This window comes from Micromonospora sp. CNZ322, from assembly GCF_007827755.1.
Window position 1 is genome coordinate 1 of sequence record NZ_VITD01000026.1, and the last position, 57,671, is coordinate 57,671.

Genomic DNA, 57,671 nt, shown 5'->3' on the forward strand with positions numbered 1-57,671 from the left:
CGACGCGTTACGACAAGACCGCGACCTCGTTCCAGGCCACAGTCACTATCGCTGCGCTACTCCAATGGTTGTGAACCTTTGAAGACACGGCCTAGGGCCTGTTCTAGCGCCCGGGGTACGAGGACAGCGGCGGCAGCGCGACTCATAAGGTGAGCGGATGTCGGTCAAGCAGGTACAAGTGACATTCGACTGCGCCGAGCCTGTGCGCGTCGGTCGTTTCTGGTGTGAGGTGCTGGGGTACGTCCCGCCGCCACCCCCGGAAGGGCTCGCCACCTGGGACGATGCCAATTTCGAGCAGGGTTCGTGGTTCGCGTGCAGCGACCCGTCGGGGGTGGGTCCGCGGCTGTACTTCCAGCGGGTGCCCGAGGGCAAGGTCGTCAAGAACCGGGTGCACCTCGACGTGCGGGTCGTGACCGGGCTCGTGGGCGAAGAGCGACTGGCCGCCCTTGAGGCCGAATGCGCGCGGCTGATCCCGCTCGGCGCGGTACGCGGGCAGTTGTTGCTCGCCGACGGCGAGAACGAGTCGTGCCTCAACATGCAGGACGTCGAGGGCAACGAGTTCTGTCTCGACTAGTGCCGCCTGCCGCGCATCTCCTGAGCGCGGCCGAACCTGACGGGGGCCAGGCGAGTTCGCCTGGCCCCCGACGTGTGGGCTTGCTCAGCCCAGGTACTTCTCCCACGGACCGGTGATGGCCAGGGTGAGGCCCGGGTCCTGCATGTTGACGAAGAGCACCTTGCCGTCGGCGCTGAAGGTCGGCCCGCAGAACTCCGAGTCGTTGAGCTGGTTGCGGGCGATCGCGTAGGTGGGTCCGCCCGGGATCGTGCTGAGCACGTGCGAGGCGCCCGAGCCGTCCTCGGCGAGCACGAGGCTTCCCCACGGGGTGACTGTCACGTTGTCCGGGCCGTCGAAGGTGAGGTCGGTGTACTTGACCGGCGAACCCTCCTCGGAGGCGGTCTGGTGCGGGAAGTACGTCACCAGCTGGATGGTCTGGTTCCTGTAGTTGTAGAACCAGACCATTCCGTCGTGCGGCGCCGCGTCCGCCGGCAGGTCACCCTCGTCCCAGGCGTACGAGTTGACCACGTACACGCCCTCGTCGGTGGCCCACACGCCCTCGAACTTGCGTCCGCGGGTGACCTGGCCGTCGGCGAACTGCTCGCGTACCGACTTGGTGCGCGCGTCGCGGTCCGGCACCTCGATCCAGCGGACCGGGAAGGGGCGACCCAGCTGGGCGGAGGTCAGGTAGGCGACGTCCGGCAGCACCGAACCGTCATCCATGATGATCTGCATCGCGGCGAGGACGCCGGCGTTCGGTGCGAGGCGGGTGAGCACGCCGGGGCCCAGCTTGACGCCGTGTGGCGCCGTCCAGCGGTAGAAGAGGCCGTTGGGCTCGTCGGCGTCCTCCGAGAGGTAGATCCGGGTGCGGTCCTTGTCGACGGCCAGGGCCTCGTGGGAGTAGCGGCCCAGGCACTTGATCGGCTTCGGGTCGGCGCTGCCGTCGGCCCACACCTCGAAGACGTAGCCGTGGTCCTTCTGGTAGACGCCGGACCGGTTGCCCTCTTCCCACGTGTCGCCGGCCCGGTCCTCGGTCTCCTCGCAGGTGAGCCAGGTGCCCCAGGGGGTCGGTCCGCCGGCGCAGTTGGAGATGGTGCCGGAGAGCGCCACGAACTCACCCAGGTTGCGGCCCGAGAGGTCGGTCTTGATCACGGTGCAACCGCCGGCGTCGACGGCGCCCGCGTCGTAGACCGTTCCCTTGACGTGCGGCACGCCGAACTCGGCGCCCGGGTCGATCTCGTGGTTCTGGATCAGGGTGTACCGGCCGTGGCCGGCGTCGTAGACGGCCATGCCGTCGTGGTCCGACGGGGTGGTGCCCTGGCCGCGGTCGAGCCGGGTGACGCCGGTCCGGGTGATCACGGTGTAGCTGAAGCCCTTGGGCAGGGCCAGGATTCCCTTGGGGTCGTCCACGAGCGGCGGGAAGGGCACGTTACCGGGCTTCACCGGCGGGTGCGGCCGGGCCGGGCTGGCCTGGGCCAGGGACGGCAGGCCGCCCGCGACGGCAAGACCGACGCCGGCGGCGGCGCCACTGGCGAGGAAGGTACGACGAGAGGAAGGCACGTGGATCAACTCCTGGTCAAGACGTAGTGCGACGACTGGCAGCCAACTCCTTCGGGCGGACAGCGACACGTCACCCGTGGGAGCGGGCGGTGACATCGGAGTGAAGAGTCAGGGTCGCGCACGCGTCGCCGAGCCGGTCGGCTTGACCTTGACGCTGCGTCAACCCTCCATGCTGCCGCCATGAGCAATTCGCACCCAACAGCTCAGGCCGAGCAACCCGCGATCCACGTGCACGGCCTGGAGAAGTCGTTCAAGCAGCTGAAGGTGCTGCGCGGCGTCGACATCGACGTCGCGCGGGGCAGCATCTTCGCCCTGCTCGGCTCCAACGGTGCCGGCAAGACCACACTGGTGAGGATCCTGGCCACGCTCCTCAGGGCCGACGGCGGGACGGCCCGGGTCGCCGGCTTCGACGTGGCGACCCAGGCCGTCGACGTACGGCAGTCGATCAGTCTCACCGGGCAGTTCGCGGCGGTCGACGAGATCCTCACCGGGCGGGAGAATCTGGTCCTGGTCGCCCGGCTGCGGCACCTCAAGGAGCCTGGTGCGATCGCGGACGACCTGCTGAGGCGCTTCTCCCTGACCGAGGCGGGCGCTCGGAGGGTGCGGACGTACTCCGGCGGCATGCGTCGCCGTCTCGACATCGCGATGAGCCTGATCGGGGACCCGCCGGTCATCTTCCTCGACGAGCCGACGACCGGGCTGGACCCGGAGGCGCGCATCGAGGTGTGGCAGGCGATCAAGGAACTCGCCCGTGGCGGCACGACGGTGCTGCTCACCACCCAGTACCTCGACGAGGCCGAACAACTCGCCGATCGGATCGCGATCCTCCATGAGGGACGGATCATCGTGAACGGCACCCTCGACGAGCTCAAGCAGCTCCTGCCACCCGCCGAGATCGAGTACGTCGAGAAGCAGCCCACCCTCGAGGACGTCTTCCTCACCCTCGTTGGCGCCAAGACGGAGAAGGAACAGCGATGAACAGGCACTTCCTCGGCGACACGGCGGTCCTGCTGGGGCGCTCGCTGCGCCACATCGCCCGCAGCCCGGACACCATCATCACGACAGCGGTCATGCCGATCGCCTTCATGCTGCTGTTCGTCTACGTCTTCGGCGGCGCGATCGAGACCGGCACCGACTCGTACGTGAACTATCTGCTCCCCGGCATCCTGCTCATCACGATCGCCTCGGGCATCTCGTACACCGCCTTCCGGCTCTTCCTGGACATGCAGGGCGGCATCTTCGAACGGTTCCAGTCCATGCCCATCGCACGATCCTCGGTGCTCTGGGCGCACGTGCTGACCTCGCTGGTCGCCAACCTGGTCTCGCTGGTCGTCGTCGTCCTCGTCGCACTGCTCATGGGCTTCCGCACCGGCACGAGCGTGCTGGGGTGGCTCGCCGTCGCCGGCATCCTGGTGCTGTTCACCCTGGCGCTGACCTGGATCGCCATCATCCCCGGCCTCACTGCAAAGTCCGTGGACGGCGCGAGCGCCTTCTCGTACCCCCTGGTCTTCCTGCCGTTCGTCAGCTCGGCCTTCGTGCCCACCGCGTCGATGCCCGGCCCGGTGCGCGCCTTCGCCGAACACCAGCCGGTGACCGCCATCGTCAACGCGATCCGAGACCTCTTCGCGCAGGAGCCGGTCGGATCGGGCATCTGGACCGCCCTCGCCTGGTGCGTCGGCATCCTCGTGGTGGCCTACCTGTTCGCCACACTTACCTACCGCCGCAAGATCTCCTGACCCGATGTCGGCCAGGGCTGGGCAGGGTAGGGGCAGGATCAGGGCATGCTGACGATCAGCCAACTCGCGGCGTACGCCGGCGTCACCGTGCGGGCGGTGCGGCACTACCACCAGATCGGCCTGCTGCCGGAGCCCGAGCGGGACGCCTCGGGCTACCGGCGGTACAGCGCGGGGGCGGTGGTGTCCCTCATCAGGATCCGGATTCTTGCCAACGCCGGCGTGCCGCTCTCCCAGATCGGTCAGATGCTGGAGGCCGACGCGTCGACCTTCGCGGTCGCGGTCGAGGAGATCGACAGGCAACTGGGCGACGAGATCGTACGACTGGAGGCCAGCCGGAAGCAGATCGCGCAACTCGCCGCCGGGGATCGTCTGGCGCTCGCACCAGAGGTGACCACCTACCTCGACCGGCTTCGGGACATTGGCGTCTCCGAGCGGGTGGTGGCGGGTGAGCGGGACAGTTGGATCCTGATGTCGGCTCGCTGGCCCGATCGCGTCCGCGAATGGATGCCCGGCAAGATCGCGCAGCTCGACGACCCGCAGCTCATTCGGCTCTACCGGATCCTGTCGGAGATCTTCGAGAGCGACACCGGCGACGACGCGCGTCTGGTGGAGGCCGCCGACATTCTGGCCAGCCTCGCCGAGCAGGCATACCACTCTGGCGAGATCGACCTCGGTGAGGTGGCGCAGGACGATCTACCGTTCGACCTGCTGGACGCGCTGGCCGTCGAGGCGGACCCGCGGGTGCAGCGACTGCTGGATCTGATGCGCGAGCGCGGCTGGGATGGTCTGGCGCGGCTGGAGCGGCTGGCTGAGCCGTCCACCTGATCGGACGTCAACTCTGTTGGTAGTTCACCGCGGCGAACCCGCACGGCTGGTGCACGTGCAGGTAGTAGGCGCCCTCGCCGAACTCGTCCAGGTCCGCGCCCCCGAGCAGACCCACGTAGTCCATCGGCTCCCCGCACCCGGGGCAGTCGGCGTGCTCGGCGTCCTGGATCCAGTCCGGTCGGCCGCCCAGGGTGGAGCCGCCCTGGTTCCAGGCGCTGGCCTGGTACGGGCTCGCCAGCGCAGGCCCCGCAACCGGGAGTTGGGTGGGCGGGTCTTCCGGTCCCCCACCGTCGCCCAGGTAGCTCGGCCGGGTGTTGTCGGCCCACCAGGTGGTGGCGCCGTCCGGCGTGACCCGGCTGTACAACGTCGTGTAGCAGGCGCAGAAGTTGCAGGTCTTGACGACCAGGCGGCCGGACCAGCCGGTGTGGGCCAGCGCGGCGCCGATGGCGGGCTCGGTGGTGTCGAGGTCGGCGGCGATCCAGAGCGGGGACGCGCACCAGGGGCAGGCGGTGCGGTCCGCGGGCGCTGGCGCGTCCCGCATAACCCACCGGTATGCGACGTCAGCGCACAGGTCCCGTCGGTTGCCGTCCGGGCCGATCGTCCAACCGCCCTCGGCCGCGTAGCTCGGCACCCTCACATGCAGGTCGTCCGCGCCGGCTGGTGGGCGCGTCGACCAGCGACGCAGGGCAGCCTCGGCAAGCGGGTGAGCGCTGTGGGCCAGGATGAGGAGTAGATGGTTGAGTCGGTCCGGCGTCCGCCCGCCGTCGACCTGCTCGATGACCCGGCCGACCACGTCGGTGCCCGCCGCCCGGTACAACGTCGCCGGCCACAGCAGGTCGAGGTCGAGCAGAGCCCCGTGGTACGCCGACAGCCTCTCTGGATCGGCAGCGGCGATCTCGCTCAACTCCTCGATCGCGTCGTCGTCCTCGTCTGCCGCTCTCCTGATCAATTCCTCGATCACGAGCGGATGCTAGCTCCCCCCTCCGACGCTCAGCGTCCCGCTGCCGGGGCCGGCTGAGGTCGACGATCAGTGGACGTGTCGGGTGTGTCGCGCCACCAGCGACGGGACGCCAGCGCCGCCAGCCCGGCGCCTGCGGCGTTGAGCAGGACGTCGTCCACGGACGACACCCGGTCCAGCCGCAGGACGTACTGCGCGGTCTCGACCAGGACCGAGCAGCCAGCCGCGAGCGCCAGGATCCGAGGCACCGATGCCAGCGCCGGGAACCGCAGCGGGGCGAAGAACCCCAGGGCCGCGAAGACGAGCAGGTTGCCGACGACTTGGAACGTCGCCGTCACCGGACCCCCGTCGGAGAAGATCGTGAGCAGGTCGCGCAGCGGCACCAGTGTCACCCGGCCGGAAACGGTGCCGGCCTGCTCACCCGGCAACATGATCATCCAGACCCAGGGGACCGTGCCGTAGACGATGCCGACGTCGGCCAGCGACGTCCGCCAGGCCGACGTGGCGCCGGTGGCACGTCGGCGGCGCGCCAGGGCCCACACCGCAAGGGCGGCCAACGGCAGGACGATCGCCGTGATGAGGACGACGCCGTTGAACGTGCCGAGCCAGCCGTGCCAACCCTTTACCATGCGACCCCCGCTTTCCGCCCAGCTCCGAAACCTACCCGGCCCGGGCGGCGGGCGATCGCCCGTTCGTGGCACCGCACCCACACGCTCGCCGAGCGGCCACCGGAGCCTGCGCTCGGGGCGATCGTGCTGATTGCCGTCCCGTTCATCGGTGCTGGTGGCTGGGTCGGTGACCGTCGGTCATCTTGACCAGGACGGATGCGGTTTTGAGCGGTACCGGCGGGCGCTGGTGCGCCCGACCCGGACCGGGCACCTGCCTCACGGGTTCTGATTTGCCCCTGGCGAGGGGTAGGGGTAACTCCCAATCCGACTGGGAGGTAGCAGGATCGAGCAAGATCCAGAAACCGTGGAAGCTCATTTCCATGACCACGCAGAAGATCTCCCGGTTCCATCGGGCCGCCCTGGCCCTCGTCCTTCCCGTCGCCGTGATAGCGGCAGCCGCCGGGTGTGATGACTCGGCGACGCCGAAGGCCGCGCCCGCGGCCAGTTCGGTAGCCGCGGTTCCCTCGACCTCGACAAGCGCGGCCGGCCCGGCAAGTGCGGCCCCCGCAGCGGGCTTGCATATGATCGCCAACAACGGGCATCAGCTTGCCTTCCACGTCACGCCCGGAAGTTCTCCCACCATCGTGCTGGACGCCGGCGGTGGCGAGGACTCCTCGTACTGGGATGCCCTGGTGCCGCAGCTGTCGCAGGCCACCGGATCGCAGATCATCACCTACGACCGGGCCGGTCTGGGCGCCAGCGAGGAGGTGAAGGGCCCATGGGACCCCAAGGCCGCCGCCTCCGACCTGCAGGCCGGTCTGCGTGAACTCGGCGTCACCCAGAACGTGGTCCTCGCGGGCCACTCGCAGGCAGGAGAGGTGGCCCACTACTTCGTCCTCGCGAACCCCGGCGTTGTCTCCGGGGCGGTGCTCATCGATGCCAACGTGCCGCGATTCTTCACCGACACCCAGACCCAACGCCTCGTCGCGCTAACCACGCCACAGATCGAAGAGCTCAAGAAGGCGCCGTCGACGAAGGCGAACCGCCAGCTCATCGCCACGGCCGACAACTTCGGTCCCACGCACCAGGCGTACCACAAGGTCTCCTGGCCCGACGGCGTTCCCGTCATCTATATCGTGTCGGACAAGACACCCTTCGATGGATCTCCTCAGGACGCTCAGGCCTGGCGCGACGCGGCAGCAGCATTCACCAAGGCGGGGCCCGACCGCACACTCGTCATCGCCGAGGGAAGCTCGCACGACGTTCCCCAGGACAAGCCCGCCCTGGTGCTCACGGAAATCGAACAGATGACCGCCACCGTCAAGTAAAGGCCGACCGGCGAGCCTGGTTGACCGGTGCTGCCCCGGCGTTCTCGGTCAACCAGTCTGCGTAGACGACCTCACCGGTCGAGATTCGGGGAGCGGGCCGGGAGTGCTTGCGCGATGGGTAGCGTGTGTGCGGGTGTCGATCGATCGAGCCGTCGATCGGCGATGCGAGCCTCCGTGGACCACGGACGGACACCATGGTCGGTGGATCCCACGCGACGTGGGGGACACCCATCGTGGGGAAGTGCGGATCGCCGGCCAACATGAGTCACCAGCCCGATGGTTCGGCACGATGCGCAATGATGGAGTGAGATGACCGATGACAGCGGAACCGCCCTGTCCGGCGGCTCCTCGCCCTCGCGGGAGGGCTCCGGGGCGGGTCGCGTCGCTCGCAGCGGTCCGATTCCGCGCTCCGCGCTGGCCCAGCGGATGAGCCTGCTGGGCTGGTCGCTGGTGCTGCTGTCGGGCGCGGTCCTAGGTGCCGTGCTGGCCACACTCTGGATCACCTCGATATCGGTCGCCGCGCTTGGCGCCGGAATCCCGCTGACCCTGCTCGCGACCGTACTGGTGCGCTGGTTTGCCGACCTGCATCGCCAGTGGGCCGCCGACCGGCTCGGTGAACCCGTGCCCGCCCGGCCCTATCAGCCGACGCCGGACGCCGGGTGGCCGGTGCGGCTCTGGACGATCCTGCGCGACCCGGCGACGTGGCGGGACTGGATCTGGTTGGTGGTCAACTCGATCACCATTTGGTTGAGTTGCGGACTGTCGCTGCTGTTCTTCGTCTTCGGAGTCGTCTACCTGGCCTATCCGCTCATCTATCAGCTGACGCCTTCTCAGGTATTCCGCACTCCGATGGGGGAGGGCTTCCGGCTGCACAGCGTCGCGCAGTCGTTCGGGCTGGTACCGCTCGGTCTGGTTATCCTTCTGCTCTGGTACGTCACTGCGGTGCGCCTCGCGAACCTCAACGCTCGGGTGATCCGCGCTCTGCTCGGCCCCACCGAACAGGCGCGCCTGCGGGCCCGCGTCCAACAGTTGGCGACCTCGCGAGCTGAGACCGTCGACACCCAGGCCGGTGAACTGCGCCGAATCGAACGCGACCTGCACGACGGCGCGCAGGCCCGGCTGGTGTCGCTGGGTATGAGCCTGGGCTTGGCCGAACAGTTACTGCCCAACGATCCGCAGGCCGCCCAGCAGTTGCTGGCCGAGGCCCGCGAGTCGACCTCCAGCGCCCTCACCGAGCTGCGCGACCTGGTACGAGGCATCCATCCGCCGGTACTGGCCGACCGTGGCCTGGACGGCGCACTCAAGGCCTTGGCCCTGCTCAATCCGATTCCGACCACTGTGGTGACCCGCCTACCCGGACGGCTGCCGGCCCCGATCGAGTCCGCGGCCTACTTCGCCGTCGCCGAGGCCTTGTCGAACGCCATCAAGCACGCCCAGGCCCAGCAGATCCGGATCACCGTCGAGTTCGCACCCCACCGGGGCGGCGCTGCCGGGGAACTGACGATGCTGGTGTCCGACGACGGCCGTGGCGGTGCTTCGATCGATTCCGGCACGGGCCTGCGTGGCATCGTCCGTCGCCTGGCGGCCTTCGACGGCACGCTGACCGTTGACAGCCCGCCGGGCGGACCTACCGAGGTGAGGATGTCGCTGCCGTGCGTATCGTGATAGCGGAGGACCTCGCCCTGCTCCGCGAGGGCCTGATCAGGATCCTGCGGGCCAATTCATTCGAGGTCGTGGAAGCCGTTGACAACGGCCCCGCGCTGATCCGGTCGCTGACGACGCACCGCCCCGACGTGGCCATCGTCGACGTGCGGTTGCCGCCGACCTTCACCGACGAGGGGCTGCGTTCCGCGATCGAGGCCCGCCGTCAGATTCCAGGGCTGCCCATCATGGTGCTGTCGCAGTATGTCGAGCAGATCTACGCCAGGGAGCTGATGTCGGATCGCGCGGGCGCGGTGGGCTACCTGTTGAAGGACCGGGTTACGGACGTCGACCAATTCGTCGCCAGTGTCCGGCAGGTCGCTACCGGCAGCACCGTTATGGACCCCGACGTGGTGAGTGCGCTACTCACCCACCGCTCCACCGACCCTAAGCTCCTGGAGCTGAGCCCACGCGAGCATGAGGTCCTCACCCTGATGGCCGAGGGCCGCTCGAACGCCGCGATCGCCGCCCGGATGTTCGTCACCGAGAAAACCGTGAGCAAACACAGCAACAACATCTTCACCAAGCTCGGTCTCATGCCCTCCGAGGACGATAACCGCCGCATCCTGGCGGTCCTCGCCTACCTGGAAGGCTGAGTCCTTGGCCTCTGCCCCACCATGAGTGCGACCGAGGAACTGCCGAGCAACAAGGGCCGGTGGGGCGACGACAAGAACTCACGATCGCGCCGCCCCCGGCGGCGCTGAGGGGGCGGCACGACGACCGGTCCTGCGGTGGGTCAGCTGCGGGTGGACCACCGCTGGTTGGTGCCGCCGTTGCAGGCCCAGAGGATGAGCTTGGTGCCGTTGGCGGTGGCGGCGCCGTTGGCGTCGAGGCAGAGCCCGGACTGGACTCCGGTGATGGTGCCGTTGGAGTTGAGGTTCCACTGTTGGTTGGTGCCGCCGTGGCAGTCCCAGATGATGGCCTGGGTGCCGTTGGTGGCGCCCTGACCGGAGGCGTCGAGGCACTTGTTGCCGTACACCTGGAGTTGTTTGCCGGCCGTGTAGGTCCAGCGCTGCGCGGTGTTGCCGGTGCAGTCCCAGAGTTGGACCTGGGTGCCGTTGGTGGTGCTGCCGTTCGGTACGTCGATGCAGCGGCTGGACTGGGCACCCACGACCTGGACGTTCTGTTGCGGGTTGCCGCCGCCGGCCGGCGCGTAGGCGGCGGCGTTGATGTTGGCCTGGACGGCGTTCTCGGTGGCCGCCGTCGGGTAGCCGGACGTCAACACACCCTCGAAGAAGGTGCCGCGACCGGTGATGCTGTTGTCACCGCCGATGCCGAGCAGGATGGCGCCTTCCTTCTTCATCGGGCGGTAGCCGTTGGGGCGTGGCCCGTCGAAGTAGGTCGTCAGGCTGCCCGACTGGGCGTTGCCGCCCCGGATCGCCCAGTGGTTCGGTTCGCCCTTGACCATGGCGGTGACGAAGCGGTGGTTGATCGACGCGATGTTGTTGTAGCCCGCGTTGACTCCGGAGAACAGCCCCCACTCCAGATCGGCCATGATCCAGGGGCCGGCTCCCGCCCCGTAGCCCCACTGCTTGTTGGCGCCGAAGTAGACGGTCTCCATGATGGCGCGTTCGTCGGCGAGGTTGTTGGTCTGCGCGTTGCCGTAGTCGAAGCAGCACCACTGGTTGTAGTGCGTGCCGTCGACGACCGCGTAGATGCCCTCGGGCTGGTCGCCGGTCGCGACACCGTTGGTGTTGTTGTTGCGGTAGCCGGTGCCGGGGGCGATGTAGACGCCGTACGCCTTCTGGCCCCCGACGGTGACCGGTGCCGCCTTCGCGTCGGCGAGGTTGTCGAATCCGCCGGGAGCGGGGCCGACGAAGTAGCCGGGGGGCGCCTGGGTGAGACGGTTGTTGCGGCCGGACTGGTCGTAGATGATCGTGATGACGCAGTTGGTGTTGGCGCAGAACGTGTCCTGGGTGGCGGCGTTGGCGTAGCCGCCCTCACTGAGCACACCGACGTCACGGGTGGTGTTGTCCGACGACCGTCGGACCTGGTAGAGCGGGCCGTTGTACGCGCCGTACAGCGCGCGGGTGGTGCTGTGGGCGGCCACGCACGGTGTGCCGCCGGAGGCGTAGATGTCACACGGGCCCGTGCCGGCGGCGTGGGCGACGCCCGGGGCGTCCGAGACCACATAGGCGCCAGCGCCGACGACGAGGACGAACAGGGTCCCGGCGGCGGCCGTCAGGCGACCCAGTTTTCTCTTCACGTTCATCGGATCCTTTCGGGTGCGTGGTGGGGGTGGGGTGCGGCGATGGAATTTGACGTCACACGTCATACCTGTGACATTAATGGTCGTCCATCTATTGGCGCTAGTTGGAACGCGTTGGTCATCGATCGATGAGCCTGAGGACGGATATGCTGGTCGGCGGAGCAAGGTGCGTCCCCGTGTCGGGGCAAAAATCGATTCGAGGGCGATTGATGAACATCGGGGAGATCGCTCGCCGGGCGGGGGTGTCCCGCAGCACCGTCTCCTACGTGCTCAGCGGAAAACGCAGCGTGTCGGAGGCGACCCGGCAACGGATCCAGTCGGTCATCGACGAGTTGGACTACCGGCCGAACGCCAGCGCCCGTGCTCTCAAGGAGGGGCGCACCCGCACCCTCGGGCTGGTCATCCCGCCCGCGAGCCAGCGGTTGACCGACATGCAGCTGGGCTTCGTCGCCAGCGTCGTCGAGGCCGCCGCCCGCCACGACCTCGACGTGCTGCTGTCCCCCTCCGGTGGCGACCATGACCGGTCGTTCGAGCGGATCGTCACCGGGCGTCGGGTGGACGGCGTGGTCCTCATGGAGATCCGGTTGGCGGACGACCGGGTGACCCGGCTGACCAAGGCCGGGCTGCCGTTCGTCACCATCGGCCGGACCGCCGAACCGCACGGAATGAGCTGGATCGACATCGACTACGCCGGGCTGATCGCCCGGTGCGTGCAGCACCTGGCCGACCTGGGGCACCGGCACGTGGCACTCGTGAACCGGTCCGCCGAGTTGGTGGCCGCCGGGTACGGCCCCAGCCATCGCGCGCTGACCGGCTTTCGTGCGGCGGCGGCGGAGCGGGGGTTGACCGGCGTGGAGGTCTGCAGCGGCGACGACACCGCCTCCGGCGAGGCGTGTATGGAGCAGCTGCTCGCGACGCACCCGGAGGTCACGGCGGTGGCCACCATCAACGAGGCCGCACTGCCCGGAATGCAGCGCGCGTTGACCGGCGCCGGGCTGTCTGTGCCACGCGACTTCTCCGTCACCGGAGTCGCCGCGCAGCACTGGGCGGAGGATTTCCGCCCGCCGCTGACCGCCGCCGACGTGCCGATGGTCGAGATGGGGGCCGAGGCGGTGTCGCTGCTTCTGGAGATCATCGCGGCTCCCGGCGCCGTGCCGCGACACCGCCTTTACAGCCCGCCCATCTCGTTGCGTTCCAGCACCGGCCCGGTCCGGGGCCGCTGATCCGACAGGACTACCCGCCCCAGACCCGCCGTTCCTCCTGGGCGGCGGCGAGGATGAGATAGCTGCTGGCGGTCCAGGTGTAGGCGCGGTCCCGCAGCCCGGTGCCGGTCTCGGCGTCGAAGTTCTCCGCGAAGCCGGACTTCTCGCACAGCGCGAGGAACCGCCGACTGATGTCGTCGGCGATCCTGGTCTGCCCGGCCCGGCGCAGGCCGTCCTCGACCAGGACGGTGGAGGGCGCCCAGATCGGGCCACGCCAGTAGCCGTCGGCGAGGTAGTGGGCCGAGTCCGTCGGCTCGGTGGCCAGCCCGTGCGTGGTCAGGTGGCTTTCGATGCCGCGCGCCAGCGCGGCGGCGACCGGGGCCGGCAGATCGGCCCCGAGCGCGACGGGCATCAGGTCGAGCAGGCTGCGGCTCGCGCGCCGGTGCCCGGTGTGGGGGTCCCGGGCGCAGAAGCGTTCACCGTCCCACAGGTCGCGCAGCATGGCCCGATGGATCCGGTCGGCCTCCCGGGACCAGCGGGTGGCGGGCTCACCCAGCTCGGTGGCGAGGTCGGCGAGGCAGCGAAGCTGCGAGACCAGGAACGCGGCGAGGTCAGCCGTCTCGAGGACCCGGTTCTCGTCGAAGGTGGTGGCGTTGTCCCAGCCGCTGTCGTTGCCGTGCTGGTAGTGCGGCAGGTCGTGGCCGGGGGCGCGTCGCGCGTCGAGCCAGAACCCGGTCCAGCGGGTGAGCCGGTCGTACGTCTGCGCCAGCGCCGCCCGATCCGGCGGCTGGGGAAGGCGTCGGCGCAGGTGCCGGAGGGCCCATCCGTGGATGGGGGGCTTGACGTAGTTGTGCAGCACCTCGGAGTGGGTGACCGAGTCGGGGAGGGCGCCGGCCTCGTCCTGGTGGTCGAAGGGCAACTGGAACTGGTGCCAGGCCAGCTCCGGCTCGCCGGCCGCCAGGGCGATCGCGTTGAAGCAGTGGTCCCAGCTCCACACCTTGTCCATCCAGTGCTTGGACATCAGGACGGCCGGCCGGCTGACGAAGCCCGCCGGGGCGACAGTGGCCGACCACAGGACGTACGCGGCCAGCTCGGCGGCCGGGGTCTCCGGGCCGCGCCAGGGCGCGATCGCGTCGACGAACGCGGTGAACTCCGCGAACCGGTCGCGGCACAACTGCTCGAAGGTGACGGCTCCGACGTATGGGCGGCGGGCGGTGGCGTACTCCTCGATCGCGATCTCCCAGGGCTGGTCGCCGCGAAGGTCCAGGGACCGGTCGGCGGTGCCGAGCGTCTGCGCGCCGTCGGTCCGCAGCAGAGCGCCGGAGAGCACCGTGATGCGGTAGCGGCGACCGGTCTCGTACGAGGTGAACACGTGTGATCCGTCGACCGGATCGGCGTACAGGTAGGTCCCGCTGAACGGGGTGAGGGTGTGCGCGGCGGCGGCCACCCGCAGGCCGAGCCGGTGGCCACGGATCCGCAGGGTGTCCGGCCCGTCGTAGACGGCCTCGATCCGGTCGGCTCCGTTGCGCCAGGTCAGCAGCGCGGGCGTGGCGACGACTGTGGTGCCGGCGACGGTGGGGGTGAGCCGCAGTACGGGGTGCAGCCCGGTCTGGTGGGAGACCAGGTGCAGATCGTCGGCGTACGTCTTCTCGGCTACCACCGGGGAGATGTTGAACCAGGATCCGCGGTAGCTGAAGGGGATGTCCTGGATTCCGAACTCCGGACCGGACGGGGCGACGGTCATGGGTGGCGGGTGCCTTTCTGTGGTGCGGGTGGTCAGTCCTCGACCGCCGCGGATGGTCAGTCCTTGACGGCGCCGGCGGTCACACCCATCGAGACGTACCGCTGGGCCAGGATCAGCAGCACGGCGGCGGGGATCGAGGCGACGACGGCGGTGGCCATGATGGCGTTCCACTGCTGGTTGTTGTTGCCGATGTAGTGGTAGATGCCGAGGGTGATCGGCTGGTGGTCGCCGCCGCCGGCCAGGGTCGAGGCGAAGATGAAGTCCGACCAGGACCACAGGAACGCGAAGAGCGACACCGTGACGATCGAGTTGCGGCTGACCGGCAGCACGACCGACCAGAAGGTCCGCAGCCGACCGGCGCCGTCGACCACGGCGGCCTGGAGCAGTTCGTCGGGGATCCCGGACATGAACGCCGTGAAGATCAGGACAGCGAACGGCACCGCGAGCGTCGTGTCGGCCAGGATCAGGCCGGGCAGCGTGTTGAGGACGCCGAGGGTGAGGTAGATGGCGTAGAAGCCCATCGCCATGATGATCCCCGGGATCATCTGCGCGATCAGCAGCAGGAAACTCAGCGCCGGGCCACCCGGTGGGCGGAGCTTCGCCAGCGCGTAACCGGCGGGCGCGGCAAGCGCCACGGTCAGCGCCACAGTGCCGAGGCCGACCAGGAAGCTGGTGCCGAGGTACGGCAGTTGCTGGTCGAGCACCGCCCGGTAGCCGTCCAGGGTGCCGTTGGTGGGGAACAGGTGCGGGGGACTGGCCCGCATGTCCTGGTCCCGGGTGAAGGACACATTGATCATCCAGTAGACGGGGAAGAGCATCAGCCCGGTCAGCACCAGGCCGACGCCGGTCTTCCACCAGGCCCGAGGCGTCGAGGTGGTCATCGCAGCTGCTGCCTCCGCTCGATCCGGATGTAGACGAGGCCGGCGATCAGAGCCAGCACGATGAGCAGGTTCCCGATGGCCGCGCCCGGGCCGAACTCCGGCAGCAGGTTGCCGAAGCCGAGCCGGTACGACCAGGTGGCGAGCGTTGCCGAGGAGCCGGTCGGGCCGCCCTTCGTCATGATCCAGATGATGTCGAAGACCTTCAGCGTGTAGATCAGCCCCAGCAGCAGCGTGATCAGGGAGACGGGACGCAGCAACGGGAAGGTGATCCCCCAGAACCGTTGCCACCCCGTCGCGCCGTCGAGCGCGGACGCCTCGTACATCTCGGTCGGGATCGCCTGTAGGCCGCTGTAGAGCACCACCAGGTTGAACGGGATGCCGATCCAGACGTTCGCGATGATCACCGAGGTGAGTGACCAGCCCGGCGAGGTGAGCCAGTTGACCGGGTCGATCCCGACGACGCCGAGCGCCGCGTTGACCAGCCCCGAATCGCTGTTGAGCAGCCACGACCAGGTCGACGCCGAGACGATCAGTGGCAGCAGCCACGGTACGAGGATCAGCGCCCGCAGCGTGCGCGACAGCGGGAAGTGCTGGTGGAAGAAGAGGGCCAGGGCCATGCCGATGGTGAACTGGAAGGCGAGCGAGGCCGCGGTGAAGACCAGTGTGTGCGTCAGCGTCGGCCCGAATGCCGGGTCGGTCAGGACCGTCCAGTAGTTGTCGAGGCCGGCGAAGGGCGCCCCGCCCTGCACGAACGAGCGGACGGTGTACTCGCGCAGGCTCAACTCGACGTTGCGGTAGAGCGGGTAGGCGTAGAAGGCCGCCAGGTAGATGGTCACGGGTGCCAGGAAGCCCCACGCCCACCATCGGCTCAGCCGGCGGGCACGGGACGGGGGAGGCCCGGGTGGGGCAGCGGTCGCCGCCCCACCCTGGTCCCGTACGGCGGTGGAGGTCTCTTTCGTGGAGGGCATGGTGTCGGTTCGGATCGCTTACCTGGTCGAGGCGGCGGTCTGCGCGGCGGCCAGTGCCTCCTGTGGCGACTTTCCGCCGCTGAGGGCCGACTGCACAGCGGTCCACAGCGCTTCGGAGATCTTCGGGTACTTCGTGCCGAGGTTGTCACCGGTGCGGCCCTTGGCTGCCCGGACCGCCTCCACCCAGACCTTGAGCTTGGGGTCCGCGGTGGCCTGTCGCTCCTGTACGGCGGCGACGGGCGCGACGTAGGAGAGCGTGGTGTCCGTGGTGAGGAGGTTGTCGGCGTTGGTCAGGCAGGTGACGAGCTTCTGCGACGTCTCGTACCGGCCGGTCTTCTTCTGCACCGGAATGGAGACGAACTCACCGCCGGTGGGCGCCGGGGCCGGGCCGCCCGCGCTGGCCGGGATCGCGATCGTGCCGTACGAGAAGCCGAGCTTCTCCGCGTTGGCCAGTTGCCAGGTGCCGTTCTCGGCGAACGCGTAGTCGCCGGTGGCGAACTCCTGCCAGCTCGTGGTCTGGGTGTTGTTGATGACGGAGTTCGGGGCGTGGCCCTGCTTGAGCCAGTCGGTCCAGAGGGTCAGCGCGGACACCGCCTGCGGCGAGTCCAGACTGGTCAGTTGGGCACCCGATCCCCAGAACCAGGGCAGGAACTGGAAGCTGCCCTCCTCGGTGCCGATCGCGGAGAAGGTGATGCCCTTCTTCCCCTTGGCCTTGACCTTGGTCAGTGCCGCGGTCAGTGAGGTCCAGTCCTTGATGGCGGCGGGATCGACGCCGGCGGCGGTGAGCAGATCCTTGTTGTAGTAGAGGGCGAGCGTGTTCGCCCCGATCGGCACCCCGTAGGTCTTGCCGTCGCTCTGGCCGGCGCCGAGCAGGTTCTTCTCCATGGCCGAGACGTCCAGCTTGTTGTCGTCGGTGGTGGTGAGCGCACCGGCTTCGGCCAGAGTTGAGATGACCGGGTTGTCCACGATCAGCACGTCCGGTGAGTTTCCCTGCTGGGCGGCGAGCAGCGCCTTGTTGGTCAGGTCGGTGGTGTCGTAGCCGGTCCGCTCGACAGTCACCCCCGCGGAGCTGCCGCACTTCTTGAGCAGCGCTACCCACTCGGAGTCGTCGGCGAACTGCGGATACGGGTCCCAGACGAGGTAGGAGCCACCGTCGGCGGGGCCGTCGGCGGACGACGAGCAGGCGCTGCCCGTCACTGCGGCGAGAGCTATCACGGCGACGGCGGCCAGGCGCCGCCGACGACTGAGTCCGGTCATGTGGTGCCTCACTTCAAATCGATCGTCAGATGGGGTGGGTCGGTTGATCGTCGCGGGTTGGACCAGTCCAACCATGAGGCGAATCGATTCGACGAATCGGTTCGCCCGAAGATAGGTCTGGCCATACCCGGGGGTCAAGGGTCAGTTGCTCGCGCCGGGAGGATCGCTGGGCAACATGGACGTCACCACGCCGTCACTTCATTGACATGGTTCAGTTCCCGGTCCTACGATCCGTGCGAATCGATTCGCAAGTGCTGCCCTCCGGAGAGCGTCCCCCGCGCCCCACCAAGGAGCCGCCCGTGAAAACCCCGTCCCGCAGCAGGTCAGGACGAGCCCGCGTGTTCGTGGCCCGACTTGTCGTCGGCCTGCTCGCCGCCGCTGCCGCCGTCACCGTCGTCCCGTCCCCCGCCCAGGCCGCCGACGAGTCGATCAGCGTCAACTTCGCCACCACCAACGGTGCGCCGACCTACCGCGCCTCCGGCTGGATCTACGGCATGACCGAGAACGCCAGCGGTCCGGCCGACCACTTCTACCGGGACGTCAAGTTCCAGTACATGCGCGCCGGCGGCGCCCAGCTCCCGGGCAGTGGCTGGGTCGGCGGAACCTACGACCGCCGCTGGAACTCCACACTCGCCCAGGCGCGTCGGACCACCGCCCTCGGCGGGAAGTTCATCATCCTGCCGCACGACCTCTGGGGTGCCGACGGCGCCGGAATCTCCCGCTTCCCCGGTGACAACGGCAACTGGACCGACTACGACAACTTCCTGACCCGCCTGATCAACGACGTCCGGGCGTCCGGCCTGTCGGTGCAGTGGGACATCTGGAACGAACCCAACATCACCATCTTCTGGAACCGGCCGATCTCCCAGTACCTCGAACTGTGGCGGCGGACCTACCAGCGCATCCGGGCGGAGTTCCCCAGCCAGCTCATCGTCGGGCCGAGCTGCGCCTGCGTACCGTCGACCACGCACACCTTCTGGAACCAGTACCTGGACTTCGTCCGCTCGACCAACACGGTTCCGGACATCATCAGCTGGCACTCGCTGCCCGGTGACCCGGTCGCGAACGTCGCCGCCGCCAACGCCACCCTCGACCCGCGCGGCATCGCCCACCCGCGTCCGTACCAGATCAACGAGTACGGCGCGCCCGACGAGCAGAACCCGGCCGACGGCGCCTGGTACATCGCGCGTCTGGAGCGGGCCCGGGCCGACGGCCTGCGGGCGAACTGGGCCAGCGGCGGCAGCCTGCACAACGACCTCGGCAACCTGTTGATCCGTAACTCGGCCGGACAGCACCAGCCCAAGGGGGAGTGGTGGAACTACCGCTACTACGCCTCCCAGGTCGGGGAGATCGTCGCGGTGACCCCCAGCCAGTCGTACGACGCGTACGCCACGAAGGCGGCCGGGGTGGCGAAGGTGCTCATCGGCGCTGGTCGTACCACCGGGAACCTGACCATCAACCTGCAACGCCTGGACACCACCAGCGGCATCGTGCAGAACAACCAGGTCCGGGTCCTCACCCAACGCATCCCGCACAACGGCGGCGGTGCGGTGGCGGGGCCGGTCACGGTCTCGAACAGCGTGGTCGGGGTGTCCAACAACAACGCCACGGTGACAGTGCCGTACACCAACCAGAACGACACGTACACCGTCACGCTGCTGCCCCCCTCGGACGGTGGCTTCCAGTCGGTGGCGGTGGCCCAACACTCCCAGCAGTGCCTGAACAACGCCGGCCTGAGCACCGCCGACGGTAACGTGCAACAGCAGAACTACTGCGACGGCGGTGACCAGCAGCTCTGGAACTTCCACCCGGTCGCCGGCGTGGCCAACACCTACACGGTGGTCAACCAGCAGAGCGGCAAGTGCCTCGACGTCAGCGGCGTCTCCACCGCCGATGGCGCGGCCGTGCACCAGTGGACCTGCCTGAACAGCCTCAACCAGCAGTTCACGCTGCGCAAGGTGACCTACTCGGGCAACGACTCGCACGACTACCAACTCGTCGCCCGGCACAGTGGCAAGTGCGTCGATGTCAACGCGGTCTCCACGGCGGCCGGCGCACTGGTGCACCAGTGGACCTGCAGGGCGGTCAACCAGGGCAGCCCGTTGAACCAGACGTGGCGGCTCCTGGGGCGGTAGGCCTCTCGGGGGAGGTGGTGCGCTGGCGGTCCGCCCAACGGCCAGCGCACCACCCCGCCACCGCATTCATTGACATGAATTAAACAAAGGTCATACGATTCGCTGCGAATCGATTCGCCATCGCCACCACCCCCGTGGCGCGTCGACACCCCCCACCGCGCTTCCACGACTCCGAGGAGCCACCTCGTGCGAACCCCGTCCCCCGCCGGGCCAGGAAAAGCCCGTGAACTCATCCCGAGACGTCATCGCGCCCGACGGATGACCGCCCTGGCGGGCGCGCTGGTCGGCGTTCTCGTCGGCATCGGCGCCACCCCCGGTGCCCCGTCGCCGATCGCCGAGGCCGCCGCCGCCCCGTTGGCGGCCGCCAACGCGCCGGGGCAGAGCACCCCGATCGTCGGTACGCCGTCCGGCCGCTGCCTCGAAGTGCCCAACTCCAGCACCGCCAACGGCACCCAGACGCAACTCTGGGACTGCAACGGCACCGCCGGCCAGACCTGGACGTGGACGTCCACCAAGCAAATTCAGGCGTACGGCAACAAGTGCCTGGACGCCTCCGGCCGCGGCACCGCCAACGGCACCCAGGTGATCATCTGGGACTGCAACGGCCAGAACAACCAACAGTGGAACGTCAACAGCAACGGCACCATCACCGGCGCGCAGTCCGGGCTGTGCCTCGACGCCAACGCCGCCGCCACCGCGAACGGCACCAAAATCATCCTCTGGGCCTGTAACGGCGGCGCGAACCAGCAGTGGGCCTCGCCGACCACCACCCCGCCGCCGACCAACCCGCCGACCGGCGCGCGTCCGTGCGACATCTACGCCTCCGGCGGCACCCCGTGCATCGCGGCGCACAGCACCACGCGGGCGCTCTTCGAGGCGTACGCCGGCAACCTCTACCAGGTCCGACGCTCGTCGGACAACACGACCCGCAACATCGGGCTCACCGGTACCGGCGGCACCGCCAACGCGGCGACGCAGGACTCGTTCTGCTCCGGCACCACCTGCGTGATCACTGTCGTCTTCGACCAGTCCGGGCGCGGCAACGACCTCTGGTACCAGGGTTCGAGCGTCGTGCCGGGCTCCCCGCAGAGCAGGCCGGCGACAGCGACCACGGAGTCGCTGACCGTGGGTGGCGCGAAGGCGTACTCGCTCTACATCAACCCCGGCAACAGCTACTGGCGCGACGGGCACCTCACCGGCGTGCCGACCGGCGCGGCACCCGAGGGCATGTACATGGTGACCAGCGGGACCCACGTCAACAGCGGCTGCTGCTTCGACTACGGCAACAGCGAGACGACCAGGAAGGCCGACGCCGCCGGGGCGATGGACGCCATCAACTTCGGCAAGCAGTGCTGGTTCGGCGGCTGCTCCGGCAGCGGACCCTGGGTGCAGGCCGACCTCGAATGGGGTCTCTTCCCGGGCGGCAGCAGCTCCTGGAACCCGAACCAACGCGCGTTCACCAGCAAATTCGTCACCGCGACGCTGAAGAACAACGGCACGACCCGGTTCGCCATCAAGGGCAGCGACGCGCAGGCCGGCAGCCTCTACACGCTGTACGACGGCTCGCTCCCGCCGGGATACAGCCCGATGAAGAAGCAGGGCGCGATCATCCTGGGCAGTGGCGGTGACTGCTGCAAGCCCGATGGCGGCGCGAACCTTAGCGCCGGCACCTTCTACGAGGGGGCGATGGTCGCCGGCTATCCGTCCGACGCGACCGAGAACGCCGTGCAGGCCAGCGTGGTGACCGCCGGTTACCGCTGATCCTGGCGCCGTCCGAACGAGTCGTGCGCCGGTCACCACCTCGGGGTGACCGGCGCACGCTCGCGGGCACGTCGACCCGGTTTCAGGCGACCGTGCAGGACGCGCCGTTGAGGGTGAACGAGGACGGTCGGGCGTTGTTACCGGTGTGGGTGGCCTGGAAGCCGAAGCTCACCGAGCCGTTGGCGGGGATGCCGCCGTTGTAGGCGACGTTGCGGGCCGTCACCTGCCCCGAGCTTGGCGAGTAGGTGGCGTTCCAGCCCGAGGTGATGGTCTGCCCACCGGGCAGGGTGAAGACCAGGGACCAGCCGTTGACGGCGCTGGTGCCGGTGTTCGTGACGGTGATGTTCTCGGTCAGCCCGGTGTTCCAGGCGTTGACGTCGACGGTCACCCGGCAGGCACCGGACGCCGGCGGCGGGGTGGTCGGCGGCGGGGTGGTCGGCGGCGGGGTGGTCGGCGGCGGCGTGGTGGGGGGTGGTGTGGTCGGGGGCGGCGTCGTGGGGTCGGTCAGCCCGAAGAACGCGATGGCGGACGCGGCCATGCCGCCGGAGGGCAGGCTGTGTCCGGCCCCCTGGATGCTGTAGGCCTCGACCTGGACGGTGCCGCCGCTGTCGGCGTACCTGCGCCGGTTCCAGTTGGCCTGGGGTGTGTCGGTGGAGGTGGGTGTCTGGCTCAGCCCGAACACGTTGGTCCACTGCTCGATCGCCTCCTGCAACAGCGAGTACGGCACGAGCGTGTCGTTGGTGCCGTGCCACAGCTGCACGCGCGGGCGGGGCCCGGAGTGGCCGGGGTACGCCTGGCGGACCGCGTCGCCCCACTGCTGCGGGGTCCGGTTCATGTTTCCGCCGGTGCACTGGCTGCTGGTGGGCGGGAAGTCCGCCGCGTTGGCGAAGCAGTTGAACGGCACGCCCATGAACGCGGCGCCGGCCTTGAACAGGTCGGGATAGAGGGCGAGCATGTGGTTTGTCATCATGCCGCCGGACGAGCTGCCGGTGGCGTAGACCCGCTCCGGATCGGCCGCGTACTGCTGCTGCACGTACCGGACCATCGAGACGATCGACACCGGGTCGCTGCCGCCGCCACGTCGCTTCGCGGCGTCCGACCAGACGTCGAAGCAGTTGCCGAACCCGGCCTGCTGGGTGGCGGACGGGTAGATCACGATGTACCCGTAGCGGTCGGCGAGGCTGGCGAACTCGCTCCCGGAGTAGAAGCCGGGGCCGGACCCGCCGCATCCGTGCATTGCCACCACGACCGCCGGCCGGGTCGGGCGGTTGTCCGGCACGTAGACGTGCATGCGCATCCGGCCCGGGTTGTCACCGAAGCTGGTCACCTCGGTCAGTGACGCCGCGTACGCGGGCCCGACCGTGGGGGCCACCAGGCCGGCCGCCACCAGTGACGCGGCCAGGACGAGTAGCAGTTTCCTTCTGATTCTCAACGGACGACTCCTTCGATTTCCTGTGCAGGCTGGAATGGCCGTGCGATCCCGTCGCGGTGTGCCCGACTCCCGCGGTGATCGCACGATGCCCGCTACCTGTGGCTCGCCCAGCCCGGCTTCGAATGGCGTCGCGTGGCAGTTAGTGTTCCCTCCGGGCCAGGAAGTGTCAATCGAGAAAGGTCGATTTACAGGTCGTTCGTCTACAGTCGTCTTGCCGTCCCCGAGGAGCGCGGAGCGCCTGTGGCAAGCCCTTTCGACATCGACGAGATCTATCCGGACGACGGAGACCAGCCACTCCGGCTGCCCCGCCGGCAGGTCGGCAACTCGCCCCAGGGTGTCGCGGTGACCCTGTTGGCGGACTACACGCTGCGGACCCGGGTCGCCCTCCCGTCGGCGGCCGTCGTCGCGCTGCTCGGGGAGACCGGCGTGACGACGGCCGGAGCGCGGACCGCGATCAGTCGGTTGGCCCGCCGCGGCGTGTTGGAGGGCAGCCGACTGGGGCGGCGCAGCTCCTACCGGCTCAGCCGCCCCGCCGCCGCCAACCTCTCCGCCGGCGGGCAGTGGATTCTCGCCTCCACCACCTCGACGGCGCGGTGGGACGGGTGTTGGACGATCGTCGCCTTCTCGCTGCCGCAGGATCGCAGTACGCAGCGCCGGGCCCTGCGGGCGCAACTCCGGTGGCTCGGTTACGCGCCGCTGTACGACGGTTTGTGGATCTCGCCGCAGGAGCTGACATCCGCGGCTCGGGCCGAGCTCGACCGGCTCACCCTCGGGGCCGTGACGGTGTTTCGCGGGCGGCAGAGCGCGCTCGCCTCTGCCATTCACCGCGCGCCGATCGAGGCCTGGGACATCGAGGCGATCGGTCGGAGCTACGACGGGTTCCTCCGGCGGTGGACGCCGCTGCTGCCCGGGGTGCGGTCCGGGCAGATCGACGGCGCCGCTGCGGTGCGGGCCCGTACCGAGGTGATGGACACCTTCCGGCGTTTTCCCGTCCTCGATCCGCAGTTGCCCGTGGAGTTGCTTCCACGGGACTGGCTCAGGCGCCCGGCACGGGAGTTGTTCGCGGCCGTCTACGACGGCCTCGCCACACCCGCCGAGCGACACGTCCGAGCGGTCGTCGAGCGGTTCGCCGACGCCGCGCAGCCCGGCATCGCGGCCCACACCACCGCCGACCTGGTCGCCGGAGTGCGCGCCGACGTGGACCCGGCGCAGCCGTCTGCGAGTGGCCCGGCCACCGGGTGCTCGTGAACGGCTAGGAGTCTCGGCCGCGACTGTGAGCGATAACAGGGTTGCCGTCCGACGTGGCCTGAGCAGTGCGGTGGTACGACTCGTCCGCTGGTCGCGCGGCGGCTGAGCACTGTTGCTCTGGGCGTTTGGTACCGGGCGAAACGCGGCGTTCCGGGAGATCGGCGTGAACGGCCCGTTACGTCTTGACGAACGGCATGTTATCGCTCACTCTCGATATAGAGGACGATCGTTCCCGTGGCTCACCGGGCGAGCCGCACGGGTCGTACCTCCGATCACGACGTCCGCAAGGGCATGCGGCCGTCACCTCGGGACCGGCAGTTGCCGGCGACAGCCCTCTCGGACCGCGCGTGCTGAGGCCGGGTGGCCAGGAAGACCGTCCCGATCGGTCGCCCCGAGTGAAGTGGCACATCACCACCACCGATGCAACCACTGAAAAGGAACGCCATGAAACCCATGAGAACGATGCTGGCGGCTGCGACAATCGCCGTCGCCCTCACCACCGGTATGACGGTGGCGCTGACTCCCGCCTCCGGTGCCGGCACGACCCTGAAGGCGGCCGCCGCCGAGAAGGGTCGCTACTTCGGCGCGGCCGTCGCGACGGGCAAGCTCTCCACCGGCGCCTACACGACCATCCTGAACCGTGAGTTCAACAGTGTCGTGGCCGAGAACGAGATGAAGTGGGCATCCAACGAGCCGTCGCAGGGCCAGTTCAACCACTCCGGTGGTGATCGTCTGGTCAGCCATGCGCAGGCCAACGGGATGAGCGTGCGGGGTCATACCCTGCTGTGGCACGCACAGCAGCCGGGCTGGGCGCAGAACATGTCCGGCACCGCCTTGCGGAACGCGGCGATCAACCACGTCACGCAGGTCGCGACGCACTACCGGGGCAAGATCTATGCCTGGGACGTGGTGAACGAGGCGTTCGCCGACGGCGGCGGTGGTGGGCGTCGTGACTCGAACCTTCAGCGCACCGGTAACGACTGGATCGAGGCGGCGTTCCGGGCGGCGCGGGCAGCGGATCCGGGTGCGAAGTTGTGTTACAACGACTACAACACCGACGGGATCAACGCGAAGTCGACGGGCATCTACAACATGGTGCGGGACTTCAAGTCCCGTGGCGTGCCGATCGACTGCGTGGGCTTCCAGTCGCACCTGGGCACCTCGCTGGCCGGTGACTACCAGGCCAACCTGCAGCGGTTCGCCGACCTCGGCGTGGATGTCCAGATCACCGAGCTGGACGTGATGACCGGCGGCAACCAGGCCAACATCTACGGCGCCGTCACCCGCGCCTGCCTGGCCGTCTCGCGCTGCACCGGCATCACCACCTGGGGGGTACGGGACTGCGACTCGTGGCGTGGTTCCGACAACGCCCTGCTGTTCGACTGCAACGGCAACAAGAAGGCCGCGTACACCGCCGTCCTGGACGCCCTCAACGGCGGCTCGACCCCGCCCACCACGCCCCCGCCGGGCTCCGGGGTGGACACCAGCGCCTGGTACGTCTTGCTCAACCGGAACAGCGGCAAGGCGCTGGACGTCTACGCCTCGGCCACCAGCGACGGGGCGCGAATCAGCCAGTGGTCGCGCAACAACGGCGTCAACCAGCAGTGGCAGTTCGTCGACTCGGGCGGCGGCTACTACCGGGTGAAGTCCCGCAACTCCAGCAAGGTGCTCGACGTCAGCGGCTTCTCCACCGCCGACGGCGGCGCGATCGTGCAGTGGTCCGACCTCAACGGCACGAACCAGCAGTTCCGACTCGCGAATTCGGCCGACGGCTACGTACGCCTGATCAACCGCAACAGCAACAAGGCCGTCGAGGTGCAGGGCTCGTCCACCGCCGACGGTGGGAACGTCGTCCAGTACGCCGACTGGGGTGGCAACAACCAGCAGTGGCAACTGGTCCGGATCGGCTGACGACCGCCGTCATCGACTGGGGGAGCGGGAGTTGCCGGCCGTACGGGATCCGGCCGGCGCCCGCCCAGGCGAGGTGTGACGAGTGGCGGCCCGCCCCCTCCGGGGCGGGCCGCCGTGACCGTCGGGTTGCCGCTGCCGGATATCTGTTCGGATCGACACCAATCGTTTGACGTATGACGTCTTACCCGCTAATTTTCACCCCGCGGGCCACCCGGCCACCGGGAGCCAGGACGTCGTACCGCGCGTTCGGCGCGGCCTGCCACGAAGCCCGGATCGTGACATCCCCATCGACGTGCGCCGTTGGCCGCGGGTTGCCCGCAGAACACCCCAGACGTGCTGACCCCACCACCAGGACGCCGGCACGCACGCCAGGGCACGCGCGGGCGCTTCCGCTCGTGGGTGACCCCGATCGAAGGAGTGGACCATGAAAGCCCTCGGTGAGGCTCGTCCCGCCTCTCGACAAAGATCTCGCTGGCGGTCAGGGTTGGCCGCGGCGGCGGCCGCGGTCATGGCAGCCAGCGCAGTCGTCGCGGTCAACGCGGCGCCCGCGGCGGCGGCGACAGTGGACACCAACGCCTCCTACGTGCTGGTGAACCGCAACAGCGGTAAGGCGTTGGACCTGTACGCCTCGGCCACCAACGACGGGGCGCGGATCAGCCAGTGGACGCGTAACAACGGCGTCAACCAGCAGTGGCAGTTCGTGGATTCCGGCGGTGGCTACTACCGGATCAAGTCGCGGCACTCGGGCAAGGTGCTCGACGTCAGTGGCTTCTCCACCGCTGACGGCGGCGCGATCGTGCAGTGGGCCGATCTCAACGGGACGAACCAGCAGTTCCGGCTGGCCGACTCGGACGGTGGCTATGTTCGGCTGATCAACCGCAACAGCAACAAGGCCGTCGAGGTGCAGGGCGCGTCCACCGCCGACGGTGGCAACGTCGTGCAGTACGCCGACTGGAACGGCACCAACCAGCAGTGGCAGCTCGTCCGCGTCGACGGCGGGACCGACCCCACGACGCCACCCCCGACGGGTGGTAGTGGGTGCGGCAAGGCGCCGGCGCTGGCCAGCGGCACGCACACCATCCAGAGCAACGGCAAGAGCCGAACCTTCATCCTCCGGGTGCCGGCGAACTACAACAACAGCAACCCCTACCGGCTGATCTTCGCGTTCCACTGGCGCGGCGGCACCATGCAGGAGATCTCCTCCGGCGGCACCAGCGGAACCCCGTGGTCTTACTACGGGCAGCAGGAGCAGTCGAACAACAGCGCGATCCTGGTCGCGCCCCAGGGGTTCGGCAACGGCTGGGGCAACTCCGGCGGTGAGGACATCGTCTTCGTCGACGACATGATCAGCCGGATCGAGAGCAGCCTCTGCGTCAACCCGAGGCAGCGGTTCGCGCTCGGCTTCAGCTGGGGCGGCGGCATGAGCTACGCCGTCGCCTGTGCGCGGGCCAACGTCTTCCGGGCCGTCGCGGTCATCTCCGGTGGGCAGATCAGCGGCTGCAGTGGCGGTACGCAGCCCATCGCGTACTTCGGGCTGCACGGCATCTCGGACAATGTCCTGGGCATCTCGGGTGGCCGGGCGTTGCGCGACACGTTCGTCCGGAACAACGGCTGCACCGCGCAGAGCCCGCGCGAGCCGGCGGCCGGCAGCCGCACGCACGTCACGACCACGTACTCGGGTTGCCGGGCCGGATACCCGGTGCAGTGGGCTGCGTACGACAACGGCCACATGCCCGGCCCGGTGGACGGCACCTACGCCGAGAGCGGCATCACCACCTGGACCAAGGGTGAGATCTGGAGGTTCTTCGCCCAGTTCTCGCGACTCTTGTCGGCCTCAGCTGGCGGCGCCTGCTCCCGTACCTCGGGGGCGGGCGCCGTCCGTTGCCCGTGACCCTCAGCGTTCGAGGCGGACCGGGCTCCCCGAGCCACTGCGACGGACCAGCCAGGCCTCGGTGATGTGGGTGAACATCGCCTCGGCGGCGCCGTTGGGGTCGTGGGCCGCGATGCGTTCGTAGATGCGTCGGTGCCCCTGGTTGGACGCCACGCACAGCGCCCGTTCGGTCCGGCCCATGTACCGGGCGGTGTTGATGACCTGGCTCTCCAGCGCCCGTACGACGCCACGGGCGATCCGGTTCCCGGATGCCTGCATGATCGTGTCGTGGAAGGCCCGGTCGTGGTCGTGGTAGGTGACGTGGTCGTCGACGAGCTCGTCCATCCGGTCGACCATGGCCCGCAGGCGATCGACGGTCTCGCTGTCGGCGAGGCGGGCGGCGACGTTCGCCATGTCGGACTCCAGCACCCGCCGGGTGACGACCAGGTCGTCGAGGATGGCGAGGCTGTCGTCCACCGCGATGGTGGCCGCGAGGACGAGTTCGTCGAGCATGTCCCAGTGTGAGGGTGGGGTGACCATGGTGCCGGCGCCCTGACGGACCTGCACCAGCCCCTTCTCCTGAAGGATCTTCACTGCTTCCCGGACGACGGTCCGGCTCACGCCGAAGGTCTCGCAGAGGATCGGCTCGGGAGGCAGGGACGTCCCGGACGGGTGTACGCCGCGGACGATGCGCTCCACCAGTTCGGCGGTGACCGCCCTGGCGAGGTTGGTCGGCCGACGCACCCACGCCGGGGTCGCCGGACTGTTCAGGGCTGTCTCCTGCGGTGGCGTCATGTCCCCCTCCGAATGGCTCGCCGTGGCACGACGTCTGGGTCAGTGTACGGCCGACTGTTGACGTCACACGTCATACGAGTTACCTTCCGGTCAACATTTGGCTCGCGGGGCACCCGCCGGCCACCCCCCATATAGAGGTGACAATCGATGAGACAGCGCGCAATATGGTCGGCCGTCCTCGTTGTGGGCCTGGCCCTGGCCGGTTGTGGAAGTGCTAGCGATTCGGGCAAGTCAACCAGCTCGGACGGCAAGTTGGTCGTGTGGGACTGGAAGTCCGGCGAGCCGTTCGCCAAATCCTATCTGGACAAGGCCAAGGCCGACTTCAAGAAGAAGCACGCCGACGTCGAGGTCGAGTTCGTCGCGCAGCCCTTCGACCAGTACTACACCCTGCTCGGTGCGGCGATCCAGTCCGGCAAGGGCCCGGACGTCATGCTGTTCAACGGTGGCGGCCAGATCCGCGACCGGGTGGACGCGCTGGTGCCCATCGACGACTACGTGGCCGAGGACAGGCAGCGGTTGGCTGGCTGGGAGGCGTTCGCCAAGGACGGCAAGACCTACGCCGCCCCGGTGACGCTCCAGGGCTACCCCATCTACTACAACAAGGAAATCTACCGGAAGGCGAACCTCGACCCGGCGAGCCCGGCCACCACGTGGGACAAGTTCGTCGCCGACTGCGCCGCCATCGCCAAGGCCGGCTCCAAGTGCTTCGCCCTCGGTAACAAGGAGGGCGTCGGCATCCAGTTCTGGCTCTCCAGCCTCGGCTCGACCACCCTCACCGCAGCGGAGTACGACGCCTGGATCGCCGGCAAGCGCGACTGGAACTCGCCCAACGTCAAGCGGATCTTCCAGACCTGGAAGGAGGCCGGCGACAGGAAGATGAACAGCGACGGGGCCAACTCGACCGCCATGTTCAACGACTCCTTCGCGCTCTTCCAGTCCGGCAAGGCCGCCCATGTCATGGGTCTGATGTCGGACGTGGGGCACTGGCAGGACTTCAACGAGTTCCTCACCCCGGAGAAGCTCGGCGTCATGAAGGCCCCGGTCGTCACCGCCGGCACCACCCCGAGCCTCGCGTACGACGGTGGCATCGGGTACGCGGTCGCCAAGTGGACGAAGGACCCGAAGGTGGCCGCCGACCTGGTGCGCTCCCTGAGCTCGGCCGACGCGTTGAAGGCCTTCTACGCCGACGCCGGCGCGATCGCCGCCGACACCACCATCGACGTGTCGCAGGCCGGGCCGGCCGTCGCCACGATCGTCGGCGAGCTGAAGAGTGGCAAGCCCGCTCTGCACGTGGCGCTCTCCTCGAAGACGCTGGACCTGATGGGGCGCCTCTCCCAGCAACTGCTCAGCGGGTCGATCACCGTCGACGAGGTGGTGAAGCAGTTGGCCGCTTCCGACCAGGCGGGCTGACCTCGTGCCGATTGGAAACACGCAACCGTCGGTCCGTCCGGCTTCGGCCGGACGGGCCGGCGGGGCGGCGGTCACCCCCGCCGCGCATCGGCATGGCACACGACCCCGTCGCACCCGTGGCGGCCTGGGGGCCGAGCGCTACGCCCCCTACATCCTGGTCCTTCCGGCCGTCCTGATCATCGTGCTGCTGCGGCTCTACCCGCTGCTGCTGGGCGTCAATTTCTCCTTCACCGGTGACGGCGCGCAGAACGGGACCGCTGTCGGATTCGGCAACTACCGGGAGCTGTTCGGAGATCCGCTGTTCCGGACCGCGCTGAGCAACGTCGGGCTGCTGGTGCTGCTGCTACCGGTGGCGGTGGCGATCCCCGGTCTGCTCGCGACGTTCATCTACCTCCGGGTGCCGGGCCACCGCTTCTACCGCAGCGTCTACTTCTTTCCGGCGGTGCTCTCGCCGGTCATCGTCGGTGCGATCTTCAACCTGTTGCTCGCCTTCGACGGCCCCCTCAACGCCGTGCTCGGGTCGTTCGGTGTCGGTCCGGTGGACTGGCTCGGGGACCCGGACATCGCGATGTTCATGGTGGCGGGCGTGCATATCTGGGCCACCTTCGGAATGGCGCTGGTGGTGTTCCTCGCCGGCTTCGCCACGCTGGACGCCGCGCTCCTGGACGCCGCTCGGGTGGACGGGGCGACGCTGCGCCAGGTCGTCTGGCACGTGATCATCCCGGCCCTCTCGCGCACCATCCAGTTCGTCTTCGTGACCACGATGATCGGGATGCTGACCTCGATGTTCGGGCTGCTCTTCGTGATGACCAGCGGCGGGCCGGAGGGGTCGACTTACCTGCCGGAGTTCTACATCTGGAAGCAGCAGGGCCAAATGAACCGTCCGGCTCTCGCGTCGGCGGCCTCGACGATCCTCTTCATGATCATGCTCGTCGTGGGGCTGTTGCAGATCAAGCTGCTCGAACGATCCGGAAAGGAGGACTGATGTCTCGCCTCCGCCTGGGACGGTGGTTGGTCGCCATCCCCATGTCGCTGCTCGCCCTGGCGACGATCTACCCCCTGCTGTTCACCGCCAACGTCGCGATGAAGACCCGGCGTGACTACATCCTCGACCGGTTCGGTCTGACCGACGCCCTGCGCTTCGAGAACATCAGCACGGCGTGGAACAGCGTCGGCATGGGCCGCTACTTCATCAACTCGCTGTTCGTGGTGACGGTGTCGGTGCTCCTGCTGCTGCTGTTCGGGTCGATGGCCGGCTTCGCCCTGAGCCAACTGCGGTTCCGCGGCTCGTCGGCGTTGTTCCTGGGTTGCCTCGCGGGGCTCTTCATCCCGTTCCAGGTGATCATGGTGCCGCTCGCACGGATCATGGCGGACACCGCGCTCATCGACACGTACCCGGGTCTGATCCTGGTCTACGTGGCCCAGTTCCTGCCCTTCACGGTCTTTCTCATGACGAGCTACTACAAGGGCATTCCGCCGGAGATCGTCGACGCCGCGCGGATCGACGGCAGCACCGTGTACGGCGTGTACCGCCGGATCATGCTGCCGCTGGGCACCCCGGCGCTGCTGTCGGTCGGCATCCTCAACGCCCTGTTCTGCTGGAACGACGTCCTCATGGCGCTGGTGATGATGCCCTCGGCCGATCACCGGACGCTCATGATCGGGGTGACCTCGCTGCGCGGGCAGTACTCCGACAACATCCCCACCTTCGCCTCCGGGGTGCTGATCGCCGCGATACCCGTCCTGTTGGTCTACCTGTTCCTCCAGCGCCAAATTGCCGACGGCGTAGCCGCCGGTTCCACGAAGGGTTGACATGCGGATCACGGGATATCGGACGCTCTCCACGGTCCAGGAATGGGGCCGACCAGTCGGCGACGCCAACGGTGTGTTCGCCGACGGGGTGGTCCCGGTCTCGATCGTCATCGTCGACACCGACGAGGGCATCTCGGGAGTCGGCCTCGGGCCGCACGTCGAGATCGAGCGGATCTTCCCAGCCATCGACGGTGAAGACCCCCGGGCCGTGACGTCCCTGTACGACCGCATGTTGCGGCACACCTTCAAGGCGGGCCACGCCGGGCCGGTGTTCGGCACCATCGGCGCTCTGGACACCGCGCTCTGGGACATCAAGGCGCAGGCCGCCGGCGAACCGCTGTGGCGACTGCTGGGCGGACGGGACCGGCGGGTGACCGCCTACGCGTCCGGGTTGGACATCGGGCTCACCGACGACGAACTCGTCGCGGAGTACGAGGTCTACGCGAGCCACGGCCTGCGAGCGGCCAAGCTCAAGGGCGGCCTCGACATCGAGCGCGATCGGCACCGCCTGAGCCTGGTCAAGGATGTCCTGACCGAGGCCGGGCACGGTCGACGGCCGGGTCTGATGCTCGACGTCAACGAGGCGTGGACCCGCAAGCAGGCGGTCCGGCATGTCTGCGAACTGGAACGCACCCTGGACCTCATCTGGATCGAGGAGCCGGTCCGGCGCTGGGACGCCGAGGGTCTCGCCGCGGTCAGCCGAGGCGTGTCCGCGTCGGTCGCCACCGGTGAGAACCTCACCGGGCTCGAACAGTACCGTCCGCTGATCGCCGCTGGCGCTGTCGACATCGTCCAGATGGCGGCCGTCTGGGGGGTCACCCACTTCCTGCGGGCGTCCGCCCTGGCCCACGCCCACGACCTGCCGGTCAGCCCGATCGGCAACAGCCCGGTCGGGCTGCTGCACGCTGCGACCTCGGTGCCGAACCACCTGACGAGCGAGTTGCAGGACCTGCACACACCCGTTGGTGTCTCCATCGATCTGCACGTCGAGGATGGCGCCTTCATCCTCGGCGATGCACCAGGGCTCGGGGTCCGGGTGGACGAGGAGCGGATCCGGGCGGTCAACCGCCGCCCGCAGGCGCAGACGGCCGACAGCCCCAACGTCCGGCCGGAGCGGGCCGGACGACGGCTGCTGGCCGGGGTCGACGGGGTGATCCCCACCGGCCAGGTGCCTGTCGTGTCGCTGAACTCCCGCAACGAGGTGGCGCCGACCGTAGGGCACTGAGCTGACCACCAACAAGGAAAGGCGTGGGTGCATCGCGACGGCGATGCACCCACGACCATGCCCGGTCGGGACCGACGTACCGACCGTCGAGACGGAGGAACGATGAAGGCAGTCGTCTACCGGGGAGCGCGAGACCTCGGAATCGAGAACCGCGACCCGGAGCCACCGGGTCCCGGCCAGGTACGGATCGAGGTGGCGTACACCGGCATCTGCGGTACGGATCTGCACATCTACCACGGGGACATGGACGCCCGCGTTGGCGATTCCGCGATCATCGGGCACGAGATGTCCGGCCGGATCGCGGCCATCGGCGAGGGTGTGACCGGCTGGAACATCGGTCAGGCCGTCACCGTGATGCCGACCCGGCCCTGCGGACGCTGCGCCGCCTGCCGGCGGGGCAACTCCCACGTCTGCCACGCGATGAACTTCCTCGGCATCGACTCACCGGGTGCCATGCAGTCTTCCTGGACGGTGCCGGTGGAGCTGGTGCTGCCGCTTCCGGAGGATTTGCCGCTCGACCACGCGGCGCTCGTCGAGCCGGTGGCGGTCGCCGTGCACGACGTACGCCGGGGGAACGTGACCGCCGACGACCAGGTGGTAGTGGTCGGTGGTGGGCCGGTCGGCGTCCTCATCGCCACCGTCGCGCGGGGCCGTGGCGCGCGGGTGCTCCTCGTCGAGCCGGACCCGTTCCGACGTGAGGTGGCGGAGGGGATCGGGATCGAGGCCGTCGACCCGCGAGCGACCGACGTCGTGGCGCTGGTCAACGACCGTACCGATGGCGCTGGCGCCGACATCGCCTTCGAGGTGTCCGGCTCCCCGGCCGGCGTCACCACGGCGGTCGACGTCCTCACCACCCGCGGGCGGCTGGTCATGGTGGCGATCCATCCTCAGCCCCGCGAGGTCAACCTGCACCGGTTCTTCTGGCGTGAGCTGGAACTGCTGGGTGCGCGGCTGTATCAGCGCGACGACATGGTGGAGGCGATCCGGTTGGTCGCCTCGGGTGCTATCCCGGCACGGCAGCTGATCTCCCGGGTCGAGCCGGTCGAGGCGGCCGGCGCGGCCTTCGAGGCGCTGGAGGGTGGCGGCGTCATGAAGGTGCTGCTCGATGTGCGGGAGGGTAACCAGTGACGGCGTTGTTCGACCTGTCCGGCCAGACCGCCGTCGTGACCGGTGCGCGGCGCGGTATCGGCCTCGCCATGGCCGAGGCCCTGGCCCTGGCCGGCGCCGACATCGTGGGGGTCTCCGCCCAGCTCGAAGCGGAGGGCAGCGAGGTCGAACGCCGGGTGCGCGCCACCGGCCGCCGGTTCACCGCGCTGCGGGCGGACCTCGGCGACCGGGCGGCCGTGCACCGGTTGGCCAGCGACATCGTCGCTCTCGGGCCGGTCGACATCCTGGTGAACAACGGCGGCACGATCGCCCGGACCCCGGCCGCGGAGCACCCGGACGAGATGTGGGACCACGTGATCGAGGTGAACCTCAGCAGCCAGTTCATCCTCAGCCGGGAGATCGGCCGGACGATGGTCGAGCGCGGCCGGGGGAAGATCATTTTCACGGCGTCGCTGTTGAGTTTCCAGGGCGGCATCACCGTCCCCGGTTACGCCGCGTCGAAGTCGGGCGTGGCCGGCCTCACCAAGGCGCTGGCGAACGAGTGGGCGGCCCGCGGGGTCAACGTCAACGCCATCGCGCCCGGCTACATCGCCACCGACAACACCCAGGCGCTCCGCGAGGACCCCGATCGCAACCAGGCGATCCTCGGCCGGATCCCGGCCGGGCGGTGGGGCCGGGCCGACGATCTCGGCGGCGCCACGGTGTTCCTGGCGTCGTCAGCGTCGGACTACGTCAACGGCGTCGTGCTGCCCGTCGACGGCGGCTGGCTGGGCCGATGACTGGCGCACAGGAGCCGGGGCGCACCGGGATCGTCGACGCGCACCACCACCTCTGGGTCCGCGCCCGGCACCCGCAGCCGTGGATCGATCCGGTGACCATGGCGGCCATCGACGCCGACTTCGAACCCGCCGATCTCGCGCCGCTGGCCCGGGCGGCCGGGGTCACCACGACAGTGGTGGTGCAGTCCATCGCCTCCGACACGGAGACCGTCGACCTGCTGGGCGTGGCGGCCGAGGACACAGTGGTCCGTGGGGTCGTCGGCTGGGTGGACCTGACCGCCGACGACGTTGCGGAGCGCCTCGACGGTCTGCGGGCCGCCCGAGGCGGGGAACGCCTCGTCGGCATCCGCCACCTCGTGCAGTCCGAGAGCGACCCGGCGTACCTGGACCGTCCCGACGTCCGTCGCGGGATCGCGGCGGTGGGCGCCGCCGGCCTCGTCTTCGACCTGCTGGTACGCCAACACCAGCTCCCCATGGCCGCCCGGCTCACGCGCGACCTGCCCGAGGTGAGCTTCGTCCTCGACCACCTGGGCAAGCCCGCGCTCGGCAGTCCGGAGATGGCCGAGTGGAGCCGGGACCTGCGCTCGTTGGCGGCCTCGCCCAACACGACGGCGAAGCTCTCCGGGCTGGTGACCGAGGTGCCGCTTCCGCACTGGACGCCGGCTGACCTTCGGCAGGCCGTCGTGGACGCCCTCGACGCGTTCGGGCCGGACCGACTGATGTTCGGCTCGGACTGGCCGGTCTGTCTGCTCGCCAGTTCGTACCAGCGGTGGGTCGACACCCTGGCGGAACTGCTGGAGGGCCAGGACAGGACCCGCCGGGCGTCGGTCTGGGGCGGGACGGCACGCCGCGTCTACGGGCTGGGGCCGTCATGATGGCGCGCGCACTGCCTCGCCGCCCGCAGCTACGGCTCACCGAGCTGGGCTTCGGCGCAGCGCAGGGGGGCAACCTGTACCGGACGACGACGGACGAGGAGTTCGCCTCGGCGGTCGACGCCGCGTGGGAGGCGGGCGTCCGGTACTTCGACACCGCGCCGCACTACGGGATCGGGCTGTCCGAGCGCCGCCTCGGCGCCGCGCTGCGCCAACGGCCGCGCGACGAGTACGTGGTGTCGACGAAGGTCGGACGACTCCTGGTGCCGTCGCCGCAGGACGCGCACCTGCGGGACTCCGACGGGTTCGATGTGCCGGCGACCCACCGGCGGGTGTGGGACTTCAGCCGCGACGGCGTCCTCCGCTCCATCGAGGCCAGCCTGGACCGGACCGGGCTGGACCGGATCGACATCGTCTACCTGCACGACCCGGACGAGCACTGGGAGCAGGCCGCGCACGAGGCCGTACCCGCGCTGATCGACCTGCGGGACCAGGGCGTCGTGGGCGCCATCGGCGCCGGCATGAACCAGTCGGCGATGCTGGCTCGGTTCGTCCGGGAGACCGACGTCGACGTGATGATGTGCGCCGGGCGGTACACAGTGCTCGAACAGGGCGCGGCAGCCGACCTGCTGCCGGCCGCCGAGAACCGGGGGGTGGGCGTGGTCATCGCGGGCGTCTACAACTCGGGGCTGCTCTCGCGGGACCGGCCGCCGGCCGATGCCGTCTACAACTACCAGCAGGCCCCGGCGGCGCTGATCGAGCGGGCGCGGCGGATCGCCACTGTCTGCGAGACGTACGGGGTGACCCTGCCGCAGGCGGCCCTCGCCTTCGTCCGCCGGCACCCGGCCGTGGTGTCGACGGTGGTCGGCGTCCGCAACGAGGCGCAGGCAGTCGAGACGGTGCGACGGTCCGGGATCGTCGTGCCGGAGGAGTTGTGGGACGACCTGGCGGCGGCCGGGCTGCTCGCCGCGCCGCCCGATCGGCCTGCCTGACCGACGACGACGTCCCGGCCGGGACCGGCTCCGTTACTCGGACACCGGTCCCGACCGGGACGTCAACTGTTACCGCGACAGCCGCGGGGTCACACCGCGGTGAACCGCCACTGCTGGTTGGCGGCGCTGTGGCAGGTCCACTGCAACAGCCGGGCACCGTCGGTGGTGGCGGCACCGTTGACGTCCACGCAGAGACCGCTCAGCACGTTGCGCACCGTGTACACGCCGGAGGTTCCCGTCGCGGTGGCGGTGAACTTCTGCTGGTTGCCGTTGTTGCAGGTGGCCTGCTGAAGGAAGGCACCCGCCGCGGTGGAACTGCCGACCACCTCGACGCACTTGCCGCTGTGCACCGCCTTCAGGTAGACCGCGCCGCTGCCGGCGTCGACGGCCTGCCATTTCTGGTTGTTGCCACCGGTGGACGCCCACTGGGTGATCTGGGCACCGTCGGCGGTGGAGACACCGCTGACGTCCATCAGCTTGTTGCTGTGCTGCGCCGTGACCGTGTAGGTCTTCCCCGCCAGGCCACCGCCGGTGCCGGTGCCGGGTGTTCCGACGCCGTTTCCGCCGAAGGTGTGCGAGTCCAGGTCGAACGAGTTGCTGCTGTTCTTGAACACCATGTAGAGCGTCTGTGTTCCGCTGAGCGCGGCGACGCTCACCGGAGTCGTGGACTGGTAGTTGTCCCAGCCGCCCGTACTGGGCACCGTGGTGGTGGCCAGCAGGGTGCCGGTCGGCGAGCCGGCGCGCAGCTCGATCGAACCGCCACCGGAGGGCGACGACACCCGGTAGCTGACCGTCGAGATGCCCGACAGGCTCATCGGGCTGAACGCGATCCAGTCGTTGGTGGAGATGTCACCGACGCGCTTGGTGCTCTCCGCCGCAGCCTGGTCGACGACCCGGATGCCGGACTGGCTGCTGAAGTACTCGGACTGCTTGTGTTTCGGTTGCAGGATCGCCTGCGCGGTGCCGGTGAGCGGGGATCCGCCTCCCGAGCCGCCGTTGTCGGTGTACCGCGCGTTCAGCACGTAGAACAGGTTGGCGCCATCGGGGTGTCCACCGAGCAGGTCGGTGGAGATGGTGCCCGAGCAGCCCGGGTACTCCGTGGTCTCGTGTGCGTGGTCGTCGTGACCCAGCGCCGGGTTGAGGATGACCTTCGAACAGTCGACAGTGCCGCCGTCCGGATCGGTCACGGTGATCTGGTACGGCACCTTGTCGCCGAAGGTCAGCATGCCTCCGTTGCCCGGTGTGGTGATGGTGACCACCGGGGCGCTGTTGCCGACGGTGATCGGGACGTTGGCGAAGCCCGTCTTACCGGTGCTGTCGGTGACCTTCAACTGGGCCGTGTAGTTGCCGTTGGAGGTGTACGTCTTCGACGGGTTGGCCGCCGTCGAGGTGGTGCCGTCGCCGAACGTCCACAGGTAGCTCAGCGTGTTGCCGTCCGGGTCGGACGTGCCCGCGCTGCTGAACTGGACGGTGAGCGGCGCGGTGCCGCTGGTGGGTGTGCCGGTGGCCTTGACGATCGGTGACCGGCCGCCCTGGATGTAGTCGATCCGGTAGAGCCCGGAGTCGCTGTTGCCGCCACCGAAGTTGGTGCCCCACTCCAGCAGGTAGAGCGAGCCGTCCTTGCCGAACTCCATGTCCATCGGCTTGTTGAACCCACCGCCGGGCAGGAACGGGTTGGTGCGGGTCACCGCCGTGGAGGAGTCGAAGTGCACCTCCTTGATGTAGTTGCGCGACCACTCGTAGAAGAAGTGCACCCCGTCGTAGTAGGGCGGGAACTTCGTCGCGGACGGGTTCGACGCGTCGTACCGGTAGACCGGGCCGCCCATCGGCGCGGAGCCGCCGGAGCCAAGCTCCGGGAAGGTCGTCGAGGCGGGGTAGCCATACCAGATGTTCGGCATGACGACCGGCTTCAGGCTGGTCAGGCCGGTGTTGTTGGGCGAGTTGTTGACCGGCGCGGAGCAGTTGAACTTCGCGCCGACCACGCCGGTGTCGGGGTTGAACGGCGCGTAGGGCTGGTTGTTGCCGTGGCAGAACGGCCAGCCGTAGTTGCCGGGCGTCTTGATCACGTTGAGCTCGACCAGGCCCTCCGGGCCCCGGTTCGTGGTGGGCGGGTTGCGGTCCGGCCCGTAGTCGGCTAGGTAGACCCAGCCGGTGGCCGCGTCGATCGAGAACCGGAACGGGTTGCGGAAGCCCATCGCGTAGATTTCCGGCTTGGTCTGCGCCGTGCCCTGCGGGTAGAGGTTGCCGCTCGGGATGGTGTAGCTGCCGCTGGCTCCGGGGCGGATACGCAGCAGCTTGCCGCGCAGGTCGTTGGTGTTGCCCGCGGTCCGGGCGGCGTCCAGGTTGGACTTACCCGAACGCCAGTCCAGCGGGGCGTAGCCCTGCCAGTTGGGGTCGAGGTTCGGGGGCGTGTCGTCGCCGGTGCCGATGTAGAGGTTGCCGTCCGGACCGAACTCGATGTAACCGCCGGTGTGGCCGGGCTCCGGGAAGGTCCGGTCCCGGTACGCCGGGATGTCGATGATCGTCACGCCGCTGGACGTGTTCAGCGTGTCGCCGCTCATCGTGAAGCGGGAGACCCGGTTGACGTCGGTCGAGCTGCTCGCCGGCGAGTGGTACAGGTACACGTACCCGTTGGTGGCGAAGTTGGGGTCCAGCGCCATGCCGGTGAGGCCATCCTCGCCGCCGGTGTAGACGCTCAGCGTGCCGGCGGTGACGGTGCTGTTCGTGGAGGGCTTGAAGATCTTCAGCTGCCCGCCGCGTTGGGCGTAGAACACGCGCCCGTCCGGGGCCACGGCCATCGCCATCGGGTCGACTGTGTTGTCGTCCAGGGTGCGCTTCTCGAAGTTGCCCCAGACGGTGCCGCCGCAGTCGCCGGCAGCGTTCCCGGCAGCCCACTTGATGCCACCGAGGACGTGGTTCTGGAAGTTCGTCTCGCTGTAGGAGGCGATCGCGTGGCCCATCGCGGTGGCCCACACCCGCCCGCCGCCGGTGTCGCGACACCAGGAGATCGGGTGGTCCGGGCCCATCGCCCGGGATCCCGGGTTGTAGGTGCGCTCGTCGGCGGTCACCAGGACGTGCACCTTGCCGCGCGGGTTGGTGTCGAAGTTGTACCACTCCTCGCTGCGGTTCCACCGATCCGGCAGAGAGGCCGTCGACGGGTGCTGCTTGTCGGCGACGATCGCGGTGCCGGGCAGCACGCCGGGGGAGTGCTCGGGCATGTGGGCGCCGCCGTTGATCGTCTGGTCCCACCACGGGTACTCGGACTCGATGCCCATGTCGGTGGCGTTGTGGATGGCGACGATGCCCTTGCCGCTGGCGAGGTAGCCCTCCACCGCTTGGCGCTGCGCCGCCGAGGTCCAGACCATGCCGGAGGTCTGGAGCATGACGATCACGTCGAACGTCGCCAGGTTGGCGGCGGTGAAGACGCTCGAGTCCTCGGTCGCCACCACCTCGAAGTTGTTCGCCGCGGCCTGCTGCTGGAGCATGGAGATCCCGGCGGGGATCGAGTCGTGCCGGTAGCCGGTGGTCTTGCTGAACACCAGGGCGCGGAAGGCCGGGGCGGCCGACGCGGGTGGAGCGAGTCCGAGCGCCAGCAACAGGCCGGCGATCACTGAGATGAGCAATGTGTTACGACGCATGCCGTCTCCTAGTTGGGCGGGCGTAGGGATTGCGACCACGGGTCCCACGACGTGTCAGGTTGACCTGGACACGCGAGGGACACGGGCGCGCTGGTCTGTCCTCATGCCGTTCGCCGCAACGGCAGTCAGACCTGCGGGACGTCACACAGCGTGATGGTGGCAGTGGTTCTCGTCCCGTGGTCCACGAGGTCAGGATGAGCTAGAGATCGAAGACTGTCAATGCATGAAGTAACGTCCGACGTCCTGCCCGGTGGACGGCGGTCGCGCTCGGCCCCTTCGCTGCGGCACCGCCTGCCGATCGCAGCCCAGCCTGGCAGTCGGGCTTGATCGAGGATTGCGGACCCGCATCCAAACATCTATCTTCATACGTGTGATGTTTCGCCGGTGTCAAGGAAATGTTTGCACCGCAAGAACGTAAGTCCTCGTTGTTGGCACGAAAGCTTGTTGTTCAGCGCCTCGAAGCCGCCGTAGTGTGGCATTTAATCATGTCGATGACTACTGTCTGTGAGGGCTTTCGGGATGTCAGATCCGCCGCCGACGCCGCTTCTCACCCTTCGGGGAATCGGCAAGTCCTTCCTCGGAGTCCGCGTCCTCGACGGTGTCGACCTCGATGTCGCGCCGGGCGAGGTGCACGCCGTGGTCGGTGAGAACGGTGCCGGGAAGTCGACCCTCATGAAGATCGTCTCGGGCGGGTACGCCCCGGACGGGGGCACTGTCGAGTTCGCCGGTGCGACGCGCACGTTCCGTGGCCCGCGCGACGCGCAGCGGGCCGGCATCGGCATCATCCACCAGGAGTTCAACCTGCTCCCGGAGCGCACCGTCGCGGAGAACGTCTACCTGGGGCACGAGCCGGTCCGACGCGGGCTCGTCGATCGTCGGGGAATGGTCGACCGCACCACGCGGCTGCTCGCCTCGATCGGTGAGACCACGTTGCCGGCCGACGCCCGGGTGGGGCAGCTGGGCGTCGCCCAGCAGCAGGTCGTCGAGATCGCCAAGGCGCTCGCCCTGGACGCGCGGCTGCTCATCATGGACGAGCCGACCGCCGCCCTGGCCGACCACGAGGTCGAGTTGCTCTACGGGCTGGTGCGCCGACTCCAGGAGCGGGGCATCGGGCTGCTGTACGTCTCGCACCGGCTCGCCGAGGTCTTCGACCTGTCCGGTTGGATCACAGTGCTCAAGGACGGCCGGCGCGTCACCACAGTGGACACCGCGGACACCACAGCCGACGAGCTGGTGCGGCACATGGTCGGCCGGGAACTGTCCAGCTACTACCCGGACCGGGCCGCTCCCGAGGATCGGGGCCCGGTGCGGCTCAACCTTCGCGACGCGGGAAACCGGAAGCTGCGGGACGTCAACCTCCAGTTGCGCGCCGGCGAGGTGCTCGGCATCGGCGGCCTCCAGGGCTCCGGGCGCTCGGCGCTGGCCCGCGCGATCTTCGGGGTGTCGCCGTTCACGACCGGCGACGTCACGCTCGACGACCGGCCGGTCCGACTGCGCTCACCCCGCACCGCCATGCGGGCCGGCATCGCCTACGTCACCGAGGACCGCAAGGGCGAGGGGATCGTCCCTCGGCAGTCGGTGCTGGACAACGCGCTGCTCGCCAGCCGGGCCGTCTTCGCCGCCCGGTCCGGCCGGGCCGCGAGGACCGCCCGGGTACGCGAGTTGCTGGCCGCCGTGGAGATCCGCGGCGCCGGCGACGACCAGGAGATCCGCTTTCTGTCCGGCGGCAACCAGCAGAAGGTCGTGCTGGCCCGATGGCTCGCGCTCAACCCGCGGATCCTGCTCTTCGACGAGCCGACCCGGGGCATCGACGTGGGTGCGAAGTCAGCCATTCACGACCTCGTCCGCCGACTCGCCCGTGATGGCGCGGCCGTGCTGATGATCTCGTCCGATCTACCGGAGCTGCTGGGGATGAGTGACCGGATCGTCGTCATGCGGGACGGCCACGTCGCGGGCGAGCTGCCCGCCGGCGCGACCGAGGAGGAGGTCGTCGCGTTGGCGGTCGGCACGGTGCGGGAGCCGGCCCAGTGAGCGCGAGGAGTGAGCCGGGTTTGCGAGCCCCGCAGTCGCGAGCAGAGGTGGCCCAGTGAGCGCGAGGAGTGAGCCGGGGTTGCGAGCCCCGCAGTCGCGAGCAGAGGTGGCCCAGTGAGCGCGAGGAGTGAGCCGGGGTTGCGAGCCCCGCAGTCGCGAGCAGAGGTGACCCGGTGAGCGCTCTGTCGCTGTTGCCGGCCCGGCGTTCCGTACCGGGCGTGTTCGTGGCCCTGACCCTGACCCTGACGATCGGCTGGCTGGTCGTCCTGCTCGACGGTGGTCAGCTCTTCAACCAGTCCACGACTGTGAGTCTGCTGCATGTCGCCGCCGGCCTCGGGCTGGTCGCGGTGGGCCAGACCCTGGTCATCCTGGGAGGGTCGCTCGACCTCTCGGTGGCGTACGTGATCAGCCTGAGCACCCTCGTCGCGGCCGAGACGATGAACGGCAGCGACGGCGCGGTGCTGCCGGCGATCGGCCTGGTGCTCGTCGTCAGCGCTGGCGTCGGGCTGCTCAACGGGCTCCTCGTCACCAGGTTCCGGGTCAACGCGTTCATCGCGACCCTCGGCGTCGGGCTGCTGCTCAAGGGTTACCTCGACAACGGCTACGACGGTCCGGCCGGCACCACCGCACCCTCGCTGGTGCAGGCGCTCGGCTACCAGCGCGTCGGTCCGGTGCCGGTGTCGTTCCTGCTGCTGATAGCTGTCACCGCGGCGGCCTGGTTCGCGCTCTCGCGGACCCGCTTCGGCCACCACCTGGTCGCCGTCGGCGGGGATCCGGAGGTGGCCCGGCTCTCCGGCGTCCGCAACGACCGGGTCCTCGTCACCGCCCACGTGCTGTGCTCGATGTGCGCGGGGCTCGCCGGCATCTACCTCGCCAGTCGGCTCGGCTCGGGCGCTCCACGCGTCGGCACCGAGGGCCTCTACGACCTGGAGTCGATCGCCGCTGTGGTGATCGGCGGTACCGCCCTCGCCGGTGGGCGCGGCGGCGTCATCGGCACGGTCGGCGGGGTGCTGCTGCTGGCCAGCATCGACGCCATCTTCAACCAGCTCGAGGTCGATGCCTTCTTCAAGCAGGTGATCCGGGGCGTCATCATCATCGCCGCGGTCGCCGTCTACGCCCGCCGGGCCATGCGAAAGGCGGCCTAGCCATGCAGACCGTCCAGCCCCGTTCCCTGCCGCTGCGTCTGCCGCGGGTGCGTCCCGGTGGTGTCCTGCCGATCCTCGCGATCCTCGCGGTGCTGTTGGTGCTCGTCGGCATCCGGCAGCCCGACTTCCTGGCCCCGCAGTCGCTGATGTCCTTCCTCGGTCGTTCGGCGCCGATCATCCTGCTCGCCGCCGGCCAGTACTTCGTGATCGTGTCCGGCGAATTCGACCTCTCGGTCGGTTCGCTGGTCACCGCTCAGGTGGTGGTCGCCGCCCGGCTGATCGACAGCGACCCGGCGCGTACCTGGCCGGTGGTGCTGCTCCTGCTCGCCTTCGGCGCACTGGTCGGGCTGGTCAACGGCCTGATCACGACACGGCTGCGGGTGCCGTCGTTCATCACCACGCTCGGCATGTTCCTGATCCTCGTCGGCGCGGTCTACCTCTGGTCCGACGGCGCCCCGAAGGGTGGGCTCTCCGAGGAGTTCCGGCGGTTCGGCCGGCGAGCCTTCGAGGACGTGCCGGTGCTGGGCCGCGTGCCGTACGCGCTGCTGGTCCTGGTCGTCCTGGCGGTGGCGGCCGTGCTGCTGATGCGCTCCGACTTCGGCCGGACGCTGGTCGCCGTCGGCGACAACCCGCGCACCGCCGAGCTGAGCGGCGTACGCGTGTGGCGTACCCGGACCTTCGCCTTCATCCTCAGCGGGCTCGTGGCGGCGGTGGCGGCCATCCTCCTGGGCGGCTACAGCGGGGTGTCGTTCCAGGCCGGCGCCGGCCTGGAGTTCGGTGCGATCACCGCTGTCGTCCTCGGTGGGGTGGCGCTCGGTGGAGGGCGCGGCGCGGTCGTCGGGGCCATGCTCGGCGCGCTGACCCTCGAACTGCTGTTCGCCCTCATGAATTTCTACGGCGTCTCCGGCGCCCTCAGGTCGACCGTCCAGGGCGGGATCATCCTGCTCGCCGTGGCGGTCTCGGCAACGCGTTCTTCGTCGAGATAAAGGGGAAACCATAGTGCGACGTTCCATGGCGGCGATTGCCGCCGTAACCCTGCTGTCCCTTGCCGCCTGTGCCACCGACGAGCCGGCCGCGAGCCCGTCGGGAAGTGCATCCGCCGCCACTGGCTCCGGCACCGGGGACCAGTCGAAGTTCTTCGTGCAGGCCGACTACGACGCCGAGTTGGCGTTGCTCGACGCGGCACCGACAGGCCCGGCCGACAAGCCGTGGGAGCAGGTGCTCAACCCGACGATGGTCGACACCGCCAAGTTCAAGAAGAACGGCCCACACAAGATCTGCTTCTCGAACGCGGCCCTGAACAACCCCTGGCGGCAGGTCGGTTTCAAGACCATGCAGGCCGAGGTAGAGGCGCAGAAGAGCCGCATCAAGGAGTTCGTGCACGTCGACGCCGAGGGTAAGGACCAGAAGCAGATCGCGGACATCAACGATCTGCTCGGCAAGGGCTGCGACGCGCTCATCGTCTCGCCGAACACCACCGCCACGCTCACCCCGGCCGTCGAGGCGGCCTGCAAGGCCGGGCTGCCGGTCGTCGTCTTCGACCGTGGCGTCAACACGAAGTGCCCGGTGACGTTCATCAACCCCATCGGCGGTTACGGGTTCGGCCACGTCGGGGCCGAGTTCGTCAGCCAGAAGATGAAGCCCGGCGGCAAGGTCCTCGCCCTGCGGATCCTGCCCGGCGTCGACGTCCTGGAGACCCGCTGGTCGGCGGCGAAGGTGGCGTTCGACAAGGCGAAGGTCGACGTCGTCGGTGTCGAGTTCACCGATGGTGATCCGGCCAAGACCAAGAAGATCGTCGACGACTACATCCAGCGGTACGGCACGATCGACGGGGTCTGGATGGACGCCGGAGCGGTGGCCGTCGCGGCGGTCGAGGCGTTCCAGGACGCGGGCAAGCCCGTTCCGCCGATGAACGGTGAGGACCAGCTCGACTTCCTGAAGATCTGGAAGGACAAGAAGCTCACCGCGATCGCGCCGACCTACCCGACCTACCAGTGGCGTACGCCGATCATCGCGGCGCTGCGGATCCTCGACGGCCAGCAGGTGTCCAACCCGTGGAAGCTGCCGCAGCCGACCGTCACCCAGGACAACCTGGACCAGTACCTCGACGCGGGCATGCCGCCGCTGCACTACGCGATGTGCGGCTGCACCGACCTGCCCGGTTACCCGCAGCGCTGGAAGTAGGGCCCGATGTACGCCATCGGCGTCAACCCGTGGGTCTGGGCCTCGCCCGTCGACGACAAGGCCCTGGCCGAGCTGATCCCGCGGATCGCCGCGTTCGGCTTCGACGCGGTCGAGTTGCCGATCGAGCAGCCCGGCGACTGGGATCCGATCCGTACCCGGGACCTGTTGGCGGCGCACGGCCTCGTCGCCGCCGGCGTCTGCGCGGTCACCCCGCCGGGGCGGGAACTGGTCGACGCCGCGCCAGCGGTCGTCGAGTCGACGGTGGCGTACCTCTTGGGCTGCGTGGCGAGCGCGGCGGCCGTCGGCGCTGGATGCGTCGGCGGTCCCGCGTACGCCTCGGTCGGCCGCACCTGGCGGATGTCGGCAGCGGCTCGCGCGGCCTGCTACGCGGATTTCCGGCGGGCCCTGGCGCCGGTGGCCGAGCGGGCCGGCGAGGTGGGCGTGAGCATCGGTGTCGAGGCGTTGAACCGCTATGAGACGAGCGTCGTCAACACGATCGAGCAGACGGTCGAGTTGATCGACGGGCTACCGCCGAACGTCGGCATCATGATCGATACCTACCACATGAACATCGAGGAGGCCGACCCCTACGCGGCCCTCGCGGTCGCCGGCCGGCACATCAAGCACGTCCAGGTCAGCGGCACCAACCGGGGCGCTCCCGGTGCCGACCACTTCGACTGGCCCCGCTTCTTCACCGTCCTGCGGGACACCGGTTATCAGGGCGCGATCTGCATCGAGTCGTTCACGGCGGAGAACGAGGCCATCGCCACCGCCGCGGCGATCTGGCGTCCACTGGCCCCCTCGCAGGACCGTCTCGCCACGGACGGCCTGCGCTATCTCCGGGAGATCCTCGGATGACCGTCCCGACCCGCCACCCCCGCGCTGGTCGAGGCCGCTCCGCCACCCCCACCCCGTTCTCACGTCAGGAGCACCATCCCGTGTCCTCGTCCCTTTCGCCGCTGCGCCGACTGCTGGCCGGCGCCGCCGCGACAGCGGTGACCGCCCTGGTAGCGGTAACCGCCTCGGCGTCTCCGGCGCTCGCGGCCACCACCACCCTCTACGCGTCGCCCTCCGGCACCGGCACCGCGTGTTCCGCCAGCCAGCCGTGTTCGCTGACCGCCGCCCAGACCGCGGTGCGGGCGATCAACAGCGCGATGTCCGGTGACATCGTCGTGGAGTTGGCCAACGGCGCGTACCGGCTCTCGTCGCCGCTGCGGTTCACCGCGGCCGACTCGGGCAACAACGGCTATCAGGTGATCTGGCGGGCGGCCACCGGCGCACGTCCGACGATCACCGGCGCCCGGGCGGTCACCGGCTGGTCGCTCGTCGACTCCGGGAAGAACATCTGGCGGGCCAACGTCGGCGCCGGGCTCGACTCCCGTCAGCTCTACGTCAACGGGGCCGTGGCCACCCGGGCACGCACCGCCGTGAACCGCTCCGACTTCACCTTCACCACGTCCGGCATGCGGTTCACCAACGGCGCACTCAGCTACCTCAACAACCTCGGCAACCAGAACCGGGTCGAGGTGGAGAGCGTCGGCTCGTTCACCGACCGCTACTCGCCGGTGCAGAGCATCAGCGGAAACTTCCTGACGATGCAGCAGCCCGCATGGAACAACAACACCTTCGGGTTCGACACCCTCTCCAGCCCGCACCGCGCCGGCCCCTTCTACCTGACCAACGCGTACGAGTTCCTGGACTCGGCGGGGGAGTGGTACCTCAACCCCAGCAACGGCCAGCTCAACTACATCCCCCTCGCCGGGCAGAACATGAGCTCGGTCAGCGTCGAGTTGCCGCAGTTGCAGTCCCTGGTCAACGTGGGCGGCACGCTCGCCTCGCCGGCACACCACATCTCGTTCAGCGGCATCACCTTCACCGGCACCAGTTGGCTCGGCCCGAGCAGCAGCAACGGCTTCGCCGACCAGCAGACCGGCGCCCACATCACCGGCACCTGGTCCCGGCCGTCCGACGCATTGACCTCCTGCCAGGCCGGCTGCCCCCAGTTCGAGGCCACCCGGCCCAACTGGAACCAGATGCCCGCCGCCGTGCAGGTCTCCGCGGCCAACACCGTCACCTTCAGCGACTCCCAGTTCGTCAACCTCGGGCAGACCGCGATCGGCATCGGTAACGACGCCAACGCCCACGCCAGCGGTGTCGGCCTGGGCGCCAGCAACATCACCGTCACCCGCTCCGAGATCGCCCGCAACTCCGCCGGCGGCGTCGTGGTCGGCGGCGTACGCGCCGACGCCCACCACCCCAGTGACCAGCGCATGGTCAACCGCAACATCACCATCAGCAACAACCGGGTGCACGATCTCGGCCTGGAGTACCGGGGCGTGGTCTCGATCCTGACCACCTACGTGAACACGGCGACGGTCTCGTACAACGAGGTCTACAACATGCCGTACACCGGCCTGTCGGTCGGCTACGGCTGGGGCGCCAACGACGCGGGCGGCAGCCAGCACTACGCGAACCGGGGCCTGTACAACTACCAGCCGCGCTACACCACGGCGACCACCGCGGCCAACAACCAGGTCATCGGCAACTACGTGCACGACGTGATGCAGCAGATGACCGACGGCGGATGCATCTACACGCTGTCGGCGAACCCGGGCGGGACCATCAACCAGAACTACTGTCTGCGGACCAACGGCTGGTTCGGGCTCTACTTCGACGAGGGCTCCCGCTACTACACCGCACGCAACAACGTGTTCTCCTCCACCGGTACCTGGGCCACCGCCAACTACTGGTACGCGGAGAACATGGGCAACTTCACCGTCACCAACAACTGGTCGACGAACAACTCCACGAACGTGACCAACGGCGACCGCGGCAACGTGGTCAACGGCAACGTCACGGTCAGCAACGGCAGTTGGCCGTCGGGAGCGCAGACCGTGATCAACTCGGCTGGCGTGCAGGGTGGCGGCGGCACCAACCCGCAGAACGTGCAGATCGTGGGTGCCCAGTCGGGTCGGTGCGCCGAGATCGGCAACTCCAGCACCACCAACGGCACGCAGGCTCAGATCTGGGACTGCATCAGTGCGGCCACCAACCAGCGGTGGACCCACACCGCCAGCCGGCAGCTCATGGTGTACGGCACCAAGTGCCTGGACGCCTCCGGCCAGGGCACCAGCAACGGCACCACTGTGGTGATCTGGGACTGCAACGGCGGCACCAACCAGCAGTGGAACGTCAACGCCAACGGCACGATCACGGGAGTGCAGTCGGGTCTCTGCCTGGACGCCAACGGCGCCGCGACGGCGAACGGCACGAAGCTGATCCTCTGGTCCTGCAGCGGCGGCACCAACCAGCAGTGGCAGCTGCGCAGCTGATCCAGTAGCTGGACACCGACAGGTCCGGGCCGGAGCGGGACACCTCGGCCCGGACCTGTCCGCTCTACCGCGCCACGTTCGCCCTCGCCGGGTCCACTGTCAACCCGGTCGTGGCCTCGTAGCGGACCGGGATGGGATCGGTGAGTTCCCCGACGAACGTCTCGTCGACGTGGTCGAGGAAGCCGATGAGGGACCAGTCGTCAGCGGGTCCGGGGACCAGCCGGGGCGCGTACAGGTGCGGGTGGGCGAACGGTTGGGCGGAAGCAATGTCCCACGGCCCGAGGGTGCTCTCGCCGGTCGCCACCCAGATCCGGTGGTCGTCGCGCCGAGCGCTGCCGGTGGCCTCGGTGGAGAAGAGCAGCAGCGGCTGCCCGTCGACGACCGCGACCTGGGGCACCTCCAGGTGACCGAAGCCGGCCGGAGTCGACAGCGGCGGCGCGACGGTCCAGGTGACGAGGTCGGTGGAGGTGGCGTGGCCGACGACGCCACGGGTGTTCGCCGGACCGGTGTTGGCGCGGGCGGTGATGAGCATGTGCCAACCCTCGCCGTCGGGGTCGGGGAACACCCACGGGTCACGCCACGCCTGCTCGTACCACAGCTCCTTGTCCAGCAGCTCGTACCAGGTGGGGTCGGCCTGGACGATCGGTTCGGCGCCGTGCCGGTGCCAGGTCATGAGGTCGTCGGAGACGGCCAGTCCGATACGTTGGACGAGCCCGTCCTCCGCACGACCGACCCCGGTGTAGAACAGGTACCACCGTCCGTCCGGCCCGCGGACCGTGCAGCCCGTCCAGGTCGCCAGGTCGTCCCAGCTGGGCGCGTCGGCGGGGACCACGGCGTCGGCGACCAGGCGCCACGAGCGCAGGTCCGCCGAGACGGCGTGGCCGATGGTGGCCCGGCGGTGGCGGCGGTGCGGGTCGTGCAGGGCGCGGGACGCGCGCAGGAAGAACACGTGCCAGAGGCCGTTGTCATCCCGCGCGTACCAGCTGTCCCACACCCAGTGGTCGGGTAGACGAAGCATGGTCGGAAACCTAGCACTAAACCGTTTTAGCGTCGGTCAACGCCAAACCGTCGGCACGGATGGAGGGTCGGTGGTCAGCCGGCCGGAGGCGCGAGGGACCGGCGTCGGCGCAGCGGCATCGGAACGAGCGAGGGTTCGGCGGCGCCCCCGTCCAGGAGCAGCTCGACCGCTCGTCGCCCCATCTGCTCGTGCGGCAGCGCCGTGGTGGCCAGGCTCGGACGCAACCAGGCCGCGATCGGGTCGTCGTCGAACGAGATCACCGAGATGTCGTCCGGGACGGTCAGCCCCGCCTCGCCGAGTGCCTGGTAGGCCCCGAAGGCCAGCCTGTCGTTCATGCAGATGATCGCGCTGGGTCGCTTCGGCTTGCCCAGCAGGCTACGCATGGCGGCGTACCCGTGCTCGGGCAACCACTCGGTGCAGAAACACTCGGCCAGGAGGCCGACCTCTGCCTCGTCCAGCGTCTGCCGGATGCCGTGCAGGCGGGCGCGGGCGGCGAGCGAGACCTCCGGGTCGTCCTCCTTGAGTCGGTTGCGGCCGATGAGCGCTATCGCGTCGCGGTGGCCAAGCTCCAGCAGGGCGGTGGCGACGGAGCGGCCGGCTCCCTCGTCGTCGGGGACCACGCTGGGCAGGCCGTCGGGGCTGGCGGCGTTGAGCAGCACCACCGGGCCCCCGAGGATGGCCGGGGGCACCGTCAGCCGTCGGGTCGCCATCGCCGCGTAGATCACTCCGTCGACCTGCCGGTCCAGGACGGCCTCGATGGCGTACTGCTCGAAGGTGGCGTCGCCCTGCGTCTCGGTGATGAGCAGGACGTGGTCCCGTTCGCGGGCCGCGTCGAGGGAGCCGCGGATGAGGTCGCCGGCGAACCGGGTGGTGGCCACGATGTCGGAGACGAACGCGATGGTGGCCGTCTTGCGGGTGCGCAGGCTGCGCGCGGCGAGGTTGGGCCGGTAGCCGAGCTCCTCGGCGGCGGCGAACACCCGCTGGTGCGCCTCGGCCGAGAGTCGGGTGCCCTCCCTGCCGTTGAGCACCATCGACGCGGCGGTCTTGGACAGCCCGGCTCTCCGCGCGACGTCGGCGAGTGTTGCTCTGTTGCGGCCCATCAGTCCTCCGAATCAGTCGCGGCGCCACAGGCGCCGCTCCCGCCCATCATGATGCGTCGCCGTCTGGGATCGAGCGCCGGTCACGTCGGCGTGGTGTGAACCCGACGTTTCCGCACCGTTGCCAAGTTGTCCTTGACAGCTCCCCGTGCCGCGCGCATGCTCTGCTAAATCAGTTTAGCGACCACTTCTGGTGCATCCAGAGGCGCCTTCGGTGGCCGTGCCGGGTTCTTTTCTGCTGACGGTACGGGTGCTGCGCCCGGGCGACAGGTCACGGCGTACGTGTCGTGGCGGCCGCACGGTCGCGGTGGTCCCGGTGGAGCCGTCGCGCGGCCATGGGTCGCGGGACGCGTGGAGATGTCAAGGAGTCATGAAATGGCAGAATTGCTGACAAAGTTCCCGCGACGGAGAACGGTGCTCCTCGCGTCGCTGCTGGCGGTCGGGATGACCGCGACGGCCTGCAGCGCGCCGGGCGAGGACCGGTCATCGACGCAGAAGTCCGATGCCGCCGTCAAGACGGAGCTGGGCGCCGACCCGATCACCCTCGACATGTACGCGGAGACCGGCTTCCCGCTGGCCAAGGCGTTGGCCGACGAGTTCTCCAAGCAGCACTCGAACGTCAAGTTCAACATCCGCGAGGACCAGTTCACTGTGATCGTGGAGAACGCGCCCCGGGTGATGGCCTCGGACAACTCGCCCGACATCATCCGGCTCCCGACCATGGTCGACCTGGTCAAGGACGACCTGCTCAAGAACCTCGACCCGTACTTCACCGCGTACGGCTGGGACAAGTTCCCCGCCTCGCAGCTCATGCAGCTGCGCGTCGGCGAGAACACCCGGGGCACCGGCTCGCTGTACGGGATGGGGCTCGGCTACAGCGTCACCGGCGTCTTCTACAACAAGAAGCTGGCCAGCCAGATCGGCATGACCCAGCCGCCGGCCACCGTCGCTGAGTTCGAGGAGCTGCTGGCCAAGGCGAAGACCGGCGGGGTCCAGCCGATCATGCAGTTCAACAAGAACACCGCGGGCATCAACTTCCCGCACCAGGCGCTACAGAACCAGTTCGGCGACCCGACCCAGGTCGCCGACTGGATCTTCCAGAAGCCGGGGGCCACGTTCGACACCCCGGCCGCCCTGAAGGCCACCCAGACCATTCAGAAGTGGGCCCAGGCCGGCTACTTCACCAAGGACGCCAACGCCCTGGACTACGCGGGCATGGTGGGGGAGTTCCAGAAGGGCAACGGCCTGTTCATGTTCAACGGCGACTGGGAGTCGGCCAACCTCGACAAGTCGATGCCCGGCAACGTGGGCTTCTTCCTCTTCCCCACCGAGTCTCCCGGTGGAAAGCACGTGGCGATGTCCGCCCCCAACACCTTCGGCGTCTCCGCCAAGGCCAAGAACCCGGACGCCGCCGCGTACTTCCTGAACTGGGTGCACACCAACGCCAAGGCCCGCGAGATCTCGGTGACCGTCGGCGGCTCCAGCCCCGGCGGCCCGAGTGACCTGCCGGTGCCGAGCGCCGCCCCGAACACGGTGCTGGCCGAGACCCTGAAGGCGTCGCAGCAGCTCGGCGCGGAGAACGGCGCCGTGGACTTCACCGCGAACGCGACCGGCGGCATCTTCGCCGCCGCGATCACGCCGGAGATGCAGAAGCTGATCGCCGGCCAGCAGACGCCCGAGGGGTACGTGAAGGCGGTCCAGGCCGAGTACCAGAAGGAACTGTCCCGATGACGTCTGCCCTCGGCAGCGCACCAACCGGGCGTGACGATCGTCGCGCCCGCCCCACCCCCACGCGGGCCCACCGATTCCGGTGGGCCCGCGCGGCCGGGACCGGCTGGTTGTACGTCCTGCCCGCCCTGGTGATGTACGCGGTGTTCGTCCTGCGCCCGCTCGTCCTGACGCTCCAGTACTCGCTCTACGACTGGAACGGCATCGGGGTGGCCCGCTGGGTGGGCCTGGACAACTACCTCACCGTCTTCACCGACAGCGACCTGCTGAAAATCATCGGCAACGCGATGGTCCTGATCGTCTTCTTCAGCTTCATCCCCGTCGCGCTGGGGCTGTTGGTGGCGAGCATGGTTCGCCGGATCACCACCGGCGCGTTCGGCACCGTCGTCCGGACCATCCTGTTCCTCCCGCAGGTCATCCCCCTGGTGGCGGCGGGCATCGCGTGGAGCTGGCTGCTCTCGTCGAACGGTCTGGTCAACCAGACGCTGCGCGCGGTCGGGCTGGGTGGCGTCGCCCGCGCCTGGCTCGGCGACTTCGACACGGCGCTGCCAGCCGTCGGCGTCATCGGGGCCTGGGTGCTGCTCGGCCTCTGCACGATCCTTCTGGTCACCGGCATGAGCAAGATCGATCCGGCGCTGTACGAAGCCGCCCGCCTCGACGGTGCCGGCCCGGTCCGCGAGTTCCTCGCCGTGACCCTGCCCAGCCTGCGCCAGGAGATCGGCGTCTGCCTCACCGTGACGATCATCGCGGCGTTGGCGAGCTTCGACATCGTCTACATCTCCACCAGCGGCGGCCCCGGCCTCCAGACCACAGTGCCGGGCCTGGAGATCTACCGGCTGGCCTTCTCGCAGCGGCAGGTCGGGCTCGCCTCGGCGCTCGCTGTCGTACTCATGCTGCTCGTGCTGGCGTGTGTGCTGCCGATCCAGCGCCTGAGCCGAGGGGAGAAGCAGTGAATTTGAGTCGACGCGAACAGCTGACCGGCCGGGTCTTCCTGATCGCCCTGATCGTCGTCACCCTGCTGCCGTTCGTGAGCATGCTCTCGGCGGCGTTGCAGCCCCGGGGCACAGTGCCCAGCGGGCTCGACTGGCCGTCCGACCCGCAGTGGGGCAACTTCGCCGACGCCTTCACCGCCGCGAACATGGGCGCCCTGCTCCGCTCCAGCCTGCTCATCGTGGCCGGTGTCGTACCGGTGTCGGTGCTCATCGCGACCATGGCCGGCTTCGGGCTCGGTCAGCTGCGGGTGCCCGGTGGCCGACTCGTCTTCGGTCTCTTCCTGCTGGGTCTGACCCTGCCGTTCGAGGCCGTGGTCACGCCGCTCTACTACCAGATGCAGGACCTCGGCCTGCTCAACACCCGCTGGGCCATCATCCTGCCGCTGATCGGGCTGTACATGCCGTTCGCGGTGTTCTGGATGCGGGCACACTTCACCAACGTGCCGGTCGAGTTGTCCGAGGCGGCCCGGGTGGACGGCAGCAGCACGTGGCAGTTGTTCTGGCGGGTCCAGGTGCCGCTCGCCCGGCCGGCGATCGCCTCGCTGACGATCCTGATGTTCCTCTGGACGTGGAACCAGTTCCTGCTCGCCATCGTCCTCGTGGACGACGCCACCAAACGCACCATGGCCGGGGCGCTCGGAGCGTTCCAGGGCCAGTGGGGCACCGACCTGGTGCTGCTGTGTGCCGGGTCGCTGCTGATCCTCACCCCGACCCTCATCGTGTTCCTGATCTTCCAGCGACAGTTCATCAAGGCCCTGATCCAAGGGTCAGTGAAGGGGTAGGCAGTGGTCACACAGCCGCAGATCCACGGCGACGTCGACGATCGCTTCGGGCGCGTCGCCGACGTCTTCCGCGACAACTTCACCTCCCGGGGAGAGGTCGGTGCCGCGGTCACCGTCTACGTGCGGGGCCGCAAGGTCGTCGACCTGTACGGCGGGGTGGCCGACACCCGTACCGGGCGGCCCTGGAGCGCGCACACGCCGGTCGTCGTCTTCTCCTGCACCAAGGGGATCCTGGCGATCTGCGCCTACCTGCTGGCCCAACAGGGCCGGCTCGACCTCGACGCTCCCGTGACGCGCTACTGGCCGGAGTTCGGACAACACGGCAAGGCGGACATCCCGGTGCGCTGGCTGCTCACGCACCAGGCTGGTCTGCCCGCGGTGGACCGCCCCCTGACCCTCGACGAGATGCTGGCGTGGGATCCGGTCATCAAGGCGATCGAGGCGCAGGCCCCGCTGTGGAAGCCGGGTACGGCGCACGGCTACCACTCGATGACCTACGGCTGGCTGGTCGGAGAGGTGATCCACCGCATCACCGGCCAACTGCCCGGCGCGTTCTTCGCCGACACCGTCGCGGGCCCGCTCGGCCTGCACACCTGGCTGGGGCTTCCGGCCGCCGAGAGCGACACCGTCGCCTGGGGCCTGGCACCGCCCCCGGACCCTGACCCGTTCGTGGACCCGGTAGCCGAACGGGGCATCACCATGGGGGGCGCTTTCGCCTTTCCCGCCGACGCCGACGGCCTGGTCAGCTTCAACGACGACGCCATCCGGGCCGCCGGTGTTCCCGGCGCGGGCGCGGTGAGCACCGCGGAGGGCCTCGCGCGCCTCTACGCCGCCTGTGTGTCGGAACTCCACTGTGGACCGCTGCTCACGGCGGCGTCGGTGGACGACGCGGTAGTGGTTCGCTCGCGTGGTCAGCAGCGGCACGGCCCGCCGGACACCGGGCAGCGCTGGGGCACGGGCTTCCTGCTGCACTCACCACCGGCCCGGCCCCTGCTGGGTGAGCGCAGCTTCGGCCACGACGGCGCGGGCGGCAACCTGGCCTTCGCCGACGCCGAGCATCAGGTGGGCTTCGGCTATGTGGTCAACCAGATGCGGGGGATGGGCGACGAGCGCGCCAATCTGCTCACCGCCGCCGTCCGCGCCTGCCTCAACGACTGAGGCACCACCCAGGCCACCGCAACCTCGGTGATCATGAAGTTGTTGCCATGAACCACGGCGTGTCGGCGCAACAACTTCATGATCGCCGGGGTCCGACCTGGGAAACCGTCTGTCCACTGTGGTTGGTGGGCGGTGTTACGGGGATACTTCGGGCACGTTTCATTGATAGTCTTGACAGGCGTTGTTAGCGATAACACGATGGCCTTCACGCCGCTCTCGCGTTTGGAGCTCGCCTTGGTCGTGTCGGTCTGCTCGCGTGTCCTGAACATCGCCCGCGCATCCGCTGTGAACAGCCTGAACGCCGCCGCTCACCACGCCACCAGCACGTTGACCAGACTGGCGTCCACAGTGCTCACGGATCGTCTCCGTTCACTGTGTGCGCTCGCATCGGCGGCCGTTTTCGTCGGTGCGGGCCTGGTGGCCATCCCCGCCGCCGCGCACGCCGCCGACGGATGGTCGCCTCGATCGTCGTACACCTCGACCGACACCGGCGCCGGCACCTACTCGGTGCCGCTGCTCAACGCCGACGTGCCGGACATCAGCGTCGAGCGGGTGCCGGCCGCCGAGAACGACGAGGGCCGCGACCTCTACTACATGATCAGCACGACCATGCACCTGAGCCCGGGTGCGCCCATCATGAAGTCGTACGACCTCGTCAACTGGGAGATCGTCAACTACGTCTTCGACCGGGCGAGCATCGGCGACTCCTTCTCCCTGCGCAACGGCCAGAACTCGTACGGCCAGGGCCAGTGGGCGTCGTCGCTGCGCTACCACGACGGCACGTTCTACGCCGTCTTCAACACCAACAACCTCAGCGGGGCGTACCTCTACCGCACCAACGACATCGAGAACGGCCCGTGGCAGCGCACCGCCCTTGGCCGTGGCCTGCACGACCCGTCGCTCTTTTTCGACGTCGACGGCACGCCGTACATCTTCTACGGCTCCGGCGGCACCAGCGCCGTACGCCTCAACGCCGATCTGACCGCCATCGCGCAGGACTACCCGAACATCTTCACCGCCAACAACTACGCAGGGCAGCCGTTCATCGGTGGTCTGTTCGAGGGCGCGCAGGTCTATCACATCGACGGCTGGTACTACGCCGTCATCATCACCTGGCCGTCCGGGCAGGGACGCCAGGTGGTGATGTTCCGGTCGAAGGACCTGCTCGGGCGCTACACCTCGGCCGGCGGGGTCAACACCTACGAGGCGCGCGGAGTGCTCAACTCCAACGGCTTCGCGCAGGGCAGCCTGGTGCCCATCAGCCGGGCGGGCGGCGGGACCGACTGGCACGGCATGTTCTTCCGGGACACGTTCCCGATCGGCCGGATCCCGGCGCTCATCCCCGCCACCTGGCAGAACGGGTGGCCGACCTTCGGCACCGACGGGGTCGTGCCGGTCAACGGCCTCTTCGACAAGCCGATCCGGCTCAGCCCGGCCGAGGAGCTGTTCGAGCGGCAGAAGAGCATCGTCGCCTCGGACGACTTCGCCAACGACGCGCCGCACAAGGCGTACCAGGACGAGCAGTGGACGGTCCCCGCACCGCTCGACCCGGCGGAGATCGCCCCCAACGGCTCACGGCTGGACCTGGCGTGGGAGTGGAACCACGCTCCGGACAACCGGTACTGGTCACTGACCGACCGCGACGGCTGGCTGCGGTTGACGGCCGGCACTGTGGTCACCGGCCAGT

The 57,671-nt window shown here is 69.0% G+C and carries 44 protein-coding genes and 1 pseudogene (1 of these 45 running past the window's edge); 32 read left to right on the forward strand and 13 right to left on the reverse strand.

From position 1 onward, the window contains the following. Positions 1-157 precede the first annotated feature (157 nt). Complete coding sequence (locus FB453_RS33460) at positions 158-574, forward strand: VOC family protein (protein ID WP_145796733.1); 417 nt, start codon at positions 158-160, stop codon at positions 572-574. Positions 575-658: 84 nt separating this feature from the next. Here the strand turns inward: FB453_RS33460 and FB453_RS33465 are convergent, their stop codons facing one another. Continuing rightward, entirely contained in the window at positions 659-2,113 is a 1,455-nt protein-coding gene (locus FB453_RS33465) for an alkaline phosphatase PhoX (protein WP_145796736.1), read from the reverse strand. Positions 2,114-2,293: 180 nt separating this feature from the next. Here FB453_RS33465 and FB453_RS33470 point away from each other — a divergent pair, with 180 nt between their 5' ends. Genes FB453_RS33470 through FB453_RS33480 form a run of 3 tightly spaced genes read left to right on the forward strand, consistent with a single transcriptional unit; the run spans position 2,294 to position 4,674 of the window. Then, entirely contained in the window at positions 2,294-3,091 is a 798-nt protein-coding gene (locus FB453_RS33470) for an ATP-binding cassette domain-containing protein (protein ID WP_145796738.1), read from the forward strand. After that, positions 3,088-3,849, forward strand: coding sequence for an ABC transporter permease (locus FB453_RS33475; protein ID WP_145796740.1), 762 nt, complete (start codon positions 3,088-3,090; stop codon positions 3,847-3,849). Before FB453_RS33470 ends, FB453_RS33475 begins: the two co-directional genes overlap by 4 nt. 45 nt (positions 3,850-3,894) lie before the next feature. Further along, the gene (locus FB453_RS33480; RefSeq protein WP_145796742.1) at positions 3,895-4,674 is read left to right on the forward strand and encodes a MerR family transcriptional regulator; all 780 of its coding nucleotides are present in this window, start codon (positions 3,895-3,897) and stop codon (positions 4,672-4,674) included. A gap of 7 nt (positions 4,675-4,681) precedes the next feature. Here the strand turns inward: FB453_RS33480 and FB453_RS33485 are convergent, their stop codons facing one another. Both FB453_RS33485 and FB453_RS33490 read right to left on the reverse strand, forming a co-directional pair. Continuing rightward, positions 4,682-5,635: a hypothetical protein gene (locus FB453_RS33485; protein WP_145796744.1), complete on the reverse strand. Its 954-nt coding sequence runs from the start codon at positions 5,633-5,635 to the stop codon at positions 4,682-4,684. 29 nt (positions 5,636-5,664) lie between these two features. Beyond that, positions 5,665-6,261, reverse strand: a complete 597-nt coding sequence (locus tag FB453_RS33490; protein WP_145796746.1) for a VanZ family protein — start codon at positions 6,259-6,261, stop codon at positions 5,665-5,667. A gap of 359 nt (positions 6,262-6,620) precedes the next feature. On the opposite strand from FB453_RS33490, the gene FB453_RS33500 reads away from it, so the two are divergent. From FB453_RS33500 to FB453_RS33510, 3 genes are all read left to right on the forward strand, one after another. Continuing rightward, positions 6,621-7,568 (forward strand): alpha/beta fold hydrolase, encoded by a 948-nt coding sequence (locus tag FB453_RS33500; RefSeq protein WP_145796749.1) that lies wholly within the window; start codon positions 6,621-6,623, stop codon positions 7,566-7,568. Between the two features lie 426 nt (positions 7,569-7,994). After that, positions 7,995-9,233, forward strand: a complete 1,239-nt coding sequence (locus FB453_RS33505; protein WP_186718710.1) for a sensor histidine kinase — start codon at positions 7,995-7,997, stop codon at positions 9,231-9,233. Next, positions 9,221-9,865, forward strand: a complete 645-nt coding sequence (locus FB453_RS33510) for a response regulator transcription factor (RefSeq protein ID WP_145796753.1) — start codon at positions 9,221-9,223, stop codon at positions 9,863-9,865. The genes FB453_RS33505 and FB453_RS33510 overlap by 13 nt, the downstream gene beginning before the upstream one ends. Before the next feature lie 140 nt (positions 9,866-10,005). Here FB453_RS33510 and FB453_RS33515 read toward each other — a convergent pair whose 3' ends face one another. Continuing rightward, positions 10,006-11,481 (reverse strand): arabinofuranosidase catalytic domain-containing protein, encoded by a 1,476-nt coding sequence (locus tag FB453_RS33515; RefSeq protein WP_145796755.1) that lies wholly within the window; start codon positions 11,479-11,481, stop codon positions 10,006-10,008. A gap of 206 nt (positions 11,482-11,687) precedes the next feature. Here FB453_RS33515 and FB453_RS33520 point away from each other — a divergent pair, with 206 nt between their 5' ends. Next, positions 11,688-12,701 carry a LacI family DNA-binding transcriptional regulator gene (locus FB453_RS33520; RefSeq protein WP_091401000.1) on the forward strand — a complete coding sequence of 338 codons (1,014 nt, stop codon included), beginning with the start codon at positions 11,688-11,690 and terminating at the stop codon, positions 12,699-12,701. A gap of 10 nt (positions 12,702-12,711) precedes the next feature. On the opposite strand, the gene FB453_RS33525 is transcribed toward FB453_RS33520, so the two are convergent. The 4 genes from FB453_RS33525 to FB453_RS33540 form a co-directional block, all read right to left on the reverse strand. Beyond that, positions 12,712-14,424, reverse strand: a complete 1,713-nt coding sequence (locus tag FB453_RS33525; RefSeq protein WP_145796757.1) for an MGH1-like glycoside hydrolase domain-containing protein — start codon at positions 14,422-14,424, stop codon at positions 12,712-12,714. 56 nt (positions 14,425-14,480) lie between these two features. After that, positions 14,481-15,305 carry a carbohydrate ABC transporter permease gene (locus tag FB453_RS33530; protein WP_112585225.1) on the reverse strand — a complete coding sequence of 275 codons (825 nt, stop codon included), beginning with the start codon at positions 15,303-15,305 and terminating at the stop codon, positions 14,481-14,483. Then, complete coding sequence (locus tag FB453_RS33535) at positions 15,302-16,141, reverse strand: carbohydrate ABC transporter permease (protein WP_486480590.1); 840 nt, start codon at positions 16,139-16,141, stop codon at positions 15,302-15,304. The genes FB453_RS33530 and FB453_RS33535 overlap by 4 nt, the downstream gene beginning before the upstream one ends. Before the next feature lie 150 nt (positions 16,142-16,291). Further along, the gene (locus tag FB453_RS33540) at positions 16,292-17,530 is read right to left on the reverse strand and encodes an extracellular solute-binding protein (protein WP_145796762.1); all 1,239 of its coding nucleotides are present in this window, start codon (positions 17,528-17,530) and stop codon (positions 16,292-16,294) included. Between the two features lie 299 nt (positions 17,531-17,829). Between FB453_RS33540 and FB453_RS33545 the strand changes: the two genes are divergently transcribed. Together FB453_RS33545 and FB453_RS33550 are read left to right on the forward strand one after the other, a co-directional pair. Beyond that, positions 17,830-19,665, forward strand: coding sequence for an RICIN domain-containing protein (locus tag FB453_RS33545; protein WP_145796765.1), 1,836 nt, complete (start codon positions 17,830-17,832; stop codon positions 19,663-19,665). 258 nt (positions 19,666-19,923) lie between these two features. Beyond that, positions 19,924-21,426 (forward strand): arabinofuranosidase catalytic domain-containing protein, encoded by a 1,503-nt coding sequence (locus FB453_RS33550; RefSeq protein ID WP_145796767.1) that lies wholly within the window; start codon positions 19,924-19,926, stop codon positions 21,424-21,426. Positions 21,427-21,508: 82 nt separating this feature from the next. Here the strand turns inward: FB453_RS33550 and FB453_RS33555 are convergent, their stop codons facing one another. Beyond that, complete coding sequence (locus tag FB453_RS33555; protein ID WP_145796769.1) at positions 21,509-22,858, reverse strand: extracellular catalytic domain type 1 short-chain-length polyhydroxyalkanoate depolymerase; 1,350 nt, start codon at positions 22,856-22,858, stop codon at positions 21,509-21,511. A gap of 240 nt (positions 22,859-23,098) precedes the next feature. On the opposite strand from FB453_RS33555, the gene FB453_RS33560 reads away from it, so the two are divergent. The 3 genes from FB453_RS33560 to FB453_RS33570 all read left to right on the forward strand — a co-directional run bounded on the left by FB453_RS33560 (position 23,099) and on the right by FB453_RS33570 (position 27,908). After that, positions 23,099-24,106 carry a PaaX family transcriptional regulator C-terminal domain-containing protein gene (locus FB453_RS33560; RefSeq protein WP_145796770.1) on the forward strand — a complete coding sequence of 336 codons (1,008 nt, stop codon included), beginning with the start codon at positions 23,099-23,101 and terminating at the stop codon, positions 24,104-24,106. A gap of 444 nt (positions 24,107-24,550) precedes the next feature. After that, entirely contained in the window at positions 24,551-26,017 is a 1,467-nt protein-coding gene (locus tag FB453_RS33565) for an endo-1,4-beta-xylanase (RefSeq protein ID WP_145796772.1), read from the forward strand. Positions 26,018-26,441: 424 nt separating this feature from the next. Then, positions 26,442-27,908, forward strand: coding sequence for an RICIN domain-containing protein (locus FB453_RS33570; RefSeq protein ID WP_145796775.1), 1,467 nt, complete (start codon positions 26,442-26,444; stop codon positions 27,906-27,908). Between the two features lie 3 nt (positions 27,909-27,911). Here FB453_RS33570 and FB453_RS33575 read toward each other — a convergent pair whose 3' ends face one another. Beyond that, the gene (locus FB453_RS33575) at positions 27,912-28,682 is read right to left on the reverse strand and encodes a FadR/GntR family transcriptional regulator (protein WP_091401025.1); all 771 of its coding nucleotides are present in this window, start codon (positions 28,680-28,682) and stop codon (positions 27,912-27,914) included. Between the two features lie 147 nt (positions 28,683-28,829). On the opposite strand from FB453_RS33575, the gene FB453_RS33580 reads away from it, so the two are divergent. The 8 genes from FB453_RS33580 to FB453_RS33615 all read left to right on the forward strand — a co-directional run bounded on the left by FB453_RS33580 (position 28,830) and on the right by FB453_RS33615 (position 36,879). Beyond that, on the forward strand, positions 28,830-30,092 hold the full coding sequence (locus tag FB453_RS33580; protein WP_145796776.1) for an extracellular solute-binding protein: 1,263 nt from the start codon (positions 28,830-28,832) through the stop codon (positions 30,090-30,092). A gap of 4 nt (positions 30,093-30,096) precedes the next feature. Continuing rightward, the gene (locus tag FB453_RS33585; protein ID WP_186718712.1) at positions 30,097-31,077 is read left to right on the forward strand and encodes a carbohydrate ABC transporter permease; all 981 of its coding nucleotides are present in this window, start codon (positions 30,097-30,099) and stop codon (positions 31,075-31,077) included. Further along, a complete protein-coding gene (locus tag FB453_RS33590; RefSeq protein WP_112601630.1) occupies positions 31,077-31,904 on the forward strand; it encodes a carbohydrate ABC transporter permease in 828 nt (275 codons plus the stop codon). Before FB453_RS33585 ends, FB453_RS33590 begins: the two co-directional genes overlap by 1 nt. Before the next feature lies 1 nt (position 31,905). Next, positions 31,906-33,129, forward strand: coding sequence for a mandelate racemase/muconate lactonizing enzyme family protein (locus FB453_RS33595; RefSeq protein ID WP_145796778.1), 1,224 nt, complete (start codon positions 31,906-31,908; stop codon positions 33,127-33,129). 102 nt (positions 33,130-33,231) lie between these two features. After that, positions 33,232-34,257, forward strand: coding sequence for an alcohol dehydrogenase catalytic domain-containing protein (locus FB453_RS33600; RefSeq protein ID WP_145796780.1), 1,026 nt, complete (start codon positions 33,232-33,234; stop codon positions 34,255-34,257). Continuing rightward, positions 34,254-35,015 carry a 2-dehydro-3-deoxy-D-gluconate 5-dehydrogenase KduD gene (kduD, locus tag FB453_RS33605; RefSeq protein ID WP_145796782.1) on the forward strand — a complete coding sequence of 254 codons (762 nt, stop codon included), beginning with the start codon at positions 34,254-34,256 and terminating at the stop codon, positions 35,013-35,015. Before FB453_RS33600 ends, kduD begins: the two co-directional genes overlap by 4 nt. Next, the gene (locus tag FB453_RS33610) at positions 35,012-35,890 is read left to right on the forward strand and encodes an amidohydrolase family protein (protein ID WP_145796784.1); all 879 of its coding nucleotides are present in this window, start codon (positions 35,012-35,014) and stop codon (positions 35,888-35,890) included. Before kduD ends, FB453_RS33610 begins: the two co-directional genes overlap by 4 nt. Further along, a complete protein-coding gene (locus FB453_RS33615) occupies positions 35,887-36,879 on the forward strand; it encodes an aldo/keto reductase (RefSeq protein WP_145796786.1) in 993 nt (330 codons plus the stop codon). Before FB453_RS33610 ends, FB453_RS33615 begins: the two co-directional genes overlap by 4 nt. Before the next feature lie 89 nt (positions 36,880-36,968). Here FB453_RS33615 and FB453_RS33620 read toward each other — a convergent pair whose 3' ends face one another. Continuing rightward, positions 36,969-40,517 (reverse strand): ThuA domain-containing protein, encoded by a 3,549-nt coding sequence (locus FB453_RS33620; RefSeq protein WP_145796789.1) that lies wholly within the window; start codon positions 40,515-40,517, stop codon positions 36,969-36,971. 519 nt (positions 40,518-41,036) lie between these two features. On the opposite strand from FB453_RS33620, the gene FB453_RS33625 reads away from it, so the two are divergent. From FB453_RS33625 to FB453_RS33650, 6 genes are all read left to right on the forward strand, one after another. After that, on the forward strand, positions 41,037-42,548 hold the full coding sequence (locus tag FB453_RS33625) for a sugar ABC transporter ATP-binding protein (RefSeq protein WP_145796791.1): 1,512 nt from the start codon (positions 41,037-41,039) through the stop codon (positions 42,546-42,548). 173 nt (positions 42,549-42,721) lie between these two features. Continuing rightward, the gene (locus tag FB453_RS33630; protein ID WP_112585260.1) at positions 42,722-43,693 is read left to right on the forward strand and encodes an ABC transporter permease; all 972 of its coding nucleotides are present in this window, start codon (positions 42,722-42,724) and stop codon (positions 43,691-43,693) included. A 2-nt stretch (positions 43,694-43,695) separates the two neighbouring features. Beyond that, positions 43,696-44,679, forward strand: coding sequence for an ABC transporter permease (locus FB453_RS33635; protein ID WP_145796793.1), 984 nt, complete (start codon positions 43,696-43,698; stop codon positions 44,677-44,679). Between the two features lie 13 nt (positions 44,680-44,692). After that, positions 44,693-45,877, forward strand: coding sequence for a substrate-binding domain-containing protein (locus tag FB453_RS33640; RefSeq protein WP_238689555.1), 1,185 nt, complete (start codon positions 44,693-44,695; stop codon positions 45,875-45,877). A 6-nt stretch (positions 45,878-45,883) separates the two neighbouring features. Further along, complete coding sequence (locus FB453_RS33645) at positions 45,884-46,735, forward strand: sugar phosphate isomerase/epimerase family protein (protein ID WP_145796795.1); 852 nt, start codon at positions 45,884-45,886, stop codon at positions 46,733-46,735. An 80-nt stretch (positions 46,736-46,815) separates the two neighbouring features. After that, a complete protein-coding gene (locus FB453_RS33650; RefSeq protein WP_222431458.1) occupies positions 46,816-49,209 on the forward strand; it encodes an RICIN domain-containing protein in 2,394 nt (797 codons plus the stop codon). A 64-nt stretch (positions 49,210-49,273) separates the two neighbouring features. Here FB453_RS33650 and FB453_RS33655 read toward each other — a convergent pair. Both FB453_RS33655 and FB453_RS33660 read right to left on the reverse strand, forming a co-directional pair. After that, positions 49,274-50,248: pseudogene (locus FB453_RS33655) on the reverse strand (family 43 glycosylhydrolase); the annotation flags it as partial. Between the two features lie 53 nt (positions 50,249-50,301). After that, a complete protein-coding gene (locus FB453_RS33660) occupies positions 50,302-51,327 on the reverse strand; it encodes a LacI family DNA-binding transcriptional regulator (RefSeq protein ID WP_145796799.1) in 1,026 nt (341 codons plus the stop codon). 372 nt (positions 51,328-51,699) lie between these two features. On the opposite strand from FB453_RS33660, the gene FB453_RS33665 reads away from it, so the two are divergent. The 5 genes from FB453_RS33665 to FB453_RS33685 all read left to right on the forward strand — a co-directional run. Further along, positions 51,700-53,055, forward strand: a complete 1,356-nt coding sequence (locus FB453_RS33665) for an extracellular solute-binding protein (protein ID WP_145796801.1) — start codon at positions 51,700-51,702, stop codon at positions 53,053-53,055. Then, entirely contained in the window at positions 53,052-54,005 is a 954-nt protein-coding gene (locus FB453_RS33670) for a carbohydrate ABC transporter permease (protein WP_186718714.1), read from the forward strand. Before FB453_RS33665 ends, FB453_RS33670 begins: the two co-directional genes overlap by 4 nt. Beyond that, positions 54,002-54,826, forward strand: a complete 825-nt coding sequence (locus tag FB453_RS33675; RefSeq protein ID WP_112585274.1) for a carbohydrate ABC transporter permease — start codon at positions 54,002-54,004, stop codon at positions 54,824-54,826. Before FB453_RS33670 ends, FB453_RS33675 begins: the two co-directional genes overlap by 4 nt. A gap of 3 nt (positions 54,827-54,829) precedes the next feature. Then, positions 54,830-55,984 carry a serine hydrolase domain-containing protein gene (locus FB453_RS33680; RefSeq protein ID WP_145796803.1) on the forward strand — a complete coding sequence of 385 codons (1,155 nt, stop codon included), beginning with the start codon at positions 54,830-54,832 and terminating at the stop codon, positions 55,982-55,984. 285 nt (positions 55,985-56,269) lie between these two features. Further along, positions 56,270-57,671, forward strand: partial view of a family 43 glycosylhydrolase gene (locus tag FB453_RS33685; RefSeq protein ID WP_486480591.1) — the 5' portion only. It continues 1,064 nt past the right edge of the window; 1,402 of the gene's 2,466 nt are visible here — the first part of the coding sequence; it begins with the start codon at positions 56,270-56,272; the stop codon falls past the right edge of the window.

Excerpts from the sequence above, each read along its gene's own strand:
- FB453_RS33460 (WP_145796733.1), top strand. The coding sequence starts at position 158 with ATGTCGGTCAAGCAGGTACAAGTGACATTCGACTGCGCCGAGCCTGTG.
- FB453_RS33470 (WP_145796738.1), top strand. The coding sequence starts at position 2,294 with ATGAGCAATTCGCACCCAACAGCTCAGGCCGAGCAACCCGCGATCCAC.
- FB453_RS33475 (WP_145796740.1), top strand. The coding sequence starts at position 3,088 with ATGAACAGGCACTTCCTCGGCGACACGGCGGTCCTGCTGGGGCGCTCG.
- FB453_RS33480 (WP_145796742.1), top strand. The coding sequence starts at position 3,895 with ATGCTGACGATCAGCCAACTCGCGGCGTACGCCGGCGTCACCGTGCGG.
- FB453_RS33490 (WP_145796746.1), bottom strand. The coding sequence starts at position 6,261 with ATGGTAAAGGGTTGGCACGGCTGGCTCGGCACGTTCAACGGCGTCGTC.
- FB453_RS33500 (WP_145796749.1), top strand. The coding sequence starts at position 6,621 with ATGACCACGCAGAAGATCTCCCGGTTCCATCGGGCCGCCCTGGCCCTC.
- FB453_RS33505 (WP_186718710.1), top strand. The coding sequence starts at position 7,995 with ATGAGCCTGCTGGGCTGGTCGCTGGTGCTGCTGTCGGGCGCGGTCCTA.
- FB453_RS33515 (WP_145796755.1), bottom strand. The coding sequence starts at position 11,481 with ATGAACGTGAAGAGAAAACTGGGTCGCCTGACGGCCGCCGCCGGGACC.
- FB453_RS33520 (WP_091401000.1), top strand. The coding sequence starts at position 11,688 with ATGAACATCGGGGAGATCGCTCGCCGGGCGGGGGTGTCCCGCAGCACC.
- FB453_RS33525 (WP_145796757.1), bottom strand. The coding sequence starts at position 14,424 with ATGACCGTCGCCCCGTCCGGTCCGGAGTTCGGAATCCAGGACATCCCC.
- FB453_RS33530 (WP_112585225.1), bottom strand. The coding sequence starts at position 15,305 with ATGACCACCTCGACGCCTCGGGCCTGGTGGAAGACCGGCGTCGGCCTG.
- FB453_RS33540 (WP_145796762.1), bottom strand. The coding sequence starts at position 17,530 with ATGACCGGACTCAGTCGTCGGCGGCGCCTGGCCGCCGTCGCCGTGATA.
- FB453_RS33550 (WP_145796767.1), top strand. The coding sequence starts at position 19,924 with ATGACCGCCCTGGCGGGCGCGCTGGTCGGCGTTCTCGTCGGCATCGGC.
- FB453_RS33565 (WP_145796772.1), top strand. The coding sequence starts at position 24,551 with ATGAAACCCATGAGAACGATGCTGGCGGCTGCGACAATCGCCGTCGCC.
- FB453_RS33570 (WP_145796775.1), top strand. The coding sequence starts at position 26,442 with ATGAAAGCCCTCGGTGAGGCTCGTCCCGCCTCTCGACAAAGATCTCGC.
- FB453_RS33575 (WP_091401025.1), bottom strand. The coding sequence starts at position 28,682 with ATGACGCCACCGCAGGAGACAGCCCTGAACAGTCCGGCGACCCCGGCG.
- FB453_RS33580 (WP_145796776.1), top strand. The coding sequence starts at position 28,830 with ATGAGACAGCGCGCAATATGGTCGGCCGTCCTCGTTGTGGGCCTGGCC.
- FB453_RS33590 (WP_112601630.1), top strand. The coding sequence starts at position 31,077 with ATGTCTCGCCTCCGCCTGGGACGGTGGTTGGTCGCCATCCCCATGTCG.
- FB453_RS33595 (WP_145796778.1), top strand. The coding sequence starts at position 31,906 with ATGCGGATCACGGGATATCGGACGCTCTCCACGGTCCAGGAATGGGGC.
- FB453_RS33600 (WP_145796780.1), top strand. The coding sequence starts at position 33,232 with ATGAAGGCAGTCGTCTACCGGGGAGCGCGAGACCTCGGAATCGAGAAC.
- FB453_RS33610 (WP_145796784.1), top strand. The coding sequence starts at position 35,012 with ATGACTGGCGCACAGGAGCCGGGGCGCACCGGGATCGTCGACGCGCAC.
- FB453_RS33615 (WP_145796786.1), top strand. The coding sequence starts at position 35,887 with ATGATGGCGCGCGCACTGCCTCGCCGCCCGCAGCTACGGCTCACCGAG.
- FB453_RS33620 (WP_145796789.1), bottom strand. The coding sequence starts at position 40,517 with ATGCGTCGTAACACATTGCTCATCTCAGTGATCGCCGGCCTGTTGCTG.
- FB453_RS33625 (WP_145796791.1), top strand. The coding sequence starts at position 41,037 with ATGTCAGATCCGCCGCCGACGCCGCTTCTCACCCTTCGGGGAATCGGC.
- FB453_RS33635 (WP_145796793.1), top strand. The coding sequence starts at position 43,696 with ATGCAGACCGTCCAGCCCCGTTCCCTGCCGCTGCGTCTGCCGCGGGTG.
- FB453_RS33645 (WP_145796795.1), top strand. The coding sequence starts at position 45,884 with ATGTACGCCATCGGCGTCAACCCGTGGGTCTGGGCCTCGCCCGTCGAC.
- FB453_RS33660 (WP_145796799.1), bottom strand. The coding sequence starts at position 51,327 with ATGGGCCGCAACAGAGCAACACTCGCCGACGTCGCGCGGAGAGCCGGG.
- FB453_RS33665 (WP_145796801.1), top strand. The coding sequence starts at position 51,700 with ATGGCAGAATTGCTGACAAAGTTCCCGCGACGGAGAACGGTGCTCCTC.
- FB453_RS33670 (WP_186718714.1), top strand. The coding sequence starts at position 53,052 with ATGACGTCTGCCCTCGGCAGCGCACCAACCGGGCGTGACGATCGTCGC.